Genomic DNA, 56,096 nt, shown 5'->3' with positions numbered 1-56,096 from the left:
ACTATCCCTTCGTCTTCATCACCGGCCGTCAGCTCGAGCACTGGCACACCGGCGCCATGACCCGCCACGCCAGCGTGCTCGATGCCATCGAACCGTATCCGGTGGTACAGATGAATCCTCTGGATCTGGCCGGCCTGGGGGTGGCGCCCGGGGATCTGGTGACGCTGGAGTCGCGCCGGGGCCGGGTCAGCGCCTACGCCCGCGCCGATCTCGGCATGCAGCGGGGGACGGCCTTCATGGCCTTCTGTTACAACGAGGCCGCCGCCAACCTGCTGACCAACGAGGTATTGGATCCGGACGCCAAGATCCCGGAATTCAAATTCTGCGCTATCAGGGTGCGCCCCGGTGGCGAGCTGCCGCCCCGGATCTGCTGAAGGGGTGTTCTATTGACTTTTTGAGGCAAATCCTTCAATTTAGCGCTTCGAGGTGTGGGCGGGAAAAATTCCCGCCCGGCCGCAAAATTCGATCCTAACCACCTTCCAAAAACAACGAGGAGGATCTCATGAAGAAAACCCTGAAGAACGGCCTGATCGCATCCGCCGTCGCCACCGCGCTGCTGGCGAGCGCCGCCCAGGCCAACCAGGAGGTGATCAAGCTGTCCAAGAATCCGGCCAACTGGCCTACCTGGGGCGGCAACTACTGGGGCACCCGCTACAGCGAGCTGGACCAGATCAACAACAAGAACGCCTCCAAGCTGATGCCCGCCTGGACCTTCTCCACCGGCGTGCTGAAGGGCCATGAAGGCGGTCCGCTGTTCATCAACGGCGTGCTCTATGTCCACACCCCCTTCCCCAACAAGGTCATCGCCCTCGACCCCAAGACCCAGACCATCATCTGGCAGTACGTTCCCAACCAGGACGCCGACACCACCATCCCGGTGATGTGCTGTGACGTGGTCAACCGTGGTCTGGCCTACGGCGACGGCAAGATCATCGTCCAGCAGGCCGACACCACCCTGACCGCCCTCGACGCCAAGACCGGCAAGGTGGTCTGGCAGGTCAAGAACGGCGATCCCAAGCTGGGCATGACCAACACCAACGCCCCGCTGGTGGTCAAGGACAAGGTTTTGACCGGCATCTCCGGCGGTGAGTTCGGGGTCCGCGGTTTCATCGCCGCCTACAGCCTCAAGGACGGCAAGCTGGTGTGGAAGAAGTACAGCACCGGTCCCGACGACGAAGTCGGTCTCGACCCGAACAAGACCATGACCTGGATGGGCAAGGACAAGGGTCTGCAGCCGGTCGGCAAGAATTCCTCCCTCAAGACCTGGGAAGGGGACCAGTGGAAGATCGGCGGCGGTACCACCTGGGGCTGGTACAGCTACGATCCCCAGCTCAACCTGATCTACTACGGCTCCGGCAACCCCGGCACCTGGAATCCGGTGCAGCGCCCCGGTGACAACAAGTGGTCCATGACCATCTGGGCCCGCGATGCCGACACCGGCGTGGCCAAGTGGGTCTATCAGATGACCCCGCACGACGAGTGGGACTACGACGGCATCAACGAAATGGTGCTGGTGGACCAGAAGATCAACGGCAAGATGCGCAAGACCCTGGTCCACTTCGACCGTAACGGCTTCGCCTACACGCTCGACCGCGAAACCGGTGAGGTGCTGGTGGCCGAGAAGTACGACAAGTCGGTCAACTGGGCCAAGTACGTGGACATGAAAACCGGCCGCCCGGTGGTCGATCCCAAGTACAGCACCGAGGAGAACGGCGAAGACGTGACCACCGAGGAAGTCTGTCCCGCCGCCCTCGGTTCCAAGAACCAGGGCCCGGTGGCCTACTCGCCGCGCACCGGTCTGTTCTACGTGCCGGGCAACCATCTGTGCATGAACTACGAGCCCTTCGAGGTGGAATACACCCCGGGCCAGCCGTACGTGGGCGCCACCGTGACCATGTTCCCGGCCGGCCGTGATGTGTTCACCGGCAAGAAGGACGGCTCCCACAACCTGGGCCAGTTCACCGCCTGGGACGCCAAGACCGGCAAGATCGTCTGGTCCTACAAGGAGCCTTTCTCGGTGTGGAGCGGCGTGCTCGCCACCAAGGGTGACATCGTGGTTCACGGCACCCTGGAAGGCTACCTGAAGGTGCGTGATGCCAAGACCGGTAAGGAACTGTACAAGTTCAAGACCCCGTCCGGCATCATCGGCAATCCGAACACCTGGATGTTCGAAGGCAAGCAGTACATCGGCGTGCTGTCCGGCCTCGGTGGTTGGGCCGGTATCGGCATGGCTGCCGGCCTCGAAGGCGAGACCGAAGGTCTGGGCGCCGTGGGTGCCTACCGCTCGCTGGAGAAGGTCACCCAGCTGGGTGGCGTGCTGAGCGTCTTCACCCTGTCCAAGTAAGACCTTTCAGGATCTGAAACGGCATTGACGCCAACCCCGGCCGGGCCCGCGCCCGGTCGGGGTTTTTTGTTTTATACTGATGCCCTGCCGGGCTTTGCGAGGAGACGTCATGGAAGAAATCGCCGCTTTCATCATGGCCAGCCGCTGGCGTGCCATGGCGGTAGCCGCTGTCTGCGCGCTGATCGGCGTCTATTTCCTTCCCCTGATCGTGGTCAGTGGCGCGGTTATCGCACTGGTGCTCCTGCGCCGGGGGTTGTGGGAGGGGCTGCTGGTCCTGATCGGTGCCGCAGCGTTGACCTGGCTGGGTTTCATGTGGCTGCCGCCGCGTCCCGGTTTCCCATTCCCCTTGGCCTTTGCCCTGTGGCTGCCACTGATACCCGTCGCCCTGGTGTTGCGCAACACGTTTTCCCAGGGGGTTGCGCTGCTGACCCTGTGGGCGCTGATGGTCGCCTATGTGGGGCTGACCCATGCCCTGACCGGTGACGTGACGGCGTTCTGGAAGCACTGGCTGGCGTTGGCGGTCGCCAATGTCAAGGGTGCGACCGTTTACGGTTTCGAGCGCGAGGGCACCCTGCGTCTGCTCAACGGCCTGGTGGCGATGCTGTACACCCTGTGCGTCTTCGCCGCTCTGGCCCTGGCCCGCTGGTGGCAGGCGTTGCGCTACAATCCCGGCGGGTTCGGCGAGGAGTTCTATCACCTGCGCCTGCCGCGCTGGCTGCTGCCGCTGGCGATCGCTCTGATCTGGGGTGCCGGCTATATCGACAAGGTGTTGATGGTCGATCTGCTGCTGGTGAGCATGGCGGTCTATACCCTTCAGGGGCTGGCGATCCTGCATTGCCTGCTGGACCTGCAAAACGCCAGCGGCCTGTGGATGATCCTGGTTTACGGAGCGCTGTTGTTCGTGCCCCAGTACGCATTCGTCGCCGTGGCGACGCTGGGTGCGATGGACAGCCTCATCGATCTGCGCGCCTGGGCGGCGCAGTCCCTGAGCGAATGATCCCGCTGCGCGACACGATCCCCTGCCACCGCACGCCATGGGTGACCTGGTGCCTGATCGGCGTCAATGTTACGATCTTCCTTTACCTGTGGTGGCTGCCGGAGGAGATCCGCCTCAAGATCCTCTATCTCTACGGTCTGGTGCCGGCCCGCTACACCCATCCCGAATGGGCCGCCTGGGTCGGGCTCGATCCGAATGATTATTGGCCCTTCCTTGCCAACCTGTTTCTCCACGGCGGCTGGCTGCACATCATTTTCAATGCCTGGTTGTTGTGGATCTTCGGCGACAACGTCGAGGACCGCATGGGGTCGGGGCGGTTCCTGGTTTATTACCTGCTGTGCGGTCTGATCGCCAATGGCGTGCACATGGCCATCAACGCCGATGCCACCATCGCGGCGGTGGGGGCTTCCGGCGCCATCGCCGGGGTGATGGCCGCCTACTTCTACCTTTTTCCCCACGCCCAGGTGATCGTGTGGATCTTCCCGTTCCCGCTGTTCATTCCGGTGCCGGCGATCCTGTTTTTGGGGTTGTGGGTCATTTTTCAAGCCTATCAGGCCACCACCACCGGTGCGGGGGCGGCCTGGTGGGGGCATCTGGGGGGGTTCGCCGCCGGTTTCCTGTTGCACCGCTTCTTCATCCGCGGGGAGACGGATCATGACCCGGCGTGACGCCGTGATCCGCCGTCTGCAGGCGATCGTGCCCGATGAGGCGATCCTGCGGCAACCGGAGGAACTGAAGCCCTACGAGTGCGACGGCCTGACCGCCTACCGGCGCGTGCCCTGGCTAGTGGTGCTGCCGGAACACGAAGCCCAACTGGTCCGGATCCTGAAGCTGTGCCGTGACGAGAAGCTGCCCCTGGTGGTGCGCGGCGCCGGCACCGGGCTTTCCGGCGGCGCCTTGCCTCTGGAGGAAGGGCTGCTGGTGAGCCTGGCGCGCTTCGACCGGATTTTGGAACTGGACCCGGTGGGCCGCACCGCCCGGGTCCAGCCCGGCGTGCGCAATCTCGCCATCAGCGAGGCGGCCTGCCCTCACGGGCTGTATTACGCCCCCGATCCCTCGTCGCAGATCGCCTGCAGCATCGGCGGCAACGTGGCCGAGAACGCCGGCGGCATCCATTGTCTGAAATACGGCCTGACGGTGCACAACGTGATCGGCCTGCGCTGCCTGACGCTGGACGGGGAGGCGGTGACCCTGGGGAGCGCCGGGCTCGACGGGCCCGGTTATGACCTGCTGGCCCTGGTGCACGGCTCCGAGGGACTGCTGGCGGTGGTGACGGAGGTCACCGTGCGCCTGTTGCCGCTCCCCGGCTGCACCCGCACCCTGCTGGCGGCCTTCCCCACGGTGGCCGCGGCTGCGGACGCGGTGGCGGCGGTGATCGAGGCCGGACTGATTCCGGCGGCGATGGAGATGATGGACCGGCCCGCCATCCTCGCGGTGGAGGATTATCTCCAGGCCGGCTATCCGCGCGAGGCAGCCGCCCTGGTGATCTGTGAACTGGATGGCCCTGAGGCCCAGGTGGAGGCGGAAGCGGCCGCCGCCCGCTGTCAGTTCGAGCGTCTCGGCGCCTTCCGGGTACAGGTGGCCCGGGACGAGGCCGAGCGGCAGCGCTTCTGGCAGGGACGCAAGTCCGCCTTTCCCGCCATCGGCCGCATCACCCCCGACTACTACTGCATGGACGGCACCATCCCCCGCCACCGGGTGGCCGAGGTGCTGGCCGGAATCGCTCGGCTGGCGGACAAATACGGCCTGCGGGTGGCCAACGTCTTTCATGCCGGGGACGGCAATCTCCATCCTCTCATCATGTACGACGCCGCCGCCGGAGAGCTGGAGAAGGTCGAGCAGCTGGGACGGGAGATTCTGGACCTGTGCGTGCGGGTCGGCGGCACCATCACCGGCGAGCACGGGGTGGGGGTGGAGAAGCTCGATTCCATGTGCCGGCAGTTCGGCGCGGGGGAGCTGCGCCTGTTCCACGCCGTCAAACGGGCGTTCGATCCCACCGGATTGCTCAATCCCGGCAAGGCGGTGCCCACCCTGGCCCGCTGCGCCGAACTGGGCGGCATGCACGTACACCGGGGGCGGTTGCCCCATCCTGAACTGGCGCGTTTCTAAGATGGACTTGACCGAAGCATTGCAGGAACAGGTATCGACGGCCTACCGCCGCGGTAGGCCGCTGCGGATTGTCGGCGGCGGCAGCAAGGCGTTCTACGGCCGCGCCGTCGAAGGCGAGGTGCTGGCGCTGGGCGGACACCGGGGAATCGTCGCTTACCAGCCCAGCGAGCTGGTGGTGACCGTCCGCGGCGGCACCCCGCTGGCGGAGCTGGAGCAGGTGTTGGCGGCCGAAGGGCAGATGCTCGGTTTCGAGCCGCCCCACTTCGGACCGGCCACCGTCGGCGGGGCGGTGGCGGCGGGGCTTTCCGGTCCCCGCCGTCCCTTCGCCGGTGCGGTGCGGGATTTCGTCCTCGGCGTCAAACTGCTCACGGGGCGCGGCGAGGTGCTGTCCTTCGGCGGGCAGGTGATGAAGAACGTGGCCGGCTTCGACCTGGCACGGGTGCTGGCCGGTTCCCTGGGGACGCTGGGTGTGATTCTGGAGGTATCGCTCAAAGTGCTTCCCAGACCGCCCCTGGAGGTGACTCTGCGCCGCCGGCTGCCGCCGGCGCAGGCGCTGGGCGCGATGGCGGAGCTGATGGGGCGCGATCTGCCCCTGAGCGGTTTGGCCTACGATGCGCCGTTTCTCTATTTGCGCCTCAGCGGTCTGCCTGAGGTGATCGAGGAAACGGCGTCCGGTCTGGGGGCGGAATACCTGCCTGACAACCGTTTCTGGCTGGATCTGAGAGAACAGCGCCTAGCCTTCTTCACCGCAGGGGAGGAATCCCTGTGGCGGCTGGCCTGGGCCCCGGCCGCCCCCAACCCCGACCTGCCGGGCCGCTGGCTGCTCGACTGGGGCGGTGCCCAGCGCTGGCTCAGGACCACCGCTGAGCCGGACGCCATTTTCCAGGCAGCGGCGCAGGCGGGGGGGCACGCCACCTGGTTCCGGGGGCACGGTCCGGCCGATCCGGTGTTCCAGCCCTTGCCGCCGCCGCTGTTCAAGCTGCATAAGGCCCTCAAGGAAGCCTTCGATCCCAAGCGCATTCTCAATCCCGGCCGGATGTACGAGGATCTCTGATGCAGGTCGAACTCGCCCCCTCCCACGCCCAGGATCCGGCCGCCCGGCTGGCGGCCGACATCATCCGTGGCTGCGTCCACTGCGGCTTCTGTAACGCCACCTGTCCCACCTACCGGTTGTTGGGGGACGAGCTGGACGGTCCCCGCGGGCGGATCTACCAGATCAAGGACCTGCTCGAGGGCCTGCCTCCCACCGCCAGCCTGCAGAAGCATTTGGACCGCTGCCTGACCTGCCGGGCCTGCGAAACCACCTGTCCTTCCGGGGTGGCCTACGGCCGTCTGCTGGATCTGGGGCGCGGCTGGGTGGCGCAGGCGGTGCCGCGACCCTGGCACCAGCGCCTGTTGCGGGCGGCGTTGCGCTTCTGGCTGCCCCATCCACAGCGGCTGCGGCCGTGGTATCGGCTGGCCGAACCGCTGCGGCCGCTGCTGCCCTGTTCACTGCGCGCCCGTCTGGGGCGGGGCGGGCGCTTTGCCTGGCCGCCGCCGCGTCATCGGCGCCGGATGCTGATTCTGGAAGGCTGTGTCCAGTCGGTATTGGAGCCGGCCATCGACGCGGCAGCCGCGCGGGTGTTCGACCGTCTCGGCATCAGCCTGATCCGGGCGCCCGAAGCTGGTTGCTGCGGCGCCCTCAGCTACCACCTGGACGCCCACGACGAGGGCCTCGATTTCGCCCGCCGCAACATCGATGCCTGGTGGCCCCATGTGGAAGCGGGCGCGGAAGCCATCCTCGTCACCGCCTCCGGCTGCGGGGTGATGGTGAAGGATTACGGCGAGCTTCTGGGCGGCGATCCCGCCTATCGCGACAAAGCCCGCCGGATCGCGGAGCTGGCCCGGGATCCGGCGGAAATCCTCGCAGGTCTGGACCTGCGCCCATTGCAGGCCACCCCCGGCCGGGTGGCGTTCCAGTCTCCCTGCACCCTGCAGCACGGCCAGCGTCTCGCCGGAGTGGTGGAGGGGATTCTGCAGCGTTTGGGGTTCGCGCTGACGCCGGTGCCCGATGCCCAGCTGTGCTGCGGTTCCGCCGGCGCCTATTCCCTGCTCCAGCCCAGGCTGGCCGCCCGGCTGCGGGCACAAAAAATCGCCGCTCTGGAAAGCGGCGATCCGGAGGTCATTGCCAGCGCCAACATCGGCTGCCTGCTGCACCTGGCGCCGGTAGCCACCCGGCCGGTGCGGCACTGGCTGGAGTTGTTGGACGCGACAGGCGCGCCGGATTCAGGGTAGCGGCGCCGGCCGGGTGAATACGAAATCGGTCTCGGCGGCGGCCTTTTGACATTCGAAGCAGGGCTTGCCGCCGTCGTTGTTAAGGGGCTTGAGTTCCATCCCCACCCAGCGGGCGAAGCCCCAGCCGCCGGTGTTTGCGTATTTTTTGCTGTCCTTGACCATGAATTCGATGTGGGACAGTTCCCCCGGGACGAGGGCGGGCTGCCACAAGGGGTGGCGGCTGTCCTTCCACACCAGTTTTCCCAGAATGGTGCCGTCGGGCCAGGGGTTGGTGTTGCCGTTGCGGGCGGCCGTCATGGCGGTGGTGTTGCCGACGATTGCCCGCAGGGACTGGTTGTCGTCGCGGTGGGAAACTCCCAGCACCTACCAGTGTTTGTAGGTGGCTGGCAGCGGGATGCCGTTGGAAGGGGGCGGGGCGGCTGGCGCGCCCAGAGGCAGGATCGCGGTTGCGAACAGAAGTGCGCGCTTGCGCATTGGATTTCCTCCCGTGTTCAGGTTTCCCCGTCATTGTCGGCAATCCAGAGATAGATTTCCACCGTCTGCGGCGGGCACAGGGTGCAGCCGCCGGGGCAGGGGGTGGCGGACGGCAGTCTCTCCACCTCGCCGCGGCGGATGAGACGCTCGAGCATGGGGCGGACGGTTTCCGGATCGCTGCCGAGGGCTTCAGCCAGTTCCTTGAGCGGAATCTGCCGCTGGCGCCGCAGCAGGGAGCGCAGCTCGAGGATCACCGGCAGCAACTGCGGTGGATCAGACCGGGGCCGCCGCCGCTGGGAGCCAGCGGCGGCGGGGGCTGACGCCGCAGCCTCAGGCCGAGCCAGAACAGGGCCAGGGCGGCGGTGACGGCGGCCATCCAGATCAGCGAGGACATGGGATGGCGGGGCAGGGTGGCGGCCTGATAGAAAAAGGTGGCCACGCCGTAGGCCAGCCCGGTGGTCCAGCCCAGGGCGAACAGCATCCAGCGGCTGCCGGTTTCGCGGCGGATGGCGGCGGTGGCGGCCACGCAGGGGCTGTACAGCAGAATGAACAGCAGGTAGGCGAAGGCGCCGATACGGCTGTCGAAGTGGCGCACCATGGTCCCGAAGGTACTGCGGTGGACTTCCTGGACCGCTGCCGCCTGTTCCAAATCGCTGCTGCTTTCCAGCACCCGCAGCCCCAAAGGATCGCCGAGGGCGTTGAGACTGTCGCGGAGATTGGCGGGAATGGTGGCGATGGCCGCCGCCAGCTCGGCTTTCAAGTCGAAAGGTGCGTCCGTCTCCGGGGCGGCGGCGGTCTCATCCAGACGGCTGTAGAGGGTGTCGAGGGTCCCCACCACCACTTCCTTGGCCAGAATGCCGGTGAGAATGCCGACGGTGGCCGGCCAGTTGTCGGCTTCGATCCCCAAGGGACGCAGCGCCGGGGTGACGGCCTGGGCGGTGGCCGCCAGCATGGAGCGGTGGGGGGCGACGTCGCCGAAGCGCCCGTCGGTGCCCCAGGCGTTGAGGAAGTTGACCACCATCACCATGACGACGATGTACTTGCCGGCGTCGGTGACGAACCCCTTGAGCCGCAGCCAGCTGTGCAACAGCAGGTTGCGGCCGCTCGGCAGCTGGTAGGCGGGCAGCTCCAGCAACAGCGGTTCCGGCTCCCCCGGCAGCAGGGTGGTATTGAGCAGACAGGCGGTGCCCATGGCCGCCAGGATGCCGACCAGATAGAGGAGGAACACCACGTTCTGGCCGCCCTGGGGGAAGAATGCAGCGGCGAACAGGGCATAGACTGCCAGGCGCGCCCCGCACGACATGAACGGCGCCATCATCACCGTGAGAATGCGTTCCCGTTCCCGTTCCAGGGTGCGGGCCGCCATGATCGCCGGAACGTTGCAGCCGAAGCCGACGATCAGCGGCACGAAGGCCTTGCCCGGCAGGCCCAGCTTCTGCATCAGCCGGTCCATGACGAAGGCGGCCCGGGCCATGTAGCCGGAGTCCTCCAGCAAGGTGAGGAAAAGATACAGAAAGCCGATGATGGGAACAAAGGTGGCGACCACCTGAATGCCGCCGCCGATCCCGTCCGCCAGCAGTACCTGCAGCCAGGCGGGCGCGCCCCAGCCGGCCAGCAGCTGTTTCAGCCCGTCCACGAACAGGGCGCCGGCGGCCTGATCGAAAAAGTCCACGAAGGCACCGCCGATGTTGATGGTGAAGGTGAACAGGGCGTACATGGCCAGCAGAAACACCGGTACCCCGAGCCAGCGGTTGAGGACCACGGCATCGATACGGTCCGACAGGGAACGGGCGCCGGTGGTGCGGCGGCGGGTCACCTGGCGGGCCAGTTCGTGGGCCTGGCGGTAACGGGCGTCGGCGATGACGAGGTCCAGATCCGGGCCCAGTTCTGCCTGCAGCCGGGTGCGCCATTCCTTGACTTGGGCGGCAAGCGTCTCCGGTAGCGGTTCGGATGCCGGGTGACCAGCGAGCAGATGCAATGCCTGCCAGCGTTCGGATCGTGCGGGGGCGAACCGGGCCAGCGACGGGGTGAGCCGGGCGATGGCCTGCTCCAGCGCTGCGGGGTAGGTGACCCGGATTCTGGGCGGAGCCGGCTCCCTGGCCTGTTGGGCGATGGCGGCCTTGAGGTCCTCCAGGCCGGTACCGTCCCGGGCGATTATGGGCACCCCCGGGGTGCCCAGCAGCCGGCTCAGTTCGGCGGCATCCACCTCGATGCCGCGGCGTTCGGCCAGATCCATCATGTTGAGCGCCAGGACCTGGGGAACGCCGGTTTCCGCCAGCTGCAGGGTCAGATACAGGGCCCGTTCCAGCTGGCTGGCATCGACGATGTTGACCAGCACGTCGGCCTGGCGGGAGAGGATGAAGTCGCGGGCGATGCGCTCGTCGGGGGAGGTTTCCTCCGGGTCGAGGGAGTAGGTGCCGGGGAGATCGACGACCCGAAAGTCCACACCGCAGAAGCGATAGTCGCCCTCCTTGCGCTCCACCGTCACCCCCGGCCAGTTGCCGGTGCGCTGGCGGGCGCCGGTCAGGCGGTTGAACAGCGAGGTCTTGCCGGAATTGGGGTTTCCGATCAGGGCGATGGCGTATGCAGTCATGGGGTTTCTTCCTGCACCAGAATGCGTTCGGCCAGATCCCGGCCGACGGCCATGCGGTCGTGATGGCGTCCGATCACCACCGCGCCGTTGCGGTTGCGCCACACTTGGATCGTCACGCCCGGGGCCAGTCCCAGACTGAGGAGGCGCAGCCGGGTGCGTTTATCGGCGACGTCGATGATGCGCACCGGGCGGGCGGCTGGGATGCCGCTGAGAGGTCGGGATGGGGTCATGGCACTCTGATGGAATAGTTAATGAGAACGATTATAGTTTATGATCCGGGTTTGTCCAGCCCCGCCGTTTCCGATTTTGCTTCAAACCCATTAAGATAAAGGCGTTTTTTCAAAACTCCAGATCGAGTAGGCAGTCATGGCGGAGCCACAGGCGCTGGCGCAACGGAAACAGACCAGGAAGAAAAAGAAGAAATCGCGTTCCTACAAGGGCAAGGCCCTGTTGTGGATCTTCCTCTTCATGGTCGCCGACGAGATCACCCCCGGCCTGCCGCTGGCCGAGGCCTTCATCCTTGCCCTGCTGATTTTCCTGCCCCGCTGGCTGCTGGAAATGGTCCACCGGGTGTACGAATACATGCCGGACCGCCAGTCCTGGCACACCGTCGGCGATATCTGCAAACGGGATGTGGTCACCGTGGCGCCGGACGCCCGGGCGCTGGAGGTGGCCCAGTTGATGCGCGACGAGCACCTGCGCAGCCTCATCGTGGTGGAGACGCGGCCCTATGTGCCGGAAGCGGGGGAAGGCGAAGAAACCGCAGCCAAAGCGGCGGGGAAAAAAGGCAAGGCCCTGGCCAAGACCGCGGGTGAAAGCATCCAGGTGCCGGTGGGGATCGTCACCGACCGCGACCTGGCCCTTCGGGTCGAAGGACAGGGCCTGTTGTGGGAGGATACCCTGGCCGAGGAGATCATGACGCCCGATCCGGTGGTGGCCCGCGCCGACCAGGACGTCCATGCGGTGGTGGAGAAGATGCGCGAGATCGGCGCTCGCCAGTTGCCCATCGTCGACGAGCGCGGTCACCTGATCGGGACCTTGAGCCTGGATGACACCATCGCCATGCTGTCCCACAGTCTCGAAGACGTGGTGGAACTGCTGCAGCGGGAAATCCAGCGCGAAGCGGAAGTCAGCCGCTGATTTTGATCTGAGGACGGAAATTCATGGCCGACAAGACCCCGGCGAAAACGAAAAAACCCAAAAAGGAACGTGCCTACAAGACCAAGGTGATCCTCTGGACCGTCCTGCTGATGGTCATCGACGAGATCACCATCGGCATCCCCGAGGCCGATCTGGTGCTGTTCTATGTGGCGCTGGCGCGCCCCAAGTGGTTCCTGGAGATGATGCACAAGCTTTACAAATACGTGCCCCACCGCCGGGCCTGGCGGCCGGTCAGGGACGTCTGCCAGCGCCAGGTGGCCACGGTGACGGCGGATGCCAGCGTGACCGAGGCGGTGGAGAGGATGCGCGAGGCCGGGGTCCGCAGTCTGGTGGTGATCCGGGAGCAGATTTATAACCCTGCCGCCCAGGTCAGCCAGAAGAAGGGTTGGTTCGGCAAACGGAGCCGGAAGAAGGCGCTGCCGGAGACGACGGCCGCCGAGGCCGAAACCAGCCGGGTGCCCGTTGGCATGCTCAGCGACCGCGACGTGACCCTGCTGGTCGGGGCCGAGGGCCTGAGCGGCGAGGCGGTGACCGTGGCCGAGGTGATGCAGGACGACATTCCCCTGGCCCTGGAGGGCGAAGACCTGCACTCGGCGGTCACCAAGATGCGCGAGGCCGGCATGCGCCGCCTGCCGGTGGTGGACGAGCGCGGCGCGCTGGCAGGGCTTTTGAGCCTGGACGACACCATCACGGTGCTGTCCGAGGGGCTCAACGACATGGTGGATCTGCTCGAGCGGGAAACGGAGCGCGAGGCCCGTCAGTCGGCCTGAGCGATGCTGAGAGCCGTCGTCCGTCTGTTGCTGCGTCTTTGCTACCGTCTCCGCATCGAGGGGCTGGAACAGCTGCAGCGCCTTGAAGGGCCGGTGCTGATCGTCGCTAACCACCAGTCGTTTCTCGATCCGGTCATCCTCTGGGCCTTCCTGCCCGCCGGGCTGACGTTCGCCATCAACACCCACATCGCCCGCCTGTGGTGGGTGCGGCCGTTTCTGCGCTTCGCTGAGGTGGTACCGCTCGACCCGCTGCAACCGGCCTCTCTCAAGACCCTGATCCGGCGGTTGCAGGCGGGCCGGCGCATCGTCATCTTTCCCGAGGGGCGCATCACCACCACCGGGGCGTTGATGAAAATCTACGAAGGCCCGGGGCTCATCGCCGACCACGCCGGCGCGGCGGTGGTGCCGGTCCGCATCGACGGGGCCCAGTATTCGCCCTTCTCCCGTCTCGACTGCCGCTTTCCCCGGCGCTGGTTTCCCCGCATCCGCGTGGTGGTGCGGCCGCCCCGGGACATCCGCCCGCCGGAAGAAATCAAAGGCATCGCCCGCCGCCGCCGGGCCGGCGAAAATCTGGCGGCGTTGATGCGCGAGACGATGTTCGCCGCCACCCCCTGTGATCGCACCCTGCTGGAGGCGGTCTGGGACGCCCGCCGCACGGTGGGGACGAGGCGGATGGTGATCGAGGACATTGAGCGGCGGCCGCTCGGCTATCACGGTCTGCTCACCCGGGTGCAGGTTATGGCCGTGTTGCTGCAGCGGCACCTGCGCCATCAGGGACCTGTCGGGGTGCTGCTGCCGAGCGGCATCGCCGCGGTTGTCGCGGTGCTGGCGCTGCAGAAGCACGGCCGGCTGCCGGCGATGCTCAATTATACCGCCGGTCCCGCCGGTCTGGCCGGCGCCTGCCGCACCGGCACGATCCGGGAGGTGGTGACCGCGCGCCGTTTCGTCGAGCTTGCGGGGCTTTCCAAAGAGGTCGCGGCCCTCGAGGCGGCGGGCATCGCCGTCCATTATCTGGAGGACTGGCGGGAGGGGGTGGCCGCCTTCGACAAATGGGCGGCCTGGGCCGCCGCCTGGTTCGGTCGTTCCTTCCGCAGCCGGCCGGGGGCGGCGGCCGAGCCTGCAGTCATGCTGTTCACTTCCGGTTCCGAGGGGGCGCCCAAGGCGGTACTGCTGTCCCACCGCAATCTGCTGGCCAACTGCGCCCAGCTGGCGGCGGTGCTCGATTTCAATCCCACCGACACGGTCCTCAACGTGCTGCCGTTGTTCCACGTCTTTGGCCTGGGGCCTGGGACGCTGCTGCCGCTGGTGTTCGGCATCCGCACGTTCCTCTATCCCAATCCCCTGCATTACAAGGTGATTCCGGAGCTGGCCTACGAGAGCAACGCCACGGTGTTGTTCGGCACCAGCACCTTCCTTCAGGGCTACGGTCGACACGCCCACCCATACGACTTTCATACCCTGCGCTACGTCTTCGCCGGTGCGGAAAAGCTCCAGGAGGAGGTGCGCCGGCTGTGGCTGGAGAAATTCGGCCTGCGGATTCTGGAAGGGTACGGCGCCACCGAAACCAGCCCGGTACTGGCGGTCAACACCCCCATGTATTACCGCGGTGGCACCGTGGGCCGCTTCCTGCCGGGGATCGAATGGCGTCTGGAACCGGTGGAAGGTCTGGCGCAGGGCGGCCGCCTGCACGTGCGCGGACCCAACGTCATGCTAGGCTACTGGCTGCCGGAGCGGCCCGGTGAACTGGTGCCGCCGTCCTCGGGTTTCGGTGCAGGCTGGTACGACACCGGCGACGTGGCGACCGTGGACGACGACGGTTTCGTAACCCTGGCGGGGCGGCTGAAACGCTTCGCCAAGGTGGGCGGAGAGATGGTGCCCTTGAACGGCGTCGAGTCCCTGGCCGCCCAACTGTGGCCGGAGCATCGCCATGCCGCCGTGGCGGTGGCCGATGCCCGGCGCGGCGAGGCGGTGGTGCTGGTGACCGAATGTCAAAGTGCCAGCCTGGAAGCGCTGCAGACCCATGCCCGCGAGCAGGGCATCCCGGAGCTGTGGCTGCCGCGGCGGATCGTCACCTGCGCGGCGCTGCCGCTGCTGGGAAGCGGCAAGCTCGATTACCGCCGTATCCAGCAGCAGGTGTCAGCCGGCTGAGCCGGGCTTTGCCGCCGGGGTTGCCGGCTCCGGTTCCCGGCGCGGTTGCGACGGTTGCTTGAGGTATTCCTCCGGGGTCTGATACAGCTCCTTGAGGCGCAGACGGAATTCGTTGGTGACGGCGAAGGCGTCGCGCCGGTTCTCCACCACCCGGGGGGTGATCAGGACCACCAGCTCGGTGCGGTTGATGTTTTCCGTGGTGGTGCCGAACAGATGGCCGATGAGCGGCAGCTTGTAGAGGAAGGGAATGCCGCTGCGGCTTTTGTTGCGATTGTCCTTGATCAGTCCGCCCAGAACCAGGGTGTCCCCGTTCTTGACCGCCACGGTGCTCTTGATCTGGCGCTGGATAATATTGGGATTGGGGCTGCCTTCCAGCCGCCGGCCGATGTCGTCCACTTTCTGATCCAGTTCCATGATGACCAGTCCGCCGGTATTGACCCGGGGTTTGATCTTGAGCTGGACGCCGGTGTCGCGTTGTTGGAAAGTGGCGGTGATGATGGGGTTGTTGCCGCTGGTGGCGGTGTTGGTGGCCTGGGAGGTCTGCAGGGAAATCTGCTCGCCGACGGTGATGGTGGCCTCGTGGTTGTTGAGGACCATCAAGGACGGGGAAGAGATGACGTTAAGCTTACCCTTCTCGGCGGCCGCCTTGAGAATGATGCCGATGTCCTGGGATTTGCTCTGCCATACGTAGCTGAAGCCCGGCGCCAGCGAATTGAGCAGGGCAGTCTTGGCGGCATCGCCAAGGTTGAGGCCGTTTGAGCTGAAACCGGCGGTACTATGCTGTTTGGGCAGCTTGTTCTGGGCGAACCATTCCAGCCCGTATTGCAGGTCATCGGTCAGGGTCACCTCGATGATGGAGGCATCGATCAATACCTGCAATGGCAGCCGGTCCAAATCCTTGATGACCTTTTCGATTTCCCGGTACTGCTCCTGGCTGGCGATGATGATCAGGGCGTTGTTGGGCTCGTCGGCGATGATGCGCAGCGGGGTCTGGGTGCGGCGGGCGGTGGTCTGCGGCCGGCTGCGCCCCTTGAGGGTGACTTTCCTGCGGCCGGGGGCCACTTGGGTTTTCGGCGCCTGGGTGTTGCCGGTGAAGATCTGGTTCAGGGTTTCGGCCAGCTTTTTGGCGTCCACGTTCTGGGCCCGGTAGACGTGGACCGAACCGGCTTCCTCGGACACCGCCCGGTCGAGGCGGTTAATCCAGGTCTGGGCCAGCTGCAGGTATTCCGGTTGCCGGGTGATGACCATCAGGGCATTGAGGCGGTCGATTGGGATCAGCCGCAGGATGGAATCGTCCTCCAAGACCTTTTTTCCCAGGACGGATTCCAGATCGGCGCGCAACGTTTCGGCATCCAGGTTGTGGAGCGGGAACAGCCCCACCGACATGCCCTTGAGGAAATTGACGTCGAAGGTGCGGACGACCTCGTCGGCGGCGGTCAGCTCGTCGCTGGTGCCGGCCACCAGCAGCAGATTGCGGACCGGATCCGCATACAGCAGGGCCTTGGGGCTGAGCAGCGGCGGCAGGATCTTTTCGAGCGATTTCACCCCGATGTAGCGCAAGGGATAGATCCGCACCTGGAAGCCCGGGGGCAGGGTGCGCCCGGCAACGGACAGGGGCGCGCCTTTGGAAGCCTCGGCCAGCGGTCCGATCCAATAGAAGTCCCCCTTTTTAACCAGGGCCAGGCCGTTCATGCGTAGCACCAGTTCCAAGGCTGGGAGCACTTCTTCCCGGTTCAGGGGGCGGGTGGTCTGCAGGGTGATCTTGCCCGCCGCCCTGGGGCTGAGAACGTAGTTGGTCTTGAGAATGTCCCCCAGAATGACCTTGGCGACCTCCCCCAGGTCGGCATCGTCGAAATTGAGGGTGTAGTTGCCCGGTTTACGGGGCGGGCGCGGCTGACTCGGCGGTCGGATCGTCTGTCCCGTTCCCAGGGTGATTTCCGCCTCCTGCAGCGCCGGCTTCGCCGGCGGGGCGGTTTCCCCGGCCGCCTGCTCGGGTTCCTGCGGCGGAGGCGGTACCTCGAGCAGTTTCAGGGGCAGTTTTTCTCCGGGGCGCTGGGTCAAAGCGCCGCAGGCGCTCAGTGCGCCGATCAGGGTCAGAGCGGTGATGGATTTGGCGTGACGGATCACGGTGACTTCTTCCCTGGTTTTTGGTGGTTCGTGAACGGGTTGGCGAACGGATTGCGGGGACTTGGTTTTGTTTGCCTCGGCTGGGAAACCCTGCGCCTGGGGGCTTTGCGGGGTTTGACCAGCTTGAGCGTGTGCGCCTGGCCGTTCTGGGTCAGGATGACGTGGTCGGTCTCAATGCGCTGCAGGCGCCAGCCGCCGATGGTTTCGTCAGGGTGCAGGCGCACGACCTTTCCCTGCTTGTCGCGCAGCAGGATCAGGCGGGTTTCCGGGGTTTCCAGGATACCGATCAGCTCGACCTCGGGCGGCGGTCCTTTGGCGGCGGCAGGTTCCGGCTTGGGTTCGTCGGCGCTTTCCTCCGCGACCGGACGGCGGCCTTCGAGAAACAGCGGGCGGGAGACGAAAGCCGACTCCGCAGACAACGGCGGCAACCGGAATTCCTGCGCCGGTTCCGCCGCCGACGCCTCCGGCTGGGGCGTCTCGATACCCGGCTGGGGTTGGGCAAGCGTGCGGCGCAGGTGCGCGTATTCCGCGGCAACGAGCATCGCCATTCCCAGACACGCCGTTCCCAGGGCGAGCGTCGGCCAGTGTTTGCGGTGGAGGATCATGAGGGCTGGGTTTTCATGTAGCCGTAGACGGTCAGATCCACGTTGAGCTTGTCGACCGGAATGAATTTGCGGGTTTTGGGATCGCGCCGGACACGGATGGGGCGGACGGTCAGGCGGTCGACGAGAAGGTAGGGCGGATTGGCTTCGATTTCCTGCAGGATCTCCTGCAACTGGCGGCTGGAGACGGTGAAGCGGGCCCGCACCGAGATTCGGGTAAAGCCGTCTTCTTCCTTGGTTCCCAGCACCTGGGTGCTGGTGAGCTCTCCGCCTGCGGCGCGCACGATTTCCCCCAAGCGTTTCTGCAACTCGGCCGACGCCAGGGCCGGGGTGGCGCCCTGGAGATAGTGGCGCCGGGTGGCCGGATCCTGTTGCAGCGCCTGCAGTTGTTGTTCCCACAAGGGGGCTTTGGCGGCGGTCCGTTGCAGCCGCTGCAACTGGAAGCGCAGGTCTTCGATCCGCTCCCGGTTGTCCACGAGAATCTTCAGATAGGGGGCGATGACAAGCCCATAGAGCAGCACCAGCGGCAGCAACAACAGCAGCACCGCAAGGACGCGCTGCCCCGTCTCATTCAGATTTGGATTCAGGCGTTTTGTCGGGCCCATGATGGACATCCATGCTGATGCGGAACCGTTCCAGACCGCTGCGGCGGTCCTGGGTGATGGGAGAGATGAAATGCACGTTGTCGAAGTAGGGGGAATCTTCCAGCAGTTTTACCAGTTTGGAAGCGGCGGGGGACTGGCCGTCGATGTGCAGCTGGCCGTCCCGATACCGCAATTGAGTCAGCCAGGTGTCATCCGGCAGGCGGCGGCTCAGGTCCTCCAGCAGTTGCGTCAGGGCCGGGGTCTGAAGCTTCTTGTCCACCAGGAAACGGCTCTGGCGTTTCAGTTCCGTCAGGCGCTGCTGGATGTCGGTGGCGCGGATGGCGGCCTTGCGGGCTTTGGCGACCTGCCGTTCCAGGATATCGATCTGACGCTGCTGGAACAGGACGGGAAGCAGCAGGGCGGCGGCGATCAGGGCCAACAGCAAGGCGCCGAGCGCCAGATTCAGATACCGTGACCAGCGCGGGCGCTGATCGCTTCGGCCTTCGGGCAGCAGGGCAAGCCCGGTCCTGGGCCGGCCGTGGTCGAGAACGGCGATGTCGTCGATATTCAGGCCGGCCTCCCCGGCCAGGGCCAGCAGCGGGTCGAGTACCTGCCGGGGAACGACGATCAGCTCGACGACGATTTTGGCGTTGGCCTGTTCGACGATGCGGGTGTCGAAATGGACCTGATCGGCTGCAAAGGGGGTGTGGCGGTCGATTTCGAAGCGGATGACCTGGTTCAGATTCTTGCGTGCCGCCGCCGGCAGGACCGTGCGCCGCAGCAGGCATTGTCCCGGCTGCAGCAGCAGGCTGTATCTCCCTTCCGCATCGGCCTTGCCGTCGTGGGCGACCGGCTGCAAGGGCCGGTCGTCCCCGGTCTGGCGCAGGATTTCCATTTCCCCTTCCAGCGTGAAGGTGATGAAATAACGTTCCGCCTTTGGCCAGCGGCGCCGCAGGGTTTCCGGGATCAGTGCCGCCAGCTGCTGGCGCCACCAGTGCCAGAAACGCTGCAGGCTCGGCGGGAAGGCGAAAGAGGCGATCAAAAGCATGCTGTGGGGGGAATTGCCGTCCGCGGAAGATGGATCCGTAAACCGTTCATTATAGATAACCTGGCGGAATGGAGCGAAGATGTCGAACAAAAAGAATCATCTGACCCTGTGGATTTTCATCGCCATCGTCCTCGGGGTCCTGCTGGGGCTGGGGCGACCCCACTGGGCGGTGGGTTTTGCCGTCGGCGGGGAGATCTTTCTGCGTCTGCTGAAGATGCTGGTGGTGCCGCTGGTGATGACCAGCGTCATGACCGGGATCCTCGGTCTCGGGGACGTGCGCCGGCTGGGCAGGCCGGGCGCGGTGTCCATCGGTTATTACCTGACCACCACGGTGCTGGCGGTGATCGTCGGCATCGTTCTGGTCAATGCCTTCGAGCCCGGCGCCGGCGCCCCGCCGCCGGATGCGACGCTGTTGGAATCGGCCCGGGTGGCGAACAAGGAAATGAGCCTCGGCGCCATCGTCGAGCACATGGTGCTGATGCTGGTGACCGACAACGTGATCAAGGCGATGGCGGAGATGCAACTTCTGCCTTTGATCGTCTTTTCCATGCTGTTCGCCGGCACCCTGACCATTCTGGGTCCGAGGGCCGAAGCCGTCAGCCGCTTCATCGTCCAGCTGAACGAAGCCTTCCTGGCGCTCATCCTCGGGATCATGACGCTGGCGCCGTTGGGGATCTTCTGTCTGGTGACCGCCCGTTTCGGTGAGGCCCAGTTGCACGGCGCCTTCCTGCAGACCCTGCAGCAGACCGGCAAATACATGGGCACTGTGCTCATGGGGCTGGCCTTTCACGCCTTCGTGACGCTGGCGCTGCTGCTGTGGATCTTTGCCCGCCGCTCCCCCTGGCGCTTTCTGGGGGCGATGTCGCCGGCGTTGCTGACGGCCTTTTCCACCGCCAGTTCCTCGGCCACGCTGCCGGTGACCCTGGAGGCGGCGGTGGACCGGGGCGGGGTGCGGCCGGAGGCGGCCGAATTCGTCATTCCCCTGGGGGCGACCATCAACATGGACGGCACCGCCCTGTACGAGGCGGTGGCGGCGATCTACATCGCCCAGGTGCTGGGCGTGGATCTGAGCCTGATGCAACAGGTCACCGTGGCGCTGACCGCCACCCTGGCGGCCATCGGTGCCGCCGGCATTCCCGAGGCGGGGCTGGTGACCATGGTGATCGTGCTCAGCGCGGTGGGGCTGCCGACCGAATACATCGGCATTCTGCTGTCGGTGGACTGGCTCCTGGACCGCTTCCGCACCGCGGTCAACGTCTGGGGCGACAGCGTCGGTTGCGCCATCGTCGAGCGGGTGTTGCCGGTTCCGGCTCAGGCCGACAGCAGCCACCACTCGTAGCCGATCAGCAGAGCATAGGCGCCAAACAGCAACGGCAGGAAGGATGCCACCGGCCGGTGCAGCAGGCGATGGCGGTGATGCAGCAGGATGAAAATCACCGCCAGGCTGGTGCCGAGATATTTGACGTAGAAAAACGAATAGGTGCCCAGTTCGAGCAGCAGGCGCATCAAGGGATTGATCTCGATGCCGCCCCGGGCCAGGATCAGCAGCGTCAGGATCGCGTCGAGGGCGCAGGCGGCGACGATCCCCAGGCTCCACAGCAGCAGCCAGTGGTCTTCATAGTAATCGACATAATGGGGACGGTTTTGCTCTGCGGCACGTCGTGGCCCCCGGCGCCGTCCCCGTATCAGGGCGTACCAGAAAGTGCGCCAGCCAGGCTGGCGTCGTTCCCGTTGGCGGCGGCGGTCGATCATTTTCTCCTCCGGGCTCTCCCCGCCTTTGCCCGCGCCACCAGCACGTACAGACTGCGTCCGATCAACGTCAGCTGATCCTGCCTCCTGAGCTTCTTTTCCTTGCCCACGGCGGCTATGTCTTCCGGTGGTGCGGCCGCGGTATCCACCGCCACGTGCCAGCATTGCCCCGGCGGCGGGGGCGGGAGGTGGAAAGAGACGGCTTCCGGGGCGGCGTTGAACAGCAGGCACAGCTGGGGTTCTTCGGGATCGAGGGGATGGATCGCCGCCCCCAGGGCCCGCCCCGTGCGCCAGTCCGGCGGTGAACCGTGGAGGCCGAACCATTCGATTTCCTCGGATTGGTAGAAATCCCCCTTGCGCAGGACCGGGTGGGCCCGGCGGAAGCGGATCAGTCGGCTGACGAAGCGCACCAGCTGGCGGTTCCGCTTCATCAGACGCCAGTCGTACCAGGAGATCTCGTTGTCCTGGCAGTAGGCATTGTTGTTGCCCCGTTGGGTGCGGCGGAACTCGTCCCCGCCCAGCAGCATCGGTACGCCGCGGGAGAGGAACAGGGTAGCGAGGAAATTTTTGATCTGCCGCAGGCGGACCGCCTCGATTTCGGGATCGTCGCTGGGGCCCTCGACGCCGTAATTGCAGGTGTAATTCTCGTTGGTCCCGTCGCGGTTGTCCTCGCCATTGGCCTCGTTGTGCTTGTGTTCGTAGCTGACAAGGTCGTTGAGAGTGAAGCCGTCGTGGCTGGTGACGAAGTTGATGCTGTTGAGCGGGGTCTTGCCGCTGTGCTGGTACAGGTCGGCGCTGCCGCACAGGCGGGTGGCGAACGGCCCTATCATGCCGTCGTCGCCGCGCCAGTAGCGGCGCACGTCGTCGCGGTATTGGCCGTTCCATTCCGACCAGCGTTCGCCCGGAAAGAAGCCCACCTGATAGGCGCCGCCCGCGTCCCAGGCCTCGGCGATGAGCTTGACGCTGCCCAGGATCGGATCCTCGGCGATGGATTCCAGCAGCGGCGGATTGGGCACCAGCTTCCCGCTGCGGTCGCGTCCGAGGATCGAGGCCAGGTCGAAGCGGAAGCCGTCCACGTGCATCTCGGTGACCCAGTAACGTAGGCATTCGAGGATGTAGCTGCGCACCACCGGATGATTGCAGTTGAAGGTGTTGCCGCAGCCGGAGTAGTTGAGATAGCGGCTTTTGTCGTGTTCGTCGAGCAGGTAGTAGATGCTGTTGTCCAGCCCCTTGAAGTTGAGGGTCGGGCCGTGTTCGTTGCCCTCGGCGGTGTGGTTGAAGACCACGTCGAGGATGACTTCGATGCCGGCCTCGTGGAGGGCCTTGACCATGGCCTTGAACTCGGTGATCTGGGCGTCGATGCTGCGGCCGGTGCTGTACTGGGCGTGGGGGGCGAAGAAGGCCACGGTACTGTAACCCCAGTAGTTGACCAGCGGTTCGCCGGTGAGGGGGTTTTTGCGGTCCAGTTCGTGGGGGTTGAACTGATGCACCGGCATCAGCTCCAGGGTGGTGATCCCCAGTTCTTTGAAATAGGGAATCTTCTCGATCACGCCCAGATAGGTGCCGGGGTAGTGGGCGCAGGAGGAAGGGTGGATGGTCAGGCCGCGCACGTGGGTTTCGTAGATGACGGTTTCCGACCAGGGGATCTTGGGATGACGGTCACCGTTCCAGTCGAATTCCCGCTCGCTTGGGACCAGCCCTTTGACCCGGTACTGCGCCTTGGGGATCGGCTCGCCGGGATGCTCCTCCAGCCAGCGGTCGCAAAGCATGGCAAAGTCCCAATGCTCGACGCCGGTCAGGGCGGTGGCGTAAGGGTCGAGCAGGGCGCGCTGGGGATTGAAACGGTGGCCTTCGTGGGGGGCGAAGGGGCCGTCGGCCTGGAATACGTAGGTCAGCCCCGGGCGGGCGCCGTGAACGTAGACGTGCCAGATGTCGCCGGTACGATGGGTGACAGGATCCAGTTCGAAGCACCAGGTGGGCTCCAGCACCGCCGGATCGTCGAACAACAGCAGCCACATGCGGGTGGCGTGGCGGCTGAAGACGGCGAAGTTCATGCCGCCGTCGAAGCCGTGGACACCGAGCGGCAAAGGACGCCCCCGGCTGATCGTCAAGGCCGTTTCCATAAACTTCAAGTCTAGTCCAAGGGGCGAAATACTTTACCACCAAACTGGGTTAGAATAATTTGCTTTCCTTGAAGATCACGAGCCATATCCCACGGAGAGGAGTCCCATGCCAGGCCGCAACCTGCTCGTCACCGGCGCCCTGCCGTATGCCAACGGCCCCATCCATCTGGGCCATCTGGTGGAATACATCCAGACCGACATCTGGGTCCGCTTCCAGAAGCTGCGGGGCAACACCTGCTGGTACGTCTGCGCCGACGACGCCCACGGCACGCCGATCATGCTCAAGGCCCAGGAGGAGGGGATCACCTCGGAGGATCTGGTCGAGCGCATCGGCCGCGAGCACCGCGCCGATTTTGCCGGCTTCGAGATCGGCTTCGACTGCTACCACAGCACCCATTCGCCGGAGAACCGAGAGCTGGCCGCGGAAATCTACCGTCGCCTGAAGGCGAAGGGCTACATCGAGGCCCGCACCATCACCCAACTCTACGATCCGGTCAGGCGGATGTTCCTGCCGGACCGGTTCATCAAGGGCGAGTGCCCCCGGTGTGGCGCCAAGGACCAGTACGGGGACAACTGCGAGGTGTGCGGCGCCACCTATTCCCCCACCGAGCTGAAGAACCCGGTTTCCGCCGTTTCCGGAGCGACGCCGGTGGAGAAGGAGACCGAACATTTCTTCTTCAAGCTGTCGGCTTTCGCGTCCTTTCTCAGGGAATGGGTCCATCAGCCCGGCCACCTGCAGCCGGAAGTGGCCCACAAGGTGGACGAGTGGCTGCAGAGCGGCCTCAAGGACTGGGACATCACCCGCGACGCCCCGTACTTCGGTTTCGAGATTCCTGACGCCCCCGGCAAGTATTTCTACGTCTGGCTCGACGCCCCCATCGGCTACATGGCCAGTTTCAAACGCCTGTGCCGGGAAAAGGGCCTGGATTTCGACGCCTGGTGGGGGCCGGACAGCGATGCCGAGCTGTATCACTTCATCGGCAAGGACATCGTCTATTTCCACGCCCTGTTCTGGCCGGCGATGCTCCACGGGGCCGGTTTCCGCACGCCCACCGCCATCTACGCCCACGGCTTCCTCACCGTCAACGGCGAAAAGATGTCCAAGTCCCGCGGCACCTTCATCAAGGCCCGCACCTATCTGGACCACCTTGATCCCCAGTATCTGCGCTACTATTTCGCCGCCAAGCTGGGGCCGGGGGTGGACGACATCAATCTCAACTTCGAGGACTTCACCCAACGGGTCAACGCCGACCTGGTGGGCAAGGTGGTCAACATCGCCTCGCGCTGCGCCGGTTTCATCAAAAAGCGTTTCGACAACCGCCTGGCCGGTTATCTGCCCGATCCCGACCTGTTCGTGCGCTTTCTCGAAGCCGGCGAGGAGATCGCCGCTCTGTACGAAAGGCGCGAGTTCGGCAAGGCCATGCGGGAGATCATGGCCCTAGCCGATGCCGCCAACCAGTTCATCGACGAACACAAGCCCTGGGTCATCGCCAAAGAACCGGGACGGGAGGGCGAACTGCAGGGGATTTGCACCGAGGGGCTCAACCTGTTCCGGATTCTGGCCGTCTATCTCAAGCCGGTCCTGCCCAAACTGGCGCGGGAGGCGGAGGCTTTTCTGGCCATCGAGCCTCAGGACTGGCCCGAGGTGGCGACCCAGCCGCTGCTCGATCACGTCATCTGTGACTTCAAGCCGTTGCTGACCCGCGTCGATCCGGCCAAAATCGAGCAGATGATCGAAGCCTCCCGGGAAAGCCTGGCGCTGGCGCCCCGAGAGGCTTCGGCGGCGGAGCCTGTCGCGCCGGAAATCGAGTTCGCCGATTTCGCCAAGATCGACCTGCGCATCGCCCGCATCGTCAAGGCCGAGCACGTGGAGGGGGCGGAGAAGCTGCTCAAGCTGACCCTGGACCTGGGCGGCGAGACCCGCACCGTATTCGCTGGCATCAAGGCCGCCTACGATCCCAAAACCCTGGAGGGGCGGCTGACGGTGATGGTGGCCAACCTCAAGCCGCGCAAGATGCGCTTCGGGGTGTCCGAAGGCATGGTGCTGGCGGCCGGTCCCGGCGGCAAGGACCTGTACCTGCTGTCGCCGGACGCAGGGGCCGAGCCGGGGATGCGGGTCAAGTGAATCCATGACGGCAACCGGCGGCAAGTTCGCCCGGGTGGCGAAGATCGACGAGGCCCGCTGCATCGGCTGTGCCCGCTGCCTGGAAGCCTGCCCGGTGGACGCCATCGTCGGCGCTCCCAACTGGATGCACACGGTGATCGCCGCCGAATGCATCGGCTGCGGATTGTGCCTGCCGCCGTGCCCGGTGGCGTGCATCGAAATGCTGCCGGCGCCGGAATCCCTCCGCCCGCAGACGGCCGAGGAACGCCGCGCCCGCAGCGAGCAGGCCAAGGCCCGCTACCGGGCGCGCCGGCGGCGTCTCGAGGAGGAAGCGGCCCGGCACCGGGCCAGGCTGGAAGCCAAGAAGGCGGCGCTGAAACGGAGACGGGCGGTTTGAATCAGAAAAAGCGCAGGCTGATTTTCGAACGTCTGGCCAAGGCCATTCCCAATCCCACCACCGAGCTCAAGTACCGCACGCCTTTCGAACTGCTGGTGGCGGTGGTGCTGTCGGCGCAGGCCACCGACAAGAGCGTCAACCGGGCCACCGCGGAATTGTTCAAAGTGGCCGACACGCCCGAGAAGATGCTGGCTCTGGGCGAGGAAGGGCTGAAGCGTTACATTCGTCACATCGGCCTTTACAACACCAAGGCGCGCAATCTCATCGCCCTGTGCCGGCAGCTGCTCGAGAAACACGGCGGCCAGGTGCCGCGGACGCGCCAGGCGCTGGAAGCCCTGCCCGGCGTGGGACGCAAGACCGCCAACGTCATTCTCAACACCCTCTACGGCGAGCCGACCATCGCCGTCGATACCCACATTTTCCGGGTCGCCAACCGCACCGGCCTGGCGCCGGGCAGGACCGTGCGCGAGGTGGAGGAGAAGCTGAACCGCTACACCCCCGAGGAATTCAAGAAAGACGCTCACCATCTGCTGATCCTGCACGGCCGCTACGTGTGTACCGCCCGCAATCCCAAGTGTGACCAATGCGTTATCCGTGACTTGTGCGAATACCCCGAAAAGCGCCTGGAACGGGGCGGAGAGAAGGCGGCAACGGGCTGATTCTGATATGATTTTTCATTAAAAAGACTCAAGAGGAGGTGTGTCATGGCGCTGATGAAAACCCCGCTGTGCGAGTTTGGAAAGCCCTGTCCCGACTTTGCCCTGCCCGGTGTCGACGGCCGGGTCTGGACCCGGGATCAGTGCAAAGGTCCCAACGGCCTGCTGGTGATGTTCATCTGCAACCACTGCCCCTACGTGAAGGCGATCCTCGACATCCTGATCGAGGATTGTCGCGAGATTTCCCGTCACGGCGTCGGTTGCGTGGCCATCAATCCCAACGACACCGAGCGCTATCCGGAGGATTCCTTCGACAACATGAAGCGCATCGCCGCGGAGAAACAGTTCCCGTTCCCCTATCTGCTCGACGAAACCCAGGAGGTCGCCCGGGCCTTCGGCGCCATCTGCACTCCGGATTTCTTCGGCTACAACGCCGAGCTGCAGCTGCAGTACCGCGGCCGCCTGATCGAAGGCGGCAAGGACCCGGTGCCCGGCGCCCGCCACGAACTGCTGGAGGCCATGAAGCAGATCGCCGCCACCGGCCGGGGGCCGGAGGTGCAGTATCCCAGCATGGGCTGTTCCATCAAGTGGAAGCCGGAAAACGCCTGATGGGGGAGCGCCCATTTCCCGTTCATCACTCGTTCATCTGACAGGAGGAAACATGGCCATCAAGAAAATCACCGATTTGAAACTCAAGGGCAAACGGGTGTTGATCCGCGCCGACCTCAACGTGCCGATCAGTGACGGCAAAGTCGCTTCCGATACCCGTATCCGCGCCAGCATTCCCACCATCCGTTACGCCCTGGAACAGGGTGCTGCCTGTGTGATGGTCATGTCCCATCTGGGCCGCCCCAAGGAAGGGGAATACGATCCCCAATATTCCCTGGCGCCAGTGGCGGAACGCATATCCGAACTGATGGGGCTGCCGGTGCGGCTGGTCAAGGACTGGATCGACGGGGTGCAGTGCCAGGCGCCCGGTGAACTGGTCCTGCTGGAGAACGTCCGCTTCCTGAAGGGGGAGAAGGAGAACGATCCGGAACTGGGGAGAAAGATGGCCGCCCTCTGCGACGTCTTCGTGATGGACGCTTTCGGCACCGCCCACCGGGCCCAGGCATCCACCCATGCGGTGGCCCGGTTCGCCCCCGAAGTGTGCGCCGGTTTGCTGCTGGCCAGGGAACTGGAGGCGCTGGCGAAGGCCCTGGAAAATCCCGACCGTCCGTTGCTGGCCATCGTCGGCGGTTCCAAGGTGTCCACCAAGCTGACGGTGCTGGAAACTTTGGCGCAGAAAGTGGATCAATTGATCGTGGGCGGCGGCATCGCCAATACCTTCATCGCCGCTGCCGGCCACCCGGTGGGCAAATCCCTTTACGAGGAGGGTCTGATCCCCGAAGCTAAGTGCCTGATGGAACAGGCCCAAGCCCGCGGCGCCGAGATTCCCATCCCGGTGGACGTGGTGGTGGCCAAGGAATTTTCCGAAGACGCCGAGGCGGTCACCAAGCCGGTGGAGGAAGTGGCCGAGGACGACATGATCCTCGACATCGGTCCCAAGACCGCCGATCTCTATGCCGACAGGATCATGCAGGCGGGCACCATCGTCTGGAACGGGCCGGTCGGGGTGTTCGAGATCGAGCAGTTCAGCCACGGTACCCGCCGCATCGCCGAGGCCATCGCCAAGAGCCCGGCGTTCTCCATCGCCGGCGGCGGCGACACCCTGGCGGCGATCGAGAAGTTCGGCGTCGCCGACGGCATTTCCTACATGTCCACCGGCGGCGGCGCGTTTCTGGAATTCCTTGAGGGCAAGAAACTGCCGGCGGTGGAGATTCTGGAACAACGGGATTGCTAATTTACAACAGATTTGTTATACGGATACAACAGGACTTGAGGAAAATCCATGGCCCGAATCACCGTAGAAGACTGCCTCGACAAGGTCGAAAACCGTTTCGAACTGGTGCTGCTCGCCACCAAGCGGGCCCGCCAGCTGCTCGCCGGCGCCGAACCCCTGGTTCCCTGGGGTGACGACAAGGCCACCGTGGTGGCCCTGCGGGAAATCGCCGCCGGCAAGCTCGACATCGACAAGCTGCGCGAGCTGGACATGAACGGCGGTGTCGATCCGCTGCTGGGGTCGGCGCCGCAGCCGCAAACGGTCTAGGCATCCCGAGATGGCGGAACCGGCCCTGCAACTCGAACGCCCTCAGGACGTCCTGGCGGCGCGCCTGCTGGAGACGGTGGCCGGTTATCTGCCTGAGGAACAGGTTGGAACGGTCCGTCATGCGGTCGAATTCGCCGACGCGGCCCACGCCGATCAGTTCCGCCTCAGCGGCGAGCCCTACGTCTGCCATCCCATCGAAGTGGCGACGATTCTGGCCGAGCAGATGAAGATGGATACGGCCGGAATCGTCGCCGCCATCCTTCACGACGTCATCGAAGACACCCCGGTCACGAAGGCGCAGCTCGCCGAGCTTTTCGGCGACGAAGTGGCCGGGCTGGTGGACGGGGTCACCAAGCTGACCCAGCTCGACACCAAGTCCAAGCAGGAGGTCCAGGCCGAATCCCTGCGCAAGATGATCCTGGCCATGGCCCAGGATCTGCGTGTCATCTTGGTCAAGCTCGCCGACCGCCTGCACAACATGCGCACCCTGGGGCCGATGGCCCCCGCACGGCGGCGCCGCTTCGCCCGCGAAACCCTGGAGATCTACGCACCGCTGGCCAACCGTCTGGGAATGCACCGCATCCGCCTCGAGCTGGAGGAACTGGCCATGCAGGCCATGCACCCGATGCGCTACCGGGTGCTGAAGCGGGCGGTCAAGCGGGCCCGGGGCAACCGCAAGGAAGTGATCGCCACCATCGAATCCAACCTGCGCCAGCGTCTGGAGGAAGCGGGCATCGAGGGGGAGGTCCGTGGGCGGGAAAAGCATATTTTCAGCATCTACAAAAAGATGCGCGAGAAGGGACTGACCTTCAACCAGGTCTTCGACGTCTATGCGGTGCGCATCGTGACCACCGACGTGGACGCCTGTTACCGGGCGTTGGGGCTGGTGCACAGGCTCTACAAACCCGTGCCCGGACGTTTCAAGGACTATATCGCTCTGCCCAAGGACAACGGCTATCAGTCGCTCCACACCGTGGTGGTCGGCCCTTACGGGGTGCCGGTGGAGGTGCAGATCCGCACCCGCGACATGCACCGGATTGCCGAAAACGGCATCGCCGCCCACTGGCTCTACAAAAAGGAGATCGCCGACACTGCCAAGGCCCGCGCCTATGCCTGGATCAAGGAGTTCCTGGAGCACCAGCAGGGCGAGGGGGGATCACTGGAGTTTCTCGACAACCTCAAGATCGATCTCTTTCCTTCGGAGGTCTACGTCTTCACCCCGGAAGGGGACATCGTCAAACTGCCCTACGGCGCGACCGCCCTGGATTTCGCCTACGCGGTCCACACCGAAGTGGGCCATCACTGCGTCGCCGCCCGCATCGATGGCCGGCTGATGCCCCTGCACACGCCCCTGGCCAACGGCCAGACGGTCGAGGCGGTGACCCAGGAGCACGCCCGTCCCCATCCCTCCTGGCTCAACTACGTGGTGACCGCCAAGGCCCGGAGCGCGATCCGCAGCTACCTGCGCCAGCTCAAGTGCCGCGAGGCGGTGGGGCTGGGGCGGCGGATGCTGGAGGCGGAGTTGCACAAGCTGGGGCTGAATCTGGAGGCGATCCCTCCAGAAGCGCTGACCGCCAAACTGCAGGCCATCGGCTGCCGCGATCTCGAGCAGCTGTGCGAGGAGATCGGCCTGGGAAACCGCATGGCAATGCTGGTGGCGCGCCAGCTGGCCGCCAGCGGTGACGGCGTCGATGTGGCGCTGGAGGAAAGCGGCAGCGGAGTACCCTTGATCATACAGGGCACCGAGGGCATGGTGGTCAGTCTGGCCAAGTGCTGCCGGCCGATTCCCGGCGATCCGATCATCGGTTTCTTCCGCCCCGGCAAGGGCTTGGTGGTGCACCGCAGCGGCTGCAAGAACGCCCTGGAATTCCAGAAGAAACAGGTGACCTGGATGCCGGCGGAGTGGGATCGCAACGTGGAAGGGGAATTTCCCGTCGATTTGCGCATCGTCCTCCTCGACCGCCGCGGGGCTTTGGCCCGGGTGGCGGCGACCATCGCCGAGGCGGAGGCCAACATCGAGAACTTCCAGATCACCCAGCAGGACAGCCACACCAGCACCGATCTGGTCACCCTGACCGTCCGCGACCGCCGTCATCTGGCCCGAATCATCCGCCGTCTGCGCCATCTGCCGGTGGTCCTGAAGATCCAGCGAGCCCGCAGCTGACAATGGCGGCAGCCGCCGCGATGTCCATTCCCCCGGTTCTGAGTCTCCAGGGCGTCGGCCCGGCCTTAGCGGCGCGGCTGCAGAAGCTCGGTATTTTCGACCTGCGTGACCTGCTCCTGCACGCCCCCATTCGCTACGAGGACCGGCGTACCGTGGTCCCCATCGCCGCTGCCGCGGGTAAGTGCCTGATCGAAGGCGAGGTGGTGCTCACCGAGGTGACCGGACGGCGCAGGCCGATGCTGGTCAGTCGGATACGGGACGGCAGCGACGCCATGGACCTGCGCTTTTTTCATTTCAGCGCCGCCCTGCGTAACCGGCTGGCGCCCGGCAGCCGCTGGCGCTGTTTCGGCGAGGTCAGGGTGTCCGCCTTCGGCCGCGAGATGATCCATCCCGAACTGGAGCCGTCCCAGCAGGCCAGCGGGGGGATCGTGCCGGTCTACGCCACCACCCCGGGGCTCAGCCAGCGCACCCTGCGGCGCCTGCAGGGGCTGGCGCTGGATCAGCTGGACGCCGCCCCGCCGTGGTTGCCGGCGTTGCCGCTGGAATCCCTGCCGTCATCGCTTTCGATGGCGCCGGCGGAAGCATTGGCCGCCCTGCACCGTCCCCCCGCCGAGGCCGACCCCGCCGCCCTGACCGCAGGGCGTCATCCGGCCTGGCAGCGGCTGGCTTTCGAGGAGCTGTTGGCGCATCAGCTGGCCTTTCGGAGCCAGAGCCGTTTCCGGGCCGAGGGCAGGGCGCCGGCGCTGCCGCTGGCGGAGGAAGACCTAACGCGGTTTCTGGCGCAGCTGCCTTTTCAGCTCACCGGTGCCCAGCGGCGGGCGTTCGCCGAAATCCGCGGCGATCTGGCTGCCACCCGGCAGATGGGGCGGCTTTTGCAGGGGGACGTCGGTTCCGGCAAGACCGTGGTCGCCGCGCTGGCCGCCCTGTGCGCCGCCGCCAATGGCTGGCAGACCGCGCTGATGGCGCCGACGGAACTGCTGGCGGAGCAACACGCCCACACCTGGCGGGCCTGGTTCGAACCTCTGGGCGTGCGGCTGGCGCTGCTGACGGCCCGCACCGCCAGCCGCGAACGCCGCCGCCTGCTGGAAGCCGTCGCCGCCGGTGAGATCGACGTGGTCATCGGCACCCACGCCCTGTTCCAGCGGGCGGTGGATTTCGCCCGCCTGGGGCTGGTGATCGTCGATGAGCAGCACCGTTTCGGTGTGGATCAGCGCCTCGCCCTCAAGGCCAAGGCGGACGGGTGGATCCCCCACTATCTGGTGATGACCGCCACCCCCATTCCCCGAACCCTGGCGATGCTGCGTTACGGCGATCTGGAGGTGTCGGTGATCGACAAGCTGCCGCCGGGACGGCAACCGGTGGAAACCCGGGTGATGAGCGAGGCCCGCCGCACCGAACTGATCGCCCGGCTGCGGGACTGGCTCGCCGGCGGCCGCCAGGCCTACTGGGTTTGTACCCTGATCGAGGAATCCGAGGCGCTGGCGGGAGAGGCGGCGGAAAAGACGGCGGAACGGCTCGCCGAAGAACTTCCCGGCGTGCGCATCGGGCTGGTGCACGGGCGCATGAAAGGCGCCGACAAGGAAACGGTGATGACGGCCTTCAAGGCCGGCGACATCGACCTTCTCGTGGCGACCACGGTGATCGAGGTGGGCGTGGACGTGCCCAACGCCGGCCTGATGGTGATCGAGAACGCCGAACGCTTAGGATTGGCCCAGCTGCACCAGTTGCGGGGCCGGGTGGGGCGGGGGCCGGGACAGAGCTACTGCATCCTGCTCTACCGTCCCCCGCTGACGGAAGCGGCGCGCCAGCGCCTCGACTATCTGCGCCGCTGCCACGACGGTTTCGCCCTGGCGGAAAAGGATCTGGAACTGCGCGGTCCGGGAGAGGTGCTCGGCACTCGCCAAAGCGGGGCCCTGCAGTTTAAAATGGCCGACCCGGTGCGCGACCGTCAATGGCTGCCCCAGGTGCGGCAGGCGGCCGAATGGCTCGAACGCCACGCTCCGGAACGCATCCCCGCGCTGCTGGCCTTCTGGATCGGCAGCGGCGACCGCTACGCCGACGTTTGACCCTACAGCGATCATTGCCTTTGAAGCCGCTCGCCCCCAGTCTGCTGCTCGCCAACGATCCGCGCTGGTTCGTTCCCAGGTTTCGGTTCGCCGGGCGTCCGCCTCCCCAGGCGCTGAGCTGGCTGGCGGAAACCGGTTCCCTCACCGCCCGCCTCCAGTCCTTGACCGGCACGGTAGAGGTGCGGGTGTTGCGTCAGGGGTTGGGGTGGGCGCTGGCGAGCGAACGCCGCCGGCTCGCTTACCGCCCCCGGCTGCTGTGGGTGCGGGAGGTGGTGCTGGAACACCGGGGAATGCCGCTGCTGGCGGCGCGGACGGTAGCCCCGCCGGCGACCCTGCAAGGGGAAGGCGCCGGCTTTGCCCGGCTGGGCGCCCGGCCGCTGGGGGCGCTGCTGTTCACCGATCCGGCGGTGCGCCGGCAGGGCTGCGAATGGACCCGCCTGGTTTCCCGGAACTGGAGAGCGCCGTTGCCGCGCCCCGACTGGGGCCGGCGCACCCGCTACACCATCGACGGGCGGCCGTTGCTGGTCGCCGAATTCTTTTTGCCCCCGCTGTTCGAACTGGAGGCTGACCATGACCGACTGGCGTGACCGGCTGCGGCAGTACGCTTATCTGATGCGGCTGCACCGTCCCATCGGCATCTTCCTGTTGCTGTGGCCGGCTCTGTGGGCCCTGTGGATCGCCGGCAACGGCCGTCCCGATCCTGTGATCGTGGCGATCTTCATCCTGGGGGTGGTGCTGATGCGCTCGGCGGGCTGCGTCATCAACGATTACGCCGACCGCCGCTTCGACCCCCACGTGCGCCGGACCCGCGACCGTCCCCTGGCGGCCGGCAGGGTCACTCCCAGGGAGGCGCTGATCCTGTTCGCGGTATTGTGCGGGCTGGCATTCGTGCTGGTGTTGTTCCTCAACCGCCTCACCATCGCTCTGGCCTTCGTCGCCGCCTTTCTGGCCGCTTCCTATCCCTTCATGAAACGCTACACCCATCTGCCTCAGGCCTATCTGGGGCTGGCCTTCGGCTGGGCGGTGCCGATGGCCTTCGCCGCCCAAACCGGCGCCGTGCCGGCCGTCGCCTGGTGGCTGCTGCTGGCAACGCTGCTCTGGGCCTTGGCCTACGACACCATGTATGCGATCGTCGACCGGGAGGACGACCTTCGTATCGGGGTCAAATCCACCGCCATTCTGTTCGGCCGCCACGACCGTCTCATCATCGGCCTGATCCAGCTGGCGATGCTGGCGGTGCTGGCCTGGGTCGGCCGCCTGGTGGGGCTGGGGGGATGGTACTGGGCCGGTCTGGTGGCGGCGGCCGGTTTCATGGCCTACCAGCAGTGGCTCATCCGTGAGCACGACCCCGGGCGCTGTTTCCAGGCGTTCCTCAACAACAATTGGCTGGGGGCGGTGGTGTTTCTGGGGATTCTGCTGGATTATCTGTGACGTGCGCTCAGGTGATGGTAGTGGTGCCAGCAGTAACCGACGCTGGCGGCGATGGTGGTCAGCAGACTGCCGGTGAGAATGAGTTCAACGCTGGACATGACGTATACCTCCGCTGTGTGATCGTTTCGGGGTAAGCATGGTCCAAGGTGATCTTGGCGTCTGTGACCGGACTCACGTTCCGGCGCTCAGGCCCGCGCGATCACCCAAACCGAGACTTCGGTCACACCGGCGCGCCTGAGGGTGGTGGCGATTTCGGCCACGGTGGCGGCGGTGGTCATGACGTCGTCGATCAAGGCGACGTGGCGGCCGCGAACAGCCGGATCGGCCACGAAGGCCCCGCGCAGATTGCGCCGCCGGTCGCGGGCGCTGAGACCCTGCTGGGGCGGGGTGAAGCGGATCCGCCGGCACAGTCCGGGACGCAGGGGGATTCCCAGACGCCGGCCGACCACCCGGGCGATTTCCAGGCTCTGATTGAAACCGCGCTGGCGCAGGCGGCGGGGGTGCAGCGGCACCGGCACCAGGCAATCGGGGCGGGGGGCGCTGTCAAGCCGCCGTGCCAGACACTCCCCGAACAGGCGCAGCGGCGGCTGCAGGCCGCGGTATTTGGCGGCGGTCACCAGGCGGTCCACCGGCGGTTGGTAGTGCCACAGGGCGATGGTGCGTTCGAACGGAGGCGGCCGCCGCAGGCAGGCCCCGCAGGCCGGAGCGGCAGCGGGAAGGGGCCGGGCACAGACGGGGCAGGGGTGTTCGATCCAGGGCAGCTCGGCTTCACAGGTAAGGCACAGGTCCAGCGGCTGCCGTCCCGGCCCGCCGCAGAGGAGGCAACGGGGCGGCAGGAGGTAGAACTGGATCGCTTCCAGCCAGTGGTAAACTTTCATCTGCTCTTTCCAGTTGACAGCCGCTGGGGTTGCGCTAACATCGCCTTCCAAGTCTAATTCGTTTCCGGAGGATAGGATGGCGGTGTCCGCAGCTGAACTGGCCCCGCAGGATGACCTGCGCCACGACTGGTCCCGGGAGGAGATCCTGGCGCTGTTCGATGAGCCTTTCAACGACTTGCTGTTTCAGGCCCAGACGGTACACCGGCGCCACTTCGACCCCAACGAGGTCCAGGTCAGCACCCTGCTGTCGATCAAGACCGGCGGTTGTCCTGAGGACTGCGCCTACTGCCCCCAGAGCGGCCGTTACGAAACCGGGCTGGAACGCGAATCTCTGCTGCCACTCGACGCAGTGGTCGAGGCCGCCCGGGCCGCCAAGGCCAAGGGGGCGACCCGCTTCTGCATGGGGGCGGCCTGGCGTGCCCCCAAGGACCGCGACATCGAGCAGGTGGCGGAAATGGTGGCGCAGGTCAAGTCCCTGGGACTGGAAACCTGCATGACCCTGGGGATGCTGACCGCCGAACAGGCCCGCAAGCTGCGCCAGGCGGGACTCGATTACTACAACCACAACCTCGACACCTCGCCGGAATACTATCCGCAGATCATCAGCACCCGCACCTACGAAGACCGTCTGCGCACCCTCGAGCACGTGCGCGAGGCGGGGATGGCGGTCTGTTGCGGCGGCATCGTCGGCATGGGCGAGGACCGCGAGGACCGCGCCGGCCTGCTGCAACAGCTGGCCAATCTGCCGAAACATCCCGAAAGCGTACCCATCAATCTGCTGGTCCAGGTGGAGGGAACCCCGCTGCACGGTCGGGAAGCCCTTGATCCCATCGAATTCGTGCGCACCGTCGCCGTGGCGCGCATCCTCATGCCCGCATCGCGGGTGCGGCTGTCGGCCGGGCGCAGCGACATGAGCGACGAAATGCAAGCGCTGTGCTTCCTCGCCGGGGCCAATTCGGTATTCTACGGCGAGAAGCTGCTGACCACCGACAATCCGGAAGCCGACGCCGACCGCCGCCTGTTCGAACGTCTGGGGCTGAAATTCTCCGGTGCGTGTCACTGAGCTGAGCGCCGCCCTGGCGGCGCGCCGTGCCGCCGGGCTCTACCGTCACCGCCATGTGCTCGACAGCCCCCAGGGGGCGGAGGTGGTGGTTGACGGCCGCCGGGTGGTCAACTTCTGCAGCAACGACTATCTGGGGCTGGCCAACCATCCCGAGGTGGTCGCCGCCTGGCGGCGGGGGGCGGAAGCCTACGGTGTCGGCAGCGGGGCTTCCCATCTGGTCTGCGGCCACCTGCGTCCCCATCACGCCCTGGAGGAGGAACTGGCGGCCTTCACCGGCCGCGACCGCGCCCTGGTGTTTTCCACCGGCTATCAGGCCAACCTCGGCGTCATCGGTGCGCTGGTGACGCGCGGCGGGCGGGTGTTCGAGGACCGCCTCAATCACGCCTCGCTGCTGGACGGCGCCCGTCTCGCCGGGGCGCGGCTGCGCCGCTATCCCCACGGTGATCTTAAGGTGCTGGAGCGCTGGCTGAGCCGGGGGGAGGAAGCGCTGATCGCCACCGACGCGGTTTTCAGCATGGACGGCGATCTGGCGCCCTTGCCGCAGCTGGCGGAACTGGCCCGCCGCCACGATGCCTGGCTCCACGTGGACGACGCCCACGGCTTCGGGGTCCTGGGGGAGACGGGGGCCGGAACCCTGTCCCATTTCGGTCTAGACCAGACCCAAGTGCCGGTCCTGATGGCGACCCTGGGAAAGGCCCTGGGGGTGTTCGGTGCCTTCGTCGCCGGCAGCGACGACCTGATCGAATGGCTGCTCCAGAGCGCCCGCACCTACATTTACACTACCGCCCTGCCGCCGGCCCTGGCGGAGGCGGCGCGGGCGGCCCGGCGGCTGGTGCAGGACGAGGACTGGCGCCGCCGGCATCTGCAGGCCCTGACCGCCCGTTTCCGCCGCGGTGCGGAGCGGTTCGGCCTGCCGCTGCTGCCGTCGCCGACCCCGATCCAACCGCTCATCGTCGGCGACAACGCGCGGGCGCTGCGCTGGAGCCGGCGGTTGCTGGAACGGGGATACTGGGTGGCGCCGATCCGCCCGCCCACGGTGCCGGCCGGGAGCGCCCGACTGCGGATCACCCTCAGCGCCGCCCACAGCGAGGAACAGGTGGACGGCCTGCTGGCGGCCCTGGCTGAACTGGCGGCGTGATCCGGCTGACGGTCAGGCGGGTGGGCTGCGGCCCGCCGCTGGTGTTGCTTCCCGGCTGGGCCATGCACAGCGGCGTCTGGGGCGCGCTGGTCGAGCAGTTGGCGCACCATTTCCAGCTGCTGCTGGTGGACCTGCCGCCGGTTTGCCGCGCCGACGCTGCGCCGGCCTTGATCGCCGCCCTGGCAGAACAGGTCCCGGCGGCGGGCTGGCTGGGATGGTCCCTGGGGGGGCAGCTGGCGCTCCAGCTGGCGCACCGCTATCCCGAGCGGGTCACCGGTCTGGTGCTGGTGGCCAGCAATCCCCGCTTTCTGGCCGCGCCCGACTGGGCGGGCATGGCGGCGGCCGCATTCTCCGACCTGGAGCGGCGGGTCCGGGAGGATCCGGTGCGCGGCCTGCGCCGTTTCCTGGCTCTTGTGGCGAAGGGCGGTCCTGCGGCCAGGTCCCTGACACAGTTGTGGCGGCAGCGGCCGCCGCCGCCCTTGGAAACGCTGCTGGCCGGCCTGTCCTGGCTGCGGCAGTGGGATTTGCGCGCCGCGCTACCGCAGCTTTCCTGTCCCAGCCTGTGGCTCGGGAGTGAGGATGACGTCCTGGTGCCGGCGGCGGCGATGCGGGCGGCGGCCCGCCTCAGCGGCGGCCGCTGGCTGGAAGTGACCGGCGGCCATGCGCCTTTTCTCGCCGACCCTGCGGCGGTGGCCGCAGCGATCCGGAACGCCTTGACATGAGTTGGGACAAGCGCCTGGTGCGCCGCGCCTTTTCCGCCGCCGCCCCGGGCTACGACCGCCAGGCGGTGTTGCAGCGGCAGATCGGCGAGCGCCTGCTGGCTGCCCGTCCCGAAGAGCTGCCGCCGGGGTGGTGGGTGGACATCGGAACCGGTACCGGCTGGTGTGCACAGCGGTTGGCGGCGTGGCGACCGCCGGCCCTGCTGCTGGTGGATCTGGCCGAAGGGATGCTCCACCAGGCGCGGGCCCGGCTGGGACCGGCCGGGCGTTATCTGGCCGCCGATGCCGAACGCCTGCCGCTGGCGACGGGCAGCGCCGCCCTGGTGGTGAGCAATCTGGCCCTGCAGTGGTGTCTCGATCCGGCCCGGGCCCTGGCGGAAATGGCCCGGATTCTGAAGCCCGGCGGCCGCCTGCTGCTGTCCACTTTCACGGCCGGCACCCTGGAGACGCTGCGCCGCGCCTGGGCGGCGGTGGACGACTACAGCCACGTCAACACCTTCCCGGCTCCGGCGGATCTGGAGGCGGCGGTTGCCGCTGCCGGCTTCCGCCGCTGGCGGCTGCGCAGCGAAACCCTGTCCCTGGCCTATCCGGACCTCAAGACCCTGCTGCGTTCCCTGAAGGAGATCGGGGCCCACAACGTCACGACCGGCCGTCCCCGCCACCTAATGGGCAAGGGTGCCTGGCAACGCCTGGAGGCGGCCTATCCGCGCCGTCAGGGGCAGGTGGTCGCCACCTATGTGGCGACCTACGTGACCGCGCTCAGGTGAGGGCCGGCGGGCCGTTTCCTTTCCGCCCGGATCCAGACCAGAAACACCACCCCGGTGCCGATCACCCCCATCATCGCGCCGGGCCCCCAGATGAGAATGCCCCCGATCTGCTGATCCATCAGCCGGTCGATCCCCCAGCGGCCGGTAAGGACGTCATAGACTTGGTAGAGCGGCTGCCTGCTCAGGGTGATGCCGGCTCCCAGGAGGGTGTTGGGGATCGTCACCGCCCACAGGACGATCAGGCGCAGCCCGTAGGGGAGTCTGGCTCGGGTGCCGCGGGGGTCGGCGATCAGCCACCAGAAGAAAAAGCCGGTGACGATCATGCTCAGGTGCATCAGGTCGTGGAGCAGAAGGTCCTGCACCGCCCGGTCGTGCAGGGTGGGGATCTGCCACACCACCAAAGTGGCGACGAACAGGACCGGCGCCACCAAAGGATGGCTGAAAAAGCCATAGAGCCCGCGGGCCAGGCGGCTTCTGACCAAGGGCGCCAGCAGGGAATGGCGGGCCCGGCGGGGAAGCCCCTGAATCAGCGGTGCCAGGGGCATGGCCAGGATCATGAGCAGGGGGGCGAAGACCCGCAGCAGCAGGTGTTCGATCTGGTGGATGAACAAGAAATGATCCGAGAGCGGTTCGATGGGCGATTGCAGCGCGATGAAGAAACACAGAATTCCCAGACAGAAAGCGGCGATCTGCCCGACCGGCACCGGGCGGTGCTGGCGGTGACGCCGCCAGCAGCCGCGGGCGTAGACCAGCCCCGTCAGCAGCAGCGGCGCCAGGATTTCCGGGGTGAATGTCCAGGCCCGCCAGAGGTCGTCTTCCAGGCCGCCGTGGCTCCAGGCAGGCAGCGGCGACAGTAGCAGAACCAGCCCCGGGAGCGGAGGTTTTTTTGCGTATGTCAAAGGGATGGGCATAATGACCTTGAGTGTCAGCGGCTTATCGGCTACATTAAACCAAATTTAGCACATGCTTATTACCAAATGATCGAACGGCACCGCGGCGCCAGCGAGGAGGAGTTTCGTCTGGTGCTGCGTCCCAACGCTTCCCTGACGCCCTCCCAGGCCCGTTTGCTGATCGGCATGATGGGGTTGATGATGGGGGCGATCGGTCTGGGTTTCGCCGCCGTGGGGGCGTGGCTGGTGCTGCCGTTCTCCGGGGGCGAGCTGCTGTTGCTCGGCTACGCCCTGAGTTATAGTATGCGGCAGGGTGCGGTACGGGAAACCATCACCGTCTCCCGAGACACTATCCAGATCGAACATAAGGGACCGGACCGGAAGGAACGGCGGGAGTTCCTGCGGGCTTGGTTCCGGGTCGAATGGCAGCCGGGGCCGGCGCCGCGGTTGCGGGTCGGATCCCACGGCAAGTGGGTGGAGGTCGGCGCTTTTCTGGCGGAAGAAGAAAAAATGCGTCTGGCGGGGATGCTGCGGCAGCTCCGCATCCAGGCGTTTTAGAGATCGTCAAAGATCGGTTTTCGTGGTTGCAAAACTTGAGGGGAGTGTTCCGTGAACTTGAATAAACTCGAGCGCTTGTTCGTCGCAGCGATCCTGGCTTTGGTGGGGGAGGCCGCCTGGGCCGATTATCATCTCAACATTCCGGTCGGTCCGACCGAAACCAGCCGCGTCATCTACGACTTCCACATGTACGCCATCTGGGTCTGCGTGGGTATCGCGGTGGTGGTCTTCGGGGTGATGTTCTATTCCATCATCAACCACCGCAAGTCCAAGCACCCGGTGCCGGCCAAGTTCCATGAAAACCTGAAACTGGAAGTGGTCTGGACCATCATTCCGGTGCTGATCCTCATCGGCTTGGCGGTGCCTTCCACCAAAGCGTTGATCGAAATCGAAGACACCAGCGGCGCCGAGATGGACATCAAGGTCACCGGCTACCAGTGGAAGTGGCACTACGAATATCCGAAGGAAGGCATCGCCTTCTTCAGCAGCCTGGACGAGGCCAGCAACCGTGCCCGCCAGCTCGGTTCCGGTATCGATCCCAAGACCGTTCCCAACTACCTGCTTAACGTCGATCACCCGCTGGTGGTGCCGGTCAACACCAAGATCCGCTTCCTCATCACCGCCGCCGACGTGATCCACGCCTGGTGGGTGCCGGCCTTCGGCTGGAAGAAGGATGCCATTCCCGGTTTTGTCAACGCCGCCTGGGTGGAGATCGAAAAACCCGGGATCTACCGCGGCCAGTGCGCCGAGCTGTGTGGACGCGATCACGGCTACATGCCCATCGTGGTCAAGGCGGTGACCAAGGAGGAATACCAAGCCTGGGTGGCTGAGCAGAAGCAGAAACTGGCCGGCGGTCGGGCCGCTGCCCAGGGATGGAATCTGCAGGTGGCGATGGAACGCGGGCGCGAAGCCTACAACACCCACTGCGCCAGCTGCCATCAAGCCGACGGCAGCGGCATCCCGGGCACCTTCCCGGCGCTGGCGGGCAGCCCCGTGGCTACCGACGACGTGGACGCGATGATCGAGATCGTCCTCGAAGGCAAGGGCGCGATGCCGGCCTTCGGCAGCGACGAGAACATCAGCGACGCGGATCTGGCCGCCGTCATTACCTATGTCCGCAATGCCTTCGGCAACGACACCGGGGATGTGGTGACGCCGGAAGACATCGCCGACGCCCGCTGACAGATTTGGCTATTCAACGATAGAGGTAGAGGCAAATGGCAACGGTAGCAGATACCCATACCGCAGAGCATGAACACGGCCCGGCCAAGGGCATCATGCGCTGGATCACCACCACCAACCACAAGGACATCGGTACCTTGTACCTGACCTTCGCCATGGTCATGTTCCTGGTGGGCGGGACGATGGCGCTCATTATCCGCGCCGAGCTGTACCAGCCCGGCCTGCAGCTGGTGGACCCGCATTTCTTCAACCAGATGACCACCCTGCACGCCCTGATCATGGTGTTCGGGGCGGTGATGCCGGCTTTCGCCGGATTCGCCAACTGGATGATTCCGCCGATGATCGGGGCGCCGGACATGGCCCTGCCGCGGATGAACAACTGGAGCTTCTGGGTGCTGCCGTTCGCCGCCGCCATGCTGAGCGCCACGCTGTTCATGGACGGCGGGGCGGTGGCCTCCGGCTGGACCCTCTATCCGCCGCTGGTGCTGCAGTTCGGCAACGCCCTGCCGTTCACCATCTTCAGTGTCCACCTGCTGGGGCTGTCGTCGATTATGGCGGCGATCAACATCATCGTCACCATCTTCAACCTGCGCGCACCGGGAATGACGATGATGAAAATGCCGATGTTCTGCTGGGCCTGGCTCATCACCGCCTTCCTGCTGATCCTGGTGATGCCGGTGCTGGCGGGCGGGGTCACCATGCTGCTGACCGATAAGTTCTTCGACACCAGCTTCTTCGATGCCGCCGGCGGCGGTGACCCGGTGCTGTTCCAGCATCTGTTCTGGTTTTTCGGTCATCCCGAGGTGTACATCATCGTCCTGCCGGCCTTCGGCATCATCTCCCAGGTCGTCCCGACCTTCTCCCGCAAGCCGCTGTTCGGCAAGAATTCGATGGTGTTCGCCACCGCGGTGATCGGCTTCCTGTCCTTCATCGTCTGGGCCCACCATCAGTTCACCGTCGGTATGCCGGTGCCGGCGGAGCTGTACTTCATGTACGCCACCATGCTGATCGCCGTGCCCACCGGGGTGAAGGTGTTCAACTGGCTCGCCACCATGTGGAAGGGCTCGCTGACCTTCGAGACGCCGATGCTGCACGCTCTCGGTTTCCTGGTGCTGTTCGTGATCGGAGGCTTTACCGGCATCATGATGTCCCAGGCGCCGGTGGACCTGTACTACCACGACAACTACTTCATCGTCGCCCATTTCCACTACACCCTCGTGGGTGGCGGGGTGTTCGCCATCTTCGCTGGCCTGTTCTACTGGCTGCCCAAGTGGACCGGTACCATGTACGACGAGAAGCTGGGCAAACTCCACTTCTGGCTGTCGTTCCTTGGCTTCAACCTGCTGTTCATGCCCCAGCACTTCCTGGGACTGGCGGGGATGCCGCGGCGGATCCCCGACTACGCGGTGCAGTTCACCGAGTTCAACCAGATGTCCACCGTCGGGGCCTTCATCTTCGGTTTCACCCAGCTGCTGCTGATCTACATCGTCTACAAGTGCGTCAAGGGTGAAGGCGAGAAGGTCGGCGACGAGGTCTGGGAGGGCGCCAAGTCCCATGGACTGGAATGGAATCTGCCTTCGCCGATGCCGTATCATCATTCCTTCGAGGGTATCGACATCCAGAAGGCGGTCGCCGAAGAATGACGGATCCGGCCCCGCCCGAAGGCGGGGCCGGCCTTCACGGAACGCGCATGGATATCCGCAAGAAAAATCTCATTCTGGCCGCTCTGCTGGGGCTGGTGGCCTTGGTGTTCTATCTGCTCGCGCTGTACAACGTATTCGGTCTGCCGGCGGGCGGAACAAAATAAGACAGTAACGACATAGGGGAGAGTTATGGCATCTGCAAGCGGTTATTATCTGCCACACCAGGCCCGATGGCCGATCATCGGTTCCATCGGTCTGACCCTGTTTCTGGGTGGCTTCGGGGCGATGCTGATCGGCTCCGGCGCGGGGCCCTTCTTCATGGTGCTGGGGCTGTTGACCGTCCTCGGCATGATGGCGGGCTGGTTCGGCGAAGTCATCAACGAGGGGCTCAACGGCCTTTACGACGCCCAGGTGGAGCGTTCCTTCCGCTGGGGCATGATCTGGTTCATCGCCTCGGAGGTGATGTTCTTCGCCGCTTTCTTTGGCAGCCTGTTCTACGTGCGCATGTACGCGGTTCCCTGGCTGGGCGGGGAAGGCACCACCGGTGTGGGGGCTTTCACCCATCTGTTGTGGCCGGATTACGCACCGGAGTGGCCCACCAACGGCCCGGCCCATATCGGCGGCGAGTTCGAACCCATGGAGCCCTGGGGGCTTCCGGCGCTCAACACCCTGATCCTGCTTTCCAGCGGCGCCACGGTCACCTGGGCCCACTGGGGGCTGCTCAAGAACGACCGGAGCCAGTTCGTCAAGGGGCTGATCGCTACTATCGCCCTGGGTTTCCTCTTTGTCGGCTTCCAGGCGTACGAGTACTATCACGCCTACACCGAAATGGGCCTGACCCTCGGGGCCGGGATCTATGGTTCCACTTTCTTTATGCTCACCGGCTTCCATGGCTTCCACGTGACCATCGGCACGATCTTCCTGGCCGTGGTGTTGCTCCGCGCCCTGCGGGGCCATTTCGATGCCGAGCACCACTTCGCCTTCGAAGCGGCGGCGTGGTACTGGCACTTTGTGGACGTGGTCTGGCTGGGCCTGTTCATCTTCGTGTACTGGCTCTGAGCGGTTCCGCTCATCCAGCCAAGGGGCGCTGCTTTCAGGGCAGCGCCTTTTTTGTTGCCTGGGGCAGCGGGCGGATGCCGTGAGGCTTGATCCAGCCTTTGAAGGCGGCAAATAGCAGGAAGAAGAACAGGACCAGCGACAGGGAGATGCGGGTGGTCAGCGCCTTGGCGGTGCGCGGTGAGCGGCTCGGATCGTTGAGGAGGTAGTAGAGGGCGGAGCCGAGGCTGACGACGATGCCGACGAATGCGGCGAGGATGATCAGTCTAATGAGCATGATGATGAAAAAACACCGCTGCGAAATCGGTCATGGTAAAACGCCGTAACATCCTTTTCAAACCCAGTCTCCTGATGACACTTTTGACGCTGGTCGCCGTGGTTGCGTTCCTGAACCTGGGGAACTGGCAGCTGCGGCGGGCGGCGGAGAAACAGGCGCTGTTGGATCTGCAGGCCCGGCGCTGGCAGCAGCCGCCGCTGGTTTTGGACGGGGAGGAAACCCTGGCGCAGCTGGGGCGCTACCGCCACGTCCGGGTGAAGGGCGTCTGGGACGGCAGGCACCAGTTTCTGCTCGACGGGCGCACGCACCAGGGACGGGCCGGCTACGAAGTCCTGACACCGCTGTTGCTCCCCAGCGGCCGGATCGTGCTGGTCAACCGCGGCTGGGTGCCGGCCGCCGCCGACCGCCGCACGCTGCCGGACGTCTCCCTCGGTGACCATGCGGTGACGGTGGCGGGATGGGTCGATGCCTTTCCCCGGGCCGGCATGGACCTGCCGGGAATGCGCCGTCTGTCGCCGGGCTGGCCCAGCGTGGTCCAGGTGCTGGAACCCGAGGCGGCCGCGGCGCGGCTCGGCCGCCCGGTGGCCGATTTCCAGATCAAACTCGATCCTGAGGCGGAGGAGGGCTACGTGCGGGCCTGGGAATTGGCGCACATCCGGCCGGAACGCAGCCGGGGATATGCCTTACAATGGTTCAGTTTTTCCGCCATCGCCGTAGGACTTTGGCTGTGGCACGGATGGAAACGGGCGAGGAGACGGGTTTGACACGACAACGCAAACGCCACGGTCTGTGGATATTCTGGCTGATCGTCCTGATCGGCACGGCACCGTGGCTGGGGGCCTGGTACTTGGTCAGGCATCCGGGGCTATGGGGAACGCCTGGAAATCACGGTCAGCTGCTCCAGCCGCCCAGACCGCTCTCTTACGAGCAGTTCCAGCCGGTTCCCGGCGCCAGGAAGGATCTGAAGGAAATCCGGGGGCGCTGGGTCATGATGCATGTGATCGTTCCCGGCGACGAACCTGCCTGTCGCCAAGTGCTGGACGACACCCGGCGGCTGCACCCGCTGTTCAGCAAGGACATTCCCAGAGTGCGGCGGCTGGCGGTCTGGGGCGAGGATCGGCCGCCCGCGGCGGGGTTACGGAGCCAGCTCTTCGGGGATCGCGATCTGTATCTGGCGCGCGTACCGCCGGATTTCGCTGCCCGGCTGGCCGGCTGGATCGGCAGGCCGTTGCGCTGCGGCCAGCTGTTTCTGATGGATCCGCTGGGAAATTTGATGATGTGGTATGATGCCGGATTCGACCCCTACGGGCTCTACCGGGATTTGAAACGCTTGCTCAAAGCCTCGCGGATCGGCTGAAACGCGCTGCGATCATGTACAGAAAATTCGTTCTTTTGACCCTGTTCTTTCTCGTCGTCACCTTCGCTCTCGGCGTTTACGTGCGTGCCACCGGCGCCGGAACCGCCTGCCCCGACGCGCCGGCGTGCTTCGGTCAGTGGTGGCCGCCGGAAAACCTGCCGGCCGAGGCATTGCAGCGCTATCCCGGCGTCTTCTACGATGCCGCCGCCGCGCGGCTGCACATGCTCCACCGTCTGGCGGCGGGTGCGGCAGGGGTGCTGCTGTTGGGGCTGCTGGTGACCGCAGTGCGCCACCCCCGCCGCCGCATCGCCCTGATCGGCAGCTGGAGTCTGGCCTTGTTGTACGGGCTGCAGGCGGGACTGGGCGCGGCCCTGGTGGCCAGCCGCATGATGCCGGCGCTGGTCGCCTTCCACTGGTTGAGCGGCGTGGCGATGATCCTGACGGCCTTCGGCTGGTATCTGCGCCTCGCCCCGTCGCCCTGGGAACGCTATGCCCACACCCAGGGTTTGCGGCGTCTGGCCCTGATTGCCCTGGGCGTCGCCCTGCTCCAGGGCTGGCTCGGGGCCCTGGTGGGGGCTGATTACGCCGCTCTGGTGTGCCCGGATTTCCCCACCTGTCAGGGGCGCTGGTGGCCTGAAAGCCCCGACTGGCACGCCCTGGCCTTCTGGGAGCAGTGGCACTACGGGCTGAGCGGATGGAGCCTGCCTGATGCCGACGGCCGCATCACCCTGCACTGGCTTCACCGCCTCGGGGCGCTGGTGGGGTTCGTGGTGCTGTTCCTGCTGGGGCTGTCGATCAGTTCCAATCCCAAGGTGCCTCACCTGAGCAAAGTTGGGGTACTGCTCAACTTCCTGCTGCTGGTGGTGATCGCCTTCGGCATGTCGGTGGTCATCAAGGGCGCGCCGGCCTATCTGGTGGTGGGCCATTCGCTGGCGGCGCTGGCGATCCTGGTCACGGGCTACGGCGTGGCGTTCTTCCTCCGCTGCGGTCCGCCGCTGCCCCAGGCGCGCGCGGCCGAAGCCGCAGGAGAAGCGCCGCCGCCTCCCGAGGTTCCGATCCCGCCGCCGGCAGAGGTGCCGCCCGCGCCGGAAACCCTGTTCGAGCGGCTCAAAAGCGGCCTGGGCAAGACCCGCAAGGGGCTGACCGGCTTCCTCGCCTCCCTGCCCCTGGCCGGACGCGAGCTGGATGAGGAGCTGCTGGAGGAGATCGAAACCCACCTGCTCATGGCCGACGTCGGTGTCGAGGCCACCGAAGAAATCATCGACCGCCTCAAGGCCCGCCTGTCGCGTCAGCAGCTCAAGGATCAGGAGACGGTGATGCAGGCCCTCCACGACGTGCTGCTGGAGATCCTCGAACCCTGCAGCCGGCCCCTCAGGATCGATCCCGCCCACAAACCCTTCGTGATCCTGGTGGTGGGGGTCAACGGCGTCGGCAAGACCACCACCATCGGCAAGCTGGCCAAGCGCCTGCAGCGTCAGGGCCGCAGCGTCATGCTCGCCGCCGGTGACACCTTCCGCGCCGCCGCCGTGGAACAGCTCAAGGTCTGGGGAGAACGCAATCAGGTACCGGTCGTCGCTCAGCACAGCGGCGCCGATTCCGCCTCGGTCATCTACGATGCCCTCCAGGCCGCCAGGGCGCGCGGCATCGACGTGCTCATCGCCGATACCGCCGGCCGTCTCCACACCAAGTCCAATCTGATGGAGGAGCTGGCCAAGATCAAGCGTATCATGGCCAAGCTCGATCCCACCGCCCCCCACGAGGTGCTGCTGGTGCTCGACGCTACCACAGGGCAGAACGCCATCTCCCAGGCCGAGCAGTTCAACCAGGCGGTGGGGGTGACCGGCATCGCCCTGACCAAGCTCGACGGCACCGCCAAAGGCGGGGTGATCTTCGCCCTGGCCAAGCGCTTCGGCATTCCGATCCGCTTCATCGGCATCGGAGAAGGCATCGACGACCTGCAGGACTTCAACGCCAAGGCGTTCATCGATGCCTTGTTCGCCGAACAATCCCGGGAGGCGCCGGCTCCGCTCCTGCACTGACGCCATGCTGCGTTTCCAGGGGGTCGGTAAGCGCTATCCGGGCAGCGGCGAGATTTTGAAAGGGCTCGATCTGGCGGTCGAGCGCGGTGACATGGCCTTCATCACCGGCCATTCCGGGGCCGGCAAGAGTACCGTCCTCAAGTTGGCGGCTCTCATCGAACGGCCCAGCCGCGGCCGGATTTTCCTCAACGACCGCGATCTGACCCGGCTACCGTCCCGGAGCGTGCCCTACCTGCGCCGCCGCATCGGTCTAATCTTCCAGGACTACCGCCTGCTTTACGACCGCAGTGTGTTCGACAACGTCGCCCTGCCGCTTCAGATCGCCGGATACGCGCCGGAAGAGATCGAGCGCCGCACCCGGGCGGCCCTGGCCAAGGTGGGACTGGCCGGCTGTGAACGGCGCGGGCCGGTCACCCTCTCCGGGGGCGAACAACAGCGGGTCGGTATCGCCCGGGCCATCGTCACCCGCCCCCCCTTGATCCTGGCCGACGAGCCGACCGGAAATTTGGACCCGGACTTGTCCCAGGAGATCTTCGCCATGTTCCGCGATTTCAACCGGGTCGGGGTGACTTTTCTGATTGCCAGTCACGACCAGGGGCTGGTCGAACGCTTCGCCAGCCGCTGGTTCCACCTGGAACAGGGACGTGTCGTCGAAGTGGGGTGAGGGGATGGCTGGCCGGCTGAAGACCTACCTGCGTCTGCACCGCCAGGCTTTGCTTTCCAGTCTGGAGGAGCTGTGGCGGGCACCGTGGATGACGGCGGTCACGATCGGCGTCATCGCGGTCACTCTGGTGCTGCCTTTAAGCTTCCATCTCATCTTGTCCCAGGTGCAGCGTTTGGGGGGCGCTTTCGATTCCGGTCGGCAGGTGACGCTGTATCTGCAGCCGGATCTGCCCGCAAAGAAGGCGCAAAGCCTGGCGGCGCGTCTGCGGGAGGAGGAGGCGGTGGCGCAAGTCCATCTGATCGGCAAGGACGAGGCCCTGGCTCAGTTGCGCGAGGCGGGCGATTTCGCCGCGGCCCTGGACTGGCTGCCCGACAATCCGCTGCCGGCGGTCATCGAAGTGACACCGAAGCCAGCCTGGAGCGAGGAGGCCCGCCTTGCCGAGCTGATCCAGCGCTGGCGCCGGTGGCCCGGCGTGGAGCAGATCCAGTGGAATCAGGCCTGGTTGCAGCGCTTTCGGGCCTGGTTGCGCCTGGCCCGGCACGCCGCCTTGGCGCTGGGGGTGATTCTGTCGCTGGCGGTGGTGCTGGTGGTGGGCAATACCGTGCGCCTGGAATTGGAAGAACATCATGAAGCGATCGAGGTGATGAGCCTGCTGGGCGCCACCCCCGGTTTCATCCGCCGTCCGTTCCTGTATTGCGGCTTCTGGTTCGGCTTCCTCGGTGGCGGTGCGGCGCTCGCGGGCGTTTTCCTGCTGTATCGGCTGCTCTATCCCCATGTCGTCGAACTGGCGCGCCTCTACGGCAGCCGCTTCGAGGCGCACTTCTTCTCCCTGGGTGAAATCCTCGGAATCTGGCTGGCCGTGTGCCTGCTGACGACGGCCGCCGCCGCGCTGGTGGTCAGCCGGCACCTGTGGCGGCTGTTCCGTCCGTGACATCGCTCCCGGGCGGTTTTTTGCCCTGAATCAAGGAACTTTCCAAAAAGCTGGCACTCTCTCTTCGAGAGTGCTAGATTGGCCTTCGGCTTTGCAACAACAACAAACCAACAGGGGGGATAGCAGGATGAGCAACGCACTGGCCATTCCGGGTATCGGCATGTCAAGCGACACCAGAAATTGACCCTCTTGCGACACTTGGAACTGCCCCCCTGGTTTACAAGGTTGTTGCGTTGGATTTCCCGGCTTGCTCAGTCCCGGGGAGGTGGGAAGCGGGCCTGATAAGGCCGGCCCGCCGTTTCTCCCGCAGGCGATAGCTTTCGCCGCGGATGGTGATGACATGGCTGTGATGTAACAGCCGGTCCAGGATGGCGGTGGCGACCACCGCGTCTCCGAAGACTTCTCCCCATTCGCCGACACTGCGGTTGCTCGTAATCAGCAGGCTGCCCCGCTCATAGCGCCTCGAGACCAGTTGGAAGAACAGGTGGGCTGCCTGGGATTCGAAAGGCAGATACCCCAGTTCATCGACAATGAGCAGCTTGGGTTTGCTGTAGTGCGTGAGACGTTCCTCCAGCCTGCCCTGGGCTTGTGCCTGGGTGAGGGTGGTCATCAGGGCTGTGGCGGTGGTAAACAGCACCGAATAACCTTTGTGGATGGCCTCACGGCCTAAGGCGACGGCCAGGTGGGTTTTGCCGACTCCCGGGGGACCGAGCAGCAGGAGTGCGTCGCCGTTGGCGATCCAGCGTCCTGTGGCCAGTTCCCGGATCTGTTTGGGATCGACCGACGGCTGTGCCTGGAAGTCGAACCCCTCCAGGGTGCGCACGTAGGGGAATTTGGCAATGCTGGTGGCCATGTGAACCCGGCGCTGGTCCTTCCTGGCGATTTCGGCTTCGCACAGGAAGGTGAGGGCCTCCCGCAGGTTGAGGTCTCTTCGGGCGGCCTCGTCGAGCAGGGTGTCGAGGCCGTCGCGAATGGCAGTGAGCTTGAGCCGGGTGAGCATGGCGTCGAGGCGGTCGTTGTTCACCAGGCACCTCCTGCGATCTGCTCATACTCGGCCAGGGGGCGTAACAGCTCGGAAGTGGCGGGCTCGACCGACGGGGATGGGGCCGGATGCGGGGAGCTGATCACGCCCTTGAGGTGGGCCGGATCGAGACGGCGCTGACGTTTGCCGACCGCTTCGGCATGGCAGGCGACCAGCACGCCGCCGTGGTAGATCTTCACCTGGCCGGTTTCGATCTGGACCTGGGTTTGCTGGCCGATCAGCCGCCAGGGAACGCTGTAGCGGTTGGTGTCGACTTCGACGCAGGCATCGGCGTGGACCTTGCGGCTCAACTCCCGGATCTGCTGGAAGGGCGCCCGGTCTTTCAAGGACCCAAGCGCCTGCCGCGCTTGTGCCTGGAAGCGGTCGATGGGACGCTCACCGGTGGTGCCATGGATGCGCACGTCGGCCACGGCCGCCATCCAGTGTTCCAGATGGGCCTGGAGCTCGGCAAACGAGCCAAACTCACGTCCGGCAATGGCGTTGCGCTTGACATAGCCGACACCATGCTCGCATTTGCCCTTGGTAGGAGCTATGCTGATTTCTGGTGTATGGGGTGATTGAAGAAGCGGTGTACCCTGATGACTGATCGTGACGAAACAACAACCACCAGGAGATGTACATCGCTATGAACGAGAGTAACGTTGTCGAGTTGAAAACACCAGCCGAAGATGCCTTGAATGAACTGCTGAAGGAAGGGGCCAGGCAGCTTTTGGCGCAGGCCATTGAGGCGGAGGTGGTTGAGCTTCTGAGCCGATATGCCGATCAGAGCGTGGACGGGAAGCGGGCAGTGGTGCGCAATGGGTATCTCCCGGAACGCAGCATCCAGACCGGTCTGGGTGAGGTGCCGGTCAAGGTCCCCAACGTTCTGGCCAGGGTATCAAGTTCAACAGCCGACTGGTACCGCCGTACCTGAAGCGGACCAAGAACGTCGAGGAATTCATCCCCTGGTTGTACTTGAAGGGGGTCTCGACGGGGGAGATGCATCCAGCGCTGGAGGCCCTGCTGGGCCAAGGGGCTGTCGGCTGCCACGGTCGGTCGGCTCAAGAAGATCTGGGAGGCGGAGTATCGGCAATGGCGCCGGCGGGATCTGAGTCGGCGGCGCTATGTGTACGTATGGGTCGATGGGGTCTACAGCAACGTGCGGCTGGACGATCGTCTGTGCCTGCTGGTGGTGGTAGGCTCGGACGAGACGGGGCGCAAGGATCTGCTGGCGGTGGTCGATGGCTATCGGGAGTCCGAGGCCAGCTGGCTGGAGGTGATCGAGCAACTAGAAAGCCAGGGGCTGACGGTCCCGCCAAAGCTGGCCATTGGTGACGGCGCTCTGGGTTTTTGGAAGGCCATCGCCAAGAAGTGGCCAAAGACGGCACAACAGCGTTGCTGGGTGCACAAGACGGCGAACGTGCTGAACAAGGTGCCCAAGTCGGTGCAGCCCAAGCTCACGGAGGCCCTGCACGAGATCTGGATGGCCGAAACCCGGCAGGACACCTACCAGGCCTTCGACCGTTGCGTGAAGCGCTTCGAGGCCAAGTACCCAAAGGCCATAGAATGCCTGACGAAGGACAAGGAATCGCTGCTGGCGTTCTACGATTTTCCTGCCAAGCACTGGCAGCACATTCGGACAACGAACCCGATCGAATCGGTATTTGCCACGGTGCGCCTGAGGACCATCAAGACCAAAAACTGTCGCAACCGCATGACGATATTGACGATGGCATGGAAGCTGATGGAGACAGCGCAGAAAAAGTGGCGACGCCTTCGGGGCTACAATCTGTTGGCCGATGTGGTCGAGGGAGTGAAATTCAAGGATGGCGAACGCGTAGAGGATCATTCACAGGGTACGACCGAGGCGGCTGGACACCAGATTTGACAATAGCTCGGCAGCTCGGCGCAGCGCAAGCTGTTCTTCAACCTGCGCAAGGCGCGCAAAAGGCTGAACTGGCTGAACCAGAACGAAGCGGAAGCGATCGCCAAGGATCTGGGCGTGAAGGTGGAAACCGTGCGGGAAATGGAAAAGCGCATGAACGGTCAGGACATGGCCTTCGACGGCGGCGCGGACGAGGAGGAAAACGCCTCTCCGGCGCCGGTCCATTTCCTCACTTCTAATAGTTTAATATTGTAACCATTTGAAATAAAAATGGTTTTTATGCGATATAAAACTACAAAAAATGTATTATTTTTGATCTGGGTCAAAAAAGCGCGACGATGGAACTGGTAGATTTTGCCTCGCTCGTCATAACAACGAAACGTTAAGGAGGTTACTTATGGCAGCTACATCGGCTGGTGTCTCCGCCCAGGCGGAGCAACCTATATTGAACCGCAGATGGCTTGCGTTTGCCTTTGCGATCTACACCATCCTCTATTCTTGGGTGGTGTGGTATGAAAGGGTTTACGGCTGGCAAGCTGGTCTGGATTCCTTCGCACCGGAATTCGAAACCTACTGGATGAATTTCCTGTACACTGAAATCGTGGTGGAAGTCATCATTGCCGCCATGCTGTGGGGTTATCTGTGGCGCACCCGGCCCCGCGATCTGGACAAGATCGCTGGCACCCGGGAGGAGCTGCGCCGCAACTTTACCCATCTTATCTGGTTGTTTGCCTATGCCTATTCCATTTACTGGGGGGCGAGCTTTTTCACTGAACAGGACGGAACCTGGCATCAGACCATCGTCCGTGATACCGACTTCACGCCGAGCCACATCATCGAGTTTTATGGTTCGTATCCGGTCTACATCATCACGGGTTTTGGCGCTTTCATCTACGCTCATACCCGTTTGCCTTACTTTGACTATACAAAGAAGGGGATGTCCCTCCCGTACCTGATCTCGGTGGTGGGGCCGTTCATGATCGTCCCTAACGTCGGTCTGAATGAATGGGGTCATACCTTCTGGTTTATGGAAGAGTTGTTCGTTGCCCCCCTGCACTACGGTTTTGTCTTCTTCGGTTGGTTCGCGCTGGGGATCCTGGGAGTCTGGCTGCAGAGCCTTGCCAGTATCCTGAACTTGCTGGGCAAACCGCTGTGTGGTGAGGTCTACGACGAGGCTGTCGCCCGCATCGGCGCTGACCAGGCCCAGTGGGCGGACGACGTCTTGGAAGACTGATTGACGCTTCATGTTTTTCTCCATATCCCCCCACAGGGAGGTGGGGGACCCTGGAAAAGTGGTTGCACTTTTCCTTATTGCGTAGCCATTGAATTGCCTCTTTTTGGGGACCGCCCTTCGGGGCGGTTTTTTTCTTTACGTCAAGGAACTTTCCAGGAGACTGGCACTCTCTCTTCGAGAGTGCTAGATTGGCCTTCGGCTTTGCAACAACAACAAACCAACAGGGGGATAGCAGGATGAGCAACGCACTGGCCATTCCGGGCATCGGCAAGTCGATCCGTTCGGTCAACGACTACATCGTGGCCGTCAATCAACTGCCGAAATTGAGCGCCGAGGAGGAGCGGGAGTTGGCTACCCGCTTTCGGCGCCAGAACGATCTGGAAGCAGCCAAGCAGCTGATTCTCGCCAATCTGCGCTATGTGGTGCCGATCGCCAAGGGCTATCTGGGTTACGGTCTGCCGCTGGCGGACCTGATCCAGGAAGGCAACATCGGCTTGATGAAGGCGGTGAAGCGTTACGATCCGGCGGTCGGGGTGCGCCTGATTTCCTTCGCGGTGCATTGGATTCGTGCCGAGATCCACGAATTCATCCTGCGCAATTGGCGCATCGTCAAGATCGCCACCACCAAGGCGCAGCGCAAGCTGTTCTTCAACCTGCGCAAGGCGCGCAAAAGGCTGAACTGGCTGAACCAGAACGAAGCGGAAGCGATCGCCAAGGATCTGGGCGTGAAGGTGGAAACCGTGCGGGAAATGGAAAAGCGCATGAACGGTCAGGACATGGCCTTCGACGGCGGCGCGGACGAGGAGGAAAACGCCTCTCCGGCGCCGGTCCATTTCCTCCATGCGCGAATCGATTCCGATCCGGCGCACCAATTGGAGGAGCACGAGTGGCAGCAAGTCGAGCACGAACGGCTTCAGGCCGCCCTGTCGCAGCTCGACGAGCGCAGCCGCGACATTCTGCAGTCGCGCTGGCTTGGGGAAAAGAAGGTCACCCTTCAGGAACTGGCCGACCGTTATGGTGTTTCCGCCGAGCGCATTCGCCAATTGGAAAAGAATGCGCTCAAAAAGCTCAAGCACCTGATGTTGGCCGAAGCGGCCTGAGCGCCGACCTGTTGCAAAGTGCGGCGGGCGGTTCCGGAAACGGGGCCGTCCGTTTTTTATGGATAAAAATACCAGTAGTGGTCCACCAGCAGGGCGGCGAACAGGATCATCAGATACAGGATGGAGTAGGCGAAGGTCCGCATCGCCAGGCGCTTGTTGTCAGGCTGCAGGCGCAGCTGCCAGGCCAGATAGAGGAAGATGGCGTCCAGGATGACGGTGACGCCCAGGTAGATCAGGCCGCTCATGCGGGTGAGGTAGGGCATCACGCTGATGACGGTGAGGAGGATGGTGTAGAGAAACACCTGCAGACCGGTGAACTCGACGCCGTGGGTCACCGGCAGCATGGGAATGTCCACCTTGGCGTATTCGTCGCGTTTGGCGATGGCCAGGGCCCAGAAGTGGGGCGGGGTCCACAGGAAGATGATGAGGAACAGCAGCACCGTGTTGGGGTGGATCTGCCCCAACACCGCGCACGATCCCAGGATTGGCGGCACCGCCCCGGCCGCCCCGCCGATGACGATGTTCTGGGGGGTGGCCCGTTTCAGATAGACGGTGTAAACGACCGCATAGCCAATCAGCGACAGGAAAGTCAGGATCGCCGTCAGCCAGTTGACCCAGACCACCAGGATGATCATCGAGGCCAGCCCCAAAGCCGAGGCGAATACCAGCACCTTCCAGGGCTCCAGTTCCCCCTGGGGCAGGGGACGGTGGCGGGTGCGGCCCATCTGGGCGTCGGCGTGACGGTCGAGATAATGGTTGAAAGCGGCCGCCGAGGCCGCCGCCAGGGCGATGCCTAGGGTGCCGAAAACGAGCGGTCGCAGCGGCACCATGCCGGGAACCGACAGGAACATGCCGACGACGGCGGTGAAGACGATCAGCGCCACCACCCGGGGTTTGCACAGCTCGAAATAGGCGCGCCAGGAGGCGGAAGGGAGCGTGGAATCGTCGAGCGTTTTCGCTTTCATGGGCCCTGAGGGTGAGATTGCATTACAATGGTTGGGACATATCATTTTATACTAAATCCCTTGGAATTTACGGGACGGACGCGATGATCCGAAGATTTCTCTGTTTTCTCTGGCTGGTGTTGCTGCTGCCGTTGGCCGCCTGCGCCACCGCCCCCAAGGTTCACGAATACAGGCTCGACAACGGCCTCAAGGTGGTGGTGAAGGAAGATCACCGCGCTCCGGTGGCGGTCTCCCAGGTATGGTACAAGGTGGGTTCGAGCTACGAGCACGACGGCATCACCGGCATCTCCCACATGCTCGAACACATGATGTTCAAGGGGACCGAAAAGCACGGGCCGGGCGAATTCTCCCGCATCATCGCCGAGCTGGGCGGGCGCGAGAACGCCTTTACCGGCACCGATTACACTGCCTATTTCGAAACCCTGGAAAAGTCCCGGCTGCCGGTGGCCTTCGAACTGGAGGCGGACCGCATGCGTCACCTCAAACTGGACGAAAAGGAATTCGCCAAGGAAAAGCAGGTGGTGCTGGAGGAGCGCCGCATGCGCACCGACGACCAGCCGAGGGCCAAGACTTACGAACACTTCATGGCCGTCGCCTTCACCAACGGCCCGTACCGGAATCCGGTGATCGGCTGGCCGGCGGACATCGAAGCACTCACC

At 64.9% G+C, this 56,096-nt stretch carries 55 protein-coding genes and 1 pseudogene (2 of these 56 running past the window's edge); 40 read left to right on the top strand and 16 right to left on the bottom strand.

From position 1 onward, the window contains the following. The 7 genes from fdhF to glcF all read left to right on the top strand — a co-directional run. Positions 1–374, top strand: partial view of a formate dehydrogenase subunit alpha gene (gene fdhF, locus MCIT9_RS10525; RefSeq protein WP_317704843.1) — the final stretch only. The gene continues 2,404 nt to the left of window position 1, outside the view; only the last 374 of its 2,778 coding nucleotides appear in the window; the start codon falls outside the window, past its left edge; the stop codon is at positions 372–374. Between the two features lie 128 nt (positions 375–502). Further along, complete coding sequence (locus MCIT9_RS10520) at positions 503–2,344, top strand: methanol/ethanol family PQQ-dependent dehydrogenase (protein ID WP_317704842.1); 1,842 nt, start codon at positions 503–505, stop codon at positions 2,342–2,344. A gap of 109 nt (positions 2,345–2,453) precedes the next feature. Beyond that, positions 2,454–3,341, top strand: coding sequence for a DUF2232 domain-containing protein (locus tag MCIT9_RS10515; RefSeq protein WP_317704841.1), 888 nt, complete (start codon positions 2,454–2,456; stop codon positions 3,339–3,341). After that, positions 3,338–4,009 (top strand): rhomboid family intramembrane serine protease, encoded by a 672-nt coding sequence (locus MCIT9_RS10510; RefSeq protein WP_317704840.1) that lies wholly within the window; start codon positions 3,338–3,340, stop codon positions 4,007–4,009. Before MCIT9_RS10515 ends, MCIT9_RS10510 begins: the two co-directional genes overlap by 4 nt. Further along, the gene (locus MCIT9_RS10505; protein WP_317704839.1) at positions 3,996–5,450 is read left to right on the top strand and encodes an FAD-linked oxidase C-terminal domain-containing protein; all 1,455 of its coding nucleotides are present in this window, start codon (positions 3,996–3,998) and stop codon (positions 5,448–5,450) included. The genes MCIT9_RS10510 and MCIT9_RS10505 overlap by 14 nt, the downstream gene beginning before the upstream one ends. 1 nt (position 5,451) lies before the next feature. Next, positions 5,452–6,504 (top strand): glycolate oxidase subunit GlcE, encoded by a 1,053-nt coding sequence (gene glcE / locus MCIT9_RS10500; protein WP_317704838.1) that lies wholly within the window; start codon positions 5,452–5,454, stop codon positions 6,502–6,504. Next, on the top strand, positions 6,504–7,724 hold the full coding sequence (gene glcF / locus MCIT9_RS10495; protein ID WP_317704837.1) for a glycolate oxidase subunit GlcF: 1,221 nt from the start codon (positions 6,504–6,506) through the stop codon (positions 7,722–7,724). The genes glcE and glcF overlap by 1 nt, the downstream gene beginning before the upstream one ends. On the opposite strand, the gene MCIT9_RS10490 is transcribed toward glcF, so the two are convergent. From MCIT9_RS10490 to MCIT9_RS10475, 4 genes are all read right to left on the bottom strand, one after another. Further along, on the bottom strand, positions 7,716–8,087 hold the full coding sequence (locus MCIT9_RS10490; RefSeq protein WP_317704836.1) for a cytochrome P460 family protein: 372 nt from the start codon (positions 8,085–8,087) through the stop codon (positions 7,716–7,718). The two genes, glcF and MCIT9_RS10490, sit on opposite strands and share 9 nt — an antisense overlap. 128 nt (positions 8,088–8,215) lie before the next feature. Next, positions 8,216–8,452 (bottom strand): FeoC-like transcriptional regulator, encoded by a 237-nt coding sequence (locus tag MCIT9_RS10485; RefSeq protein WP_317706737.1) that lies wholly within the window; start codon positions 8,450–8,452, stop codon positions 8,216–8,218. Then, positions 8,449–10,791: a Fe(2+) transporter permease subunit FeoB gene (gene feoB / locus MCIT9_RS10480; protein ID WP_317704835.1), complete on the bottom strand. Its 2,343-nt coding sequence runs from the start codon at positions 10,789–10,791 to the stop codon at positions 8,449–8,451. The genes MCIT9_RS10485 and feoB overlap by 4 nt, the downstream gene beginning before the upstream one ends. Beyond that, on the bottom strand, positions 10,788–11,021 hold the full coding sequence (locus MCIT9_RS10475) for a FeoA family protein (RefSeq protein ID WP_317704834.1): 234 nt from the start codon (positions 11,019–11,021) through the stop codon (positions 10,788–10,790). Before MCIT9_RS10475 ends, feoB begins: the two co-directional genes overlap by 4 nt. Positions 11,022–11,157: 136 nt before the next feature. Between MCIT9_RS10475 and MCIT9_RS10470 the strand changes: the two genes are divergently transcribed. From MCIT9_RS10470 to MCIT9_RS10460, 3 genes are read left to right on the top strand one after another with little or no spacing between them, the layout of a single operon-like run. Then, complete coding sequence (locus MCIT9_RS10470) at positions 11,158–11,931, top strand: CBS domain-containing protein (protein WP_317704833.1); 774 nt, start codon at positions 11,158–11,160, stop codon at positions 11,929–11,931. Positions 11,932–11,954: 23 nt separating this feature from the next. Beyond that, entirely contained in the window at positions 11,955–12,722 is a 768-nt protein-coding gene (locus MCIT9_RS10465) for a CBS domain-containing protein (RefSeq protein ID WP_317704832.1), read from the top strand. 3 nt (positions 12,723–12,725) lie between these two features. Beyond that, the gene (locus MCIT9_RS10460) at positions 12,726–14,870 is read left to right on the top strand and encodes an AMP-binding protein (RefSeq protein ID WP_317704831.1); all 2,145 of its coding nucleotides are present in this window, start codon (positions 12,726–12,728) and stop codon (positions 14,868–14,870) included. Here the strand turns inward: MCIT9_RS10460 and gspD are convergent. Genes gspD through MCIT9_RS10440 form a run of 4 tightly spaced genes read right to left on the bottom strand, consistent with a single transcriptional unit; the run spans position 14,859 to position 19,231 of the window. After that, positions 14,859–16,997, bottom strand: coding sequence for a type II secretion system secretin GspD (gspD, locus tag MCIT9_RS10455; protein ID WP_317704830.1), 2,139 nt, complete (start codon positions 16,995–16,997; stop codon positions 14,859–14,861). The genes MCIT9_RS10460 and gspD overlap by 12 nt on opposite strands. Then, positions 16,994–17,602 carry a hypothetical protein gene (locus MCIT9_RS10450; RefSeq protein WP_317704829.1) on the bottom strand — a complete coding sequence of 203 codons (609 nt, stop codon included), beginning with the start codon at positions 17,600–17,602 and terminating at the stop codon, positions 16,994–16,996. The genes gspD and MCIT9_RS10450 overlap by 4 nt, the downstream gene beginning before the upstream one ends. Beyond that, a complete protein-coding gene (gene gspM / locus MCIT9_RS10445; RefSeq protein ID WP_317704828.1) occupies positions 17,599–18,204 on the bottom strand; it encodes a type II secretion system protein GspM in 606 nt (201 codons plus the stop codon). The genes MCIT9_RS10450 and gspM overlap by 4 nt, the downstream gene beginning before the upstream one ends. Next, positions 18,167–19,231, bottom strand: coding sequence for a PilN domain-containing protein (locus MCIT9_RS10440; protein ID WP_317704827.1), 1,065 nt, complete (start codon positions 19,229–19,231; stop codon positions 18,167–18,169). Before MCIT9_RS10440 ends, gspM begins: the two co-directional genes overlap by 38 nt. A 79-nt stretch (positions 19,232–19,310) precedes the next feature. Here MCIT9_RS10440 and MCIT9_RS10435 point away from each other — a divergent pair, with 79 nt between their 5' ends. Next, positions 19,311–20,570: a dicarboxylate/amino acid:cation symporter gene (locus MCIT9_RS10435; RefSeq protein WP_317704826.1), complete on the top strand. Its 1,260-nt coding sequence runs from the start codon at positions 19,311–19,313 to the stop codon at positions 20,568–20,570. On the opposite strand, the gene MCIT9_RS10430 is transcribed toward MCIT9_RS10435, so the two are convergent. Beyond that, a complete protein-coding gene (locus tag MCIT9_RS10430; RefSeq protein ID WP_317704825.1) occupies positions 20,543–20,983 on the bottom strand; it encodes a DUF5658 family protein in 441 nt (146 codons plus the stop codon). The two genes, MCIT9_RS10435 and MCIT9_RS10430, sit on opposite strands and share 28 nt — an antisense overlap. Beyond that, entirely contained in the window at positions 20,980–23,103 is a 2,124-nt protein-coding gene (gene glgX / locus MCIT9_RS10425) for a glycogen debranching protein GlgX (protein ID WP_317704824.1), read from the bottom strand. Before glgX ends, MCIT9_RS10430 begins: the two co-directional genes overlap by 4 nt. A gap of 106 nt (positions 23,104–23,209) precedes the next feature. Here glgX and metG point away from each other — a divergent pair, with 106 nt between their 5' ends. The 10 genes from metG to ubiA are packed head-to-tail and all read left to right on the top strand — an operon-like array spanning position 23,210 to position 34,070. Next, positions 23,210–25,228, top strand: coding sequence for a methionine--tRNA ligase (metG, locus tag MCIT9_RS10420; RefSeq protein WP_317704823.1), 2,019 nt, complete (start codon positions 23,210–23,212; stop codon positions 25,226–25,228). A 4-nt stretch (positions 25,229–25,232) separates the two neighbouring features. Next, entirely contained in the window at positions 25,233–25,604 is a 372-nt protein-coding gene (locus MCIT9_RS10415) for an RnfABCDGE type electron transport complex subunit B (protein WP_317704822.1), read from the top strand. Beyond that, on the top strand, positions 25,601–26,263 hold the full coding sequence (gene nth, locus MCIT9_RS10410; protein ID WP_317704821.1) for an endonuclease III: 663 nt from the start codon (positions 25,601–25,603) through the stop codon (positions 26,261–26,263). Before MCIT9_RS10415 ends, nth begins: the two co-directional genes overlap by 4 nt. Before the next feature lie 45 nt (positions 26,264–26,308). Next, complete coding sequence (locus MCIT9_RS10405) at positions 26,309–26,869, top strand: thioredoxin family protein (RefSeq protein ID WP_317704820.1); 561 nt, start codon at positions 26,309–26,311, stop codon at positions 26,867–26,869. A gap of 52 nt (positions 26,870–26,921) precedes the next feature. Continuing rightward, positions 26,922–28,103 (top strand): phosphoglycerate kinase, encoded by a 1,182-nt coding sequence (locus tag MCIT9_RS10400; RefSeq protein WP_317704819.1) that lies wholly within the window; start codon positions 26,922–26,924, stop codon positions 28,101–28,103. Between the two features lie 48 nt (positions 28,104–28,151). Then, positions 28,152–28,409, top strand: a complete 258-nt coding sequence (rpoZ, locus tag MCIT9_RS10395; RefSeq protein ID WP_317704818.1) for a DNA-directed RNA polymerase subunit omega — start codon at positions 28,152–28,154, stop codon at positions 28,407–28,409. 10 nt (positions 28,410–28,419) lie between these two features. After that, positions 28,420–30,573 (top strand): RelA/SpoT family protein, encoded by a 2,154-nt coding sequence (locus MCIT9_RS10390; RefSeq protein WP_317704817.1) that lies wholly within the window; start codon positions 28,420–28,422, stop codon positions 30,571–30,573. Positions 30,574–30,593: 20 nt separating this feature from the next. After that, positions 30,594–32,639: an ATP-dependent DNA helicase RecG gene (gene recG, locus MCIT9_RS10385; protein WP_317704816.1), complete on the top strand. Its 2,046-nt coding sequence runs from the start codon at positions 30,594–30,596 to the stop codon at positions 32,637–32,639. Between the two features lie 20 nt (positions 32,640–32,659). After that, positions 32,660–33,226, top strand: coding sequence for a chorismate--pyruvate lyase family protein (locus MCIT9_RS10380; RefSeq protein ID WP_317704815.1), 567 nt, complete (start codon positions 32,660–32,662; stop codon positions 33,224–33,226). Further along, on the top strand, positions 33,210–34,070 hold the full coding sequence (gene ubiA, locus MCIT9_RS10375; RefSeq protein ID WP_317704814.1) for a 4-hydroxybenzoate octaprenyltransferase: 861 nt from the start codon (positions 33,210–33,212) through the stop codon (positions 34,068–34,070). Before MCIT9_RS10380 ends, ubiA begins: the two co-directional genes overlap by 17 nt. Before the next feature lie 185 nt (positions 34,071–34,255). Here ubiA and MCIT9_RS10370 read toward each other — a convergent pair whose 3' ends face one another. Then, positions 34,256–34,948 carry a ComF family protein gene (locus tag MCIT9_RS10370; RefSeq protein ID WP_317704813.1) on the bottom strand — a complete coding sequence of 231 codons (693 nt, stop codon included), beginning with the start codon at positions 34,946–34,948 and terminating at the stop codon, positions 34,256–34,258. A gap of 76 nt (positions 34,949–35,024) precedes the next feature. Here MCIT9_RS10370 and bioB point away from each other — a divergent pair, with 76 nt between their 5' ends. From bioB to bioC, 4 genes are read left to right on the top strand one after another with little or no spacing between them, the layout of a single operon-like run. Continuing rightward, positions 35,025–36,011 (top strand): biotin synthase BioB, encoded by a 987-nt coding sequence (gene bioB / locus MCIT9_RS10365; protein WP_317704812.1) that lies wholly within the window; start codon positions 35,025–35,027, stop codon positions 36,009–36,011. Further along, positions 35,998–37,149, top strand: coding sequence for an 8-amino-7-oxononanoate synthase (gene bioF / locus MCIT9_RS10360; RefSeq protein WP_317704811.1), 1,152 nt, complete (start codon positions 35,998–36,000; stop codon positions 37,147–37,149). Before bioB ends, bioF begins: the two co-directional genes overlap by 14 nt. Then, on the top strand, positions 37,146–37,871 hold the full coding sequence (locus MCIT9_RS10355) for an alpha/beta fold hydrolase (RefSeq protein ID WP_317704810.1): 726 nt from the start codon (positions 37,146–37,148) through the stop codon (positions 37,869–37,871). The genes bioF and MCIT9_RS10355 overlap by 4 nt, the downstream gene beginning before the upstream one ends. Beyond that, positions 37,868–38,635, top strand: coding sequence for a malonyl-ACP O-methyltransferase BioC (gene bioC / locus MCIT9_RS10350; RefSeq protein WP_317704809.1), 768 nt, complete (start codon positions 37,868–37,870; stop codon positions 38,633–38,635). The genes MCIT9_RS10355 and bioC overlap by 4 nt, the downstream gene beginning before the upstream one ends. Here bioC and MCIT9_RS10345 read toward each other — a convergent pair. After that, positions 38,614–39,534, bottom strand: coding sequence for a cytochrome c oxidase assembly protein (locus MCIT9_RS10345; protein WP_317704808.1), 921 nt, complete (start codon positions 39,532–39,534; stop codon positions 38,614–38,616). The genes bioC and MCIT9_RS10345 overlap by 22 nt on opposite strands. A gap of 78 nt (positions 39,535–39,612) precedes the next feature. On the opposite strand from MCIT9_RS10345, the gene MCIT9_RS10340 reads away from it, so the two are divergent. Genes MCIT9_RS10340 through MCIT9_RS10320 form a run of 5 tightly spaced genes read left to right on the top strand, consistent with a single transcriptional unit; the run spans position 39,613 to position 43,967 of the window. Further along, positions 39,613–40,083 (top strand): DUF2244 domain-containing protein, encoded by a 471-nt coding sequence (locus MCIT9_RS10340; protein WP_317704807.1) that lies wholly within the window; start codon positions 39,613–39,615, stop codon positions 40,081–40,083. A 51-nt stretch (positions 40,084–40,134) separates the two neighbouring features. Further along, a complete protein-coding gene (gene coxB / locus MCIT9_RS10335) occupies positions 40,135–41,265 on the top strand; it encodes a cytochrome c oxidase subunit II (RefSeq protein ID WP_317704806.1) in 1,131 nt (376 codons plus the stop codon). A 35-nt stretch (positions 41,266–41,300) separates the two neighbouring features. Then, the gene (gene ctaD / locus MCIT9_RS10330; protein WP_317704805.1) at positions 41,301–42,908 is read left to right on the top strand and encodes a cytochrome c oxidase subunit I; all 1,608 of its coding nucleotides are present in this window, start codon (positions 41,301–41,303) and stop codon (positions 42,906–42,908) included. Then, the gene (locus MCIT9_RS10325) at positions 42,905–43,072 is read left to right on the top strand and encodes a hypothetical protein (protein WP_317704804.1); all 168 of its coding nucleotides are present in this window, start codon (positions 42,905–42,907) and stop codon (positions 43,070–43,072) included. Before ctaD ends, MCIT9_RS10325 begins: the two co-directional genes overlap by 4 nt. A gap of 25 nt (positions 43,073–43,097) precedes the next feature. Beyond that, positions 43,098–43,967, top strand: coding sequence for a cytochrome c oxidase subunit 3 (locus MCIT9_RS10320; RefSeq protein WP_317704803.1), 870 nt, complete (start codon positions 43,098–43,100; stop codon positions 43,965–43,967). A 34-nt stretch (positions 43,968–44,001) separates the two neighbouring features. Here MCIT9_RS10320 and MCIT9_RS10315 read toward each other — a convergent pair whose 3' ends face one another. Then, positions 44,002–44,241: a twin transmembrane helix small protein gene (locus tag MCIT9_RS10315; RefSeq protein WP_317704802.1), complete on the bottom strand. Its 240-nt coding sequence runs from the start codon at positions 44,239–44,241 to the stop codon at positions 44,002–44,004. A gap of 74 nt (positions 44,242–44,315) precedes the next feature. On the opposite strand from MCIT9_RS10315, the gene MCIT9_RS10310 reads away from it, so the two are divergent. The 5 genes from MCIT9_RS10310 to ftsX are packed head-to-tail and all read left to right on the top strand — an operon-like array spanning position 44,316 to position 49,232. After that, complete coding sequence (locus MCIT9_RS10310; RefSeq protein ID WP_317704801.1) at positions 44,316–45,005, top strand: SURF1 family protein; 690 nt, start codon at positions 44,316–44,318, stop codon at positions 45,003–45,005. Then, a complete protein-coding gene (locus MCIT9_RS10305; RefSeq protein WP_317704800.1) occupies positions 45,002–45,598 on the top strand; it encodes a hypothetical protein in 597 nt (198 codons plus the stop codon). The genes MCIT9_RS10310 and MCIT9_RS10305 overlap by 4 nt, the downstream gene beginning before the upstream one ends. Before the next feature lie 14 nt (positions 45,599–45,612). Next, complete coding sequence (gene ftsY, locus MCIT9_RS10300; RefSeq protein ID WP_317704799.1) at positions 45,613–47,637, top strand: signal recognition particle-docking protein FtsY; 2,025 nt, start codon at positions 45,613–45,615, stop codon at positions 47,635–47,637. Between the two features lie 4 nt (positions 47,638–47,641). Continuing rightward, entirely contained in the window at positions 47,642–48,301 is a 660-nt protein-coding gene (locus MCIT9_RS10295; protein ID WP_317704798.1) for a cell division ATP-binding protein FtsE, read from the top strand. A 4-nt stretch (positions 48,302–48,305) separates the two neighbouring features. Then, positions 48,306–49,232 carry a permease-like cell division protein FtsX gene (gene ftsX / locus MCIT9_RS10290; protein WP_317704797.1) on the top strand — a complete coding sequence of 309 codons (927 nt, stop codon included), beginning with the start codon at positions 48,306–48,308 and terminating at the stop codon, positions 49,230–49,232. A 217-nt stretch (positions 49,233–49,449) separates the two neighbouring features. Here ftsX and istB read toward each other — a convergent pair whose 3' ends face one another. Next, the gene (gene istB, locus MCIT9_RS10285) at positions 49,450–50,256 is read right to left on the bottom strand and encodes an IS21-like element helper ATPase IstB (RefSeq protein WP_317704796.1); all 807 of its coding nucleotides are present in this window, start codon (positions 50,254–50,256) and stop codon (positions 49,450–49,452) included. Then, complete coding sequence (locus MCIT9_RS10280) at positions 50,253–50,693, bottom strand: Mu transposase domain-containing protein (protein WP_317704795.1); 441 nt, start codon at positions 50,691–50,693, stop codon at positions 50,253–50,255. The genes istB and MCIT9_RS10280 overlap by 4 nt, the downstream gene beginning before the upstream one ends. 206 nt (positions 50,694–50,899) lie before the next feature. Between MCIT9_RS10280 and MCIT9_RS10275 the strand changes: the two are divergent. The 4 genes and pseudogenes from MCIT9_RS10275 (at position 50,900) to rpoH (ending at position 54,472) form a co-directional block, all read left to right on the top strand. Then, positions 50,900–52,141 (top strand): annotated as a pseudogene (locus MCIT9_RS10275) (IS256 family transposase). A gap of 114 nt (positions 52,142–52,255) precedes the next feature. Further along, on the top strand, positions 52,256–52,393 hold the full coding sequence (locus tag MCIT9_RS10270; protein ID WP_317704794.1) for a hypothetical protein: 138 nt from the start codon (positions 52,256–52,258) through the stop codon (positions 52,391–52,393). 142 nt (positions 52,394–52,535) lie between these two features. Further along, a complete protein-coding gene (gene amoC / locus MCIT9_RS10265; protein ID WP_317704793.1) occupies positions 52,536–53,372 on the top strand; it encodes a bacterial ammonia monooxygenase, subunit AmoC in 837 nt (278 codons plus the stop codon). A gap of 236 nt (positions 53,373–53,608) precedes the next feature. Then, positions 53,609–54,472 (top strand): RNA polymerase sigma factor RpoH, encoded by an 864-nt coding sequence (gene rpoH / locus MCIT9_RS10260; protein WP_317704792.1) that lies wholly within the window; start codon positions 53,609–53,611, stop codon positions 54,470–54,472. Between the two features lie 56 nt (positions 54,473–54,528). On the opposite strand, the gene cyoE is transcribed toward rpoH, so the two are convergent. Continuing rightward, positions 54,529–55,437, bottom strand: a complete 909-nt coding sequence (gene cyoE / locus MCIT9_RS10255; protein ID WP_317704791.1) for a heme o synthase — start codon at positions 55,435–55,437, stop codon at positions 54,529–54,531. An 83-nt stretch (positions 55,438–55,520) separates the two neighbouring features. On the opposite strand from cyoE, the gene MCIT9_RS10250 reads away from it, so the two are divergent. Further along, on the top strand, positions 55,521–56,096 hold the start of the coding sequence (locus tag MCIT9_RS10250; RefSeq protein WP_317704790.1) for a M16 family metallopeptidase. The gene runs 813 nt beyond the window's last position; only the first 576 of its 1,389 coding nucleotides appear in the window; the start codon lies at positions 55,521–55,523; the stop codon falls past the right edge of the window.

This window comes from Methylomarinovum caldicuralii (assembly GCF_033126985.1).
Taxonomy (GTDB): domain Bacteria; phylum Pseudomonadota; class Gammaproteobacteria; order Methylococcales; family Methylothermaceae; genus Methylohalobius; species Methylohalobius caldicuralii.
This window is presented reverse-complemented; position numbering and strand designations above follow the sequence as displayed.

Bases quoted from the DNA above. Each gene is read 5' to 3' on its own strand.
- amoC (WP_317704793.1), top strand. From the start codon at position 52,536: ATGGCAGCTACATCGGCTGGTGTCTCCGCCCAGGCGGAGCAACCTATA.
- MCIT9_RS10460 (WP_317704831.1), top strand. From the start codon at position 12,726: ATGCTGAGAGCCGTCGTCCGTCTGTTGCTGCGTCTTTGCTACCGTCTC.
- MCIT9_RS10510 (WP_317704840.1), top strand. From the start codon at position 3,338: ATGATCCCGCTGCGCGACACGATCCCCTGCCACCGCACGCCATGGGTG.
- MCIT9_RS10520 (WP_317704842.1), top strand. From the start codon at position 503: ATGAAGAAAACCCTGAAGAACGGCCTGATCGCATCCGCCGTCGCCACC.
- ubiA (WP_317704814.1), top strand. From the start codon at position 33,210: ATGACCGACTGGCGTGACCGGCTGCGGCAGTACGCTTATCTGATGCGG.
- MCIT9_RS10440 (WP_317704827.1), bottom strand. From the start codon at position 19,231: ATGCTTTTGATCGCCTCTTTCGCCTTCCCGCCGAGCCTGCAGCGTTTC.
- bioC (WP_317704809.1), top strand. From the start codon at position 37,868: ATGAGTTGGGACAAGCGCCTGGTGCGCCGCGCCTTTTCCGCCGCCGCC.
- MCIT9_RS10475 (WP_317704834.1), bottom strand. From the start codon at position 11,021: ATGACCCCATCCCGACCTCTCAGCGGCATCCCAGCCGCCCGCCCGGTG.
- MCIT9_RS10325 (WP_317704804.1), top strand. From the start codon at position 42,905: ATGACGGATCCGGCCCCGCCCGAAGGCGGGGCCGGCCTTCACGGAACG.
- ftsY (WP_317704799.1), top strand. From the start codon at position 45,613: ATGTACAGAAAATTCGTTCTTTTGACCCTGTTCTTTCTCGTCGTCACC.
- MCIT9_RS10435 (WP_317704826.1), top strand. From the start codon at position 19,311: ATGTCGAACAAAAAGAATCATCTGACCCTGTGGATTTTCATCGCCATC.
- MCIT9_RS10295 (WP_317704798.1), top strand. From the start codon at position 47,642: ATGCTGCGTTTCCAGGGGGTCGGTAAGCGCTATCCGGGCAGCGGCGAG.
- rpoZ (WP_317704818.1), top strand. From the start codon at position 28,152: ATGGCCCGAATCACCGTAGAAGACTGCCTCGACAAGGTCGAAAACCGT.
- MCIT9_RS10310 (WP_317704801.1), top strand. From the start codon at position 44,316: ATGACACTTTTGACGCTGGTCGCCGTGGTTGCGTTCCTGAACCTGGGG.
- ctaD (WP_317704805.1), top strand. From the start codon at position 41,301: ATGGCAACGGTAGCAGATACCCATACCGCAGAGCATGAACACGGCCCG.
- MCIT9_RS10320 (WP_317704803.1), top strand. From the start codon at position 43,098: ATGGCATCTGCAAGCGGTTATTATCTGCCACACCAGGCCCGATGGCCG.
- recG (WP_317704816.1), top strand. From the start codon at position 30,594: ATGTCCATTCCCCCGGTTCTGAGTCTCCAGGGCGTCGGCCCGGCCTTA.
- metG (WP_317704823.1), top strand. From the start codon at position 23,210: ATGCCAGGCCGCAACCTGCTCGTCACCGGCGCCCTGCCGTATGCCAAC.
- MCIT9_RS10505 (WP_317704839.1), top strand. From the start codon at position 3,996: ATGACCCGGCGTGACGCCGTGATCCGCCGTCTGCAGGCGATCGTGCCC.
- MCIT9_RS10465 (WP_317704832.1), top strand. From the start codon at position 11,955: ATGGCCGACAAGACCCCGGCGAAAACGAAAAAACCCAAAAAGGAACGT.
- MCIT9_RS10400 (WP_317704819.1), top strand. From the start codon at position 26,922: ATGGCCATCAAGAAAATCACCGATTTGAAACTCAAGGGCAAACGGGTG.
- glcE (WP_317704838.1), top strand. From the start codon at position 5,452: ATGGACTTGACCGAAGCATTGCAGGAACAGGTATCGACGGCCTACCGC.
- rpoH (WP_317704792.1), top strand. From the start codon at position 53,609: ATGAGCAACGCACTGGCCATTCCGGGCATCGGCAAGTCGATCCGTTCG.
- MCIT9_RS10515 (WP_317704841.1), top strand. From the start codon at position 2,454: ATGGAAGAAATCGCCGCTTTCATCATGGCCAGCCGCTGGCGTGCCATG.
- MCIT9_RS10340 (WP_317704807.1), top strand. From the start codon at position 39,613: ATGATCGAACGGCACCGCGGCGCCAGCGAGGAGGAGTTTCGTCTGGTG.
- glgX (WP_317704824.1), bottom strand. From the start codon at position 23,103: ATGGAAACGGCCTTGACGATCAGCCGGGGGCGTCCTTTGCCGCTCGGT.
- gspM (WP_317704828.1), bottom strand. From the start codon at position 18,204: ATGGGCCCGACAAAACGCCTGAATCCAAATCTGAATGAGACGGGGCAG.
- MCIT9_RS10315 (WP_317704802.1), bottom strand. From the start codon at position 44,241: ATGCTCATTAGACTGATCATCCTCGCCGCATTCGTCGGCATCGTCGTC.
- MCIT9_RS10450 (WP_317704829.1), bottom strand. From the start codon at position 17,602: ATGATCCTCCACCGCAAACACTGGCCGACGCTCGCCCTGGGAACGGCG.
- MCIT9_RS10280 (WP_317704795.1), bottom strand. From the start codon at position 50,693: ATGGCGGCCGTGGCCGACGTGCGCATCCATGGCACCACCGGTGAGCGT.
- glcF (WP_317704837.1), top strand. From the start codon at position 6,504: ATGCAGGTCGAACTCGCCCCCTCCCACGCCCAGGATCCGGCCGCCCGG.
- MCIT9_RS10370 (WP_317704813.1), bottom strand. From the start codon at position 34,948: ATGAAAGTTTACCACTGGCTGGAAGCGATCCAGTTCTACCTCCTGCCG.
- MCIT9_RS10430 (WP_317704825.1), bottom strand. From the start codon at position 20,983: ATGATCGACCGCCGCCGCCAACGGGAACGACGCCAGCCTGGCTGGCGC.
- ftsX (WP_317704797.1), top strand. From the start codon at position 48,306: ATGGCTGGCCGGCTGAAGACCTACCTGCGTCTGCACCGCCAGGCTTTG.
- feoB (WP_317704835.1), bottom strand. From the start codon at position 10,791: ATGACTGCATACGCCATCGCCCTGATCGGAAACCCCAATTCCGGCAAG.
- MCIT9_RS10470 (WP_317704833.1), top strand. From the start codon at position 11,158: ATGGCGGAGCCACAGGCGCTGGCGCAACGGAAACAGACCAGGAAGAAA.
- cyoE (WP_317704791.1), bottom strand. From the start codon at position 55,437: ATGAAAGCGAAAACGCTCGACGATTCCACGCTCCCTTCCGCCTCCTGG.
- bioB (WP_317704812.1), top strand. From the start codon at position 35,025: ATGGCGGTGTCCGCAGCTGAACTGGCCCCGCAGGATGACCTGCGCCAC.
- MCIT9_RS10415 (WP_317704822.1), top strand. From the start codon at position 25,233: ATGACGGCAACCGGCGGCAAGTTCGCCCGGGTGGCGAAGATCGACGAG.
- MCIT9_RS10390 (WP_317704817.1), top strand. From the start codon at position 28,420: ATGGCGGAACCGGCCCTGCAACTCGAACGCCCTCAGGACGTCCTGGCG.
- MCIT9_RS10405 (WP_317704820.1), top strand. From the start codon at position 26,309: ATGGCGCTGATGAAAACCCCGCTGTGCGAGTTTGGAAAGCCCTGTCCC.